The 57,671-nt window shown below is 38.8% G+C and carries 51 protein-coding genes and 1 pseudogene (2 of these 52 only partly in view); 20 read left to right on the top strand and 32 right to left on the bottom strand.

The window, feature by feature from the left end; all coding sequences use genetic code 11:
- On the top strand, positions 1-334 hold the end of the coding sequence (locus NG743_RS15190) for an isoaspartyl peptidase/L-asparaginase (protein WP_257120362.1). It extends 614 nt beyond the left edge of the window; only the last 334 of its 948 coding nucleotides appear in the window; its start codon lies beyond the left edge, outside the window; the stop codon is at positions 332-334.
- Here the strand turns inward: NG743_RS15190 and NG743_RS26920 are convergent.
- Complete coding sequence (locus NG743_RS26920) at positions 317-433, bottom strand: alpha/beta hydrolase (RefSeq protein WP_371316542.1); 117 nt, start codon at positions 431-433, stop codon at positions 317-319. The two genes, NG743_RS15190 and NG743_RS26920, sit on opposite strands and share 18 nt — an antisense overlap.
- 74 nt (positions 434-507) lie before the next feature.
- Between NG743_RS26920 and NG743_RS15180 the strand changes: the two genes are divergently transcribed.
- Positions 508-1,950, top strand: coding sequence for a RecQ family ATP-dependent DNA helicase (locus NG743_RS15180; RefSeq protein ID WP_027403561.1), 1,443 nt, complete (start codon positions 508-510; stop codon positions 1,948-1,950).
- A 408-nt stretch (positions 1,951-2,358) separates the two neighbouring features.
- Here NG743_RS15180 and NG743_RS15175 read toward each other — a convergent pair whose 3' ends face one another.
- From NG743_RS15175 to NG743_RS15130, 10 genes are all read right to left on the bottom strand, one after another.
- On the bottom strand, positions 2,359-2,844 hold the full coding sequence (locus tag NG743_RS15175; RefSeq protein ID WP_257120360.1) for a hypothetical protein: 486 nt from the start codon (positions 2,842-2,844) through the stop codon (positions 2,359-2,361).
- An 84-nt stretch (positions 2,845-2,928) separates the two neighbouring features.
- Positions 2,929-3,693 (bottom strand): energy-coupling factor ABC transporter ATP-binding protein, encoded by a 765-nt coding sequence (locus NG743_RS15170; RefSeq protein ID WP_193963241.1) that lies wholly within the window; start codon positions 3,691-3,693, stop codon positions 2,929-2,931.
- A gap of 10 nt (positions 3,694-3,703) precedes the next feature.
- The gene (locus NG743_RS15165; protein WP_027403558.1) at positions 3,704-4,363 is read right to left on the bottom strand and encodes an energy-coupling factor transporter transmembrane component T family protein; all 660 of its coding nucleotides are present in this window, start codon (positions 4,361-4,363) and stop codon (positions 3,704-3,706) included.
- On the bottom strand, positions 4,356-5,279 hold the full coding sequence (locus NG743_RS15160) for an energy-coupling factor ABC transporter permease (protein ID WP_027403557.1): 924 nt from the start codon (positions 5,277-5,279) through the stop codon (positions 4,356-4,358). The genes NG743_RS15165 and NG743_RS15160 overlap by 8 nt, the downstream gene beginning before the upstream one ends.
- Positions 5,280-6,276: 997 nt before the next feature.
- Positions 6,277-7,443, bottom strand: a complete 1,167-nt coding sequence (locus NG743_RS15155; RefSeq protein WP_027403556.1) for a baeRF7 domain-containing protein — start codon at positions 7,441-7,443, stop codon at positions 6,277-6,279.
- Positions 7,444-7,757: 314 nt separating this feature from the next.
- Positions 7,758-8,294 carry a shikimate kinase gene (locus tag NG743_RS15150; protein ID WP_257120359.1) on the bottom strand — a complete coding sequence of 179 codons (537 nt, stop codon included), beginning with the start codon at positions 8,292-8,294 and terminating at the stop codon, positions 7,758-7,760.
- 52 nt (positions 8,295-8,346) lie between these two features.
- Complete coding sequence (locus tag NG743_RS15145; protein WP_257120358.1) at positions 8,347-8,982, bottom strand: LapA family protein; 636 nt, start codon at positions 8,980-8,982, stop codon at positions 8,347-8,349.
- Positions 8,983-9,084: 102 nt separating this feature from the next.
- A complete protein-coding gene (locus NG743_RS15140; protein WP_257120357.1) occupies positions 9,085-10,413 on the bottom strand; it encodes an RNA-guided endonuclease InsQ/TnpB family protein in 1,329 nt (442 codons plus the stop codon).
- 599 nt (positions 10,414-11,012) lie between these two features.
- A complete protein-coding gene (locus tag NG743_RS15135; RefSeq protein ID WP_027403553.1) occupies positions 11,013-11,630 on the bottom strand; it encodes a flavin prenyltransferase UbiX in 618 nt (205 codons plus the stop codon).
- A 94-nt stretch (positions 11,631-11,724) separates the two neighbouring features.
- The gene (locus NG743_RS15130) at positions 11,725-14,079 is read right to left on the bottom strand and encodes a ribonuclease R family protein (RefSeq protein ID WP_257120356.1); all 2,355 of its coding nucleotides are present in this window, start codon (positions 14,077-14,079) and stop codon (positions 11,725-11,727) included.
- Positions 14,080-15,287: 1,208 nt separating this feature from the next.
- Here NG743_RS15130 and NG743_RS15125 point away from each other — a divergent pair.
- The gene (locus NG743_RS15125) at positions 15,288-16,001 is read left to right on the top strand and encodes a slr1353 family protein (protein WP_257122160.1); all 714 of its coding nucleotides are present in this window, start codon (positions 15,288-15,290) and stop codon (positions 15,999-16,001) included.
- A 153-nt stretch (positions 16,002-16,154) separates the two neighbouring features.
- Here NG743_RS15125 and clpP read toward each other — a convergent pair whose 3' ends face one another.
- Positions 16,155-16,760: an ATP-dependent Clp endopeptidase proteolytic subunit ClpP gene (gene clpP, locus NG743_RS15120; RefSeq protein ID WP_193896123.1), complete on the bottom strand. Its 606-nt coding sequence runs from the start codon at positions 16,758-16,760 to the stop codon at positions 16,155-16,157.
- A 422-nt stretch (positions 16,761-17,182) separates the two neighbouring features.
- On the opposite strand from clpP, the gene NG743_RS27080 reads away from it, so the two are divergent.
- The gene (locus NG743_RS27080) at positions 17,183-17,338 is read left to right on the top strand and encodes a QAALIT motif small membrane protein (RefSeq protein WP_503366671.1); all 156 of its coding nucleotides are present in this window, start codon (positions 17,183-17,185) and stop codon (positions 17,336-17,338) included.
- Between the two features lie 60 nt (positions 17,339-17,398).
- Here the strand turns inward: NG743_RS27080 and NG743_RS15115 are convergent, their stop codons facing one another.
- From NG743_RS15115 to NG743_RS15080, 8 genes and pseudogenes are all read right to left on the bottom strand, one after another.
- Positions 17,399-18,058, bottom strand: coding sequence for a glycosyltransferase (locus NG743_RS15115; RefSeq protein WP_257120355.1), 660 nt, complete (start codon positions 18,056-18,058; stop codon positions 17,399-17,401).
- Positions 18,059-18,064: 6 nt separating this feature from the next.
- Positions 18,065-18,151, bottom strand: a pseudogene (locus tag NG743_RS15110) (hypothetical protein); the annotation flags it as partial.
- Positions 18,152-18,156: 5 nt separating this feature from the next.
- Positions 18,157-18,639 (bottom strand): NAD(P)-binding protein, encoded by a 483-nt coding sequence (locus NG743_RS15105; RefSeq protein WP_257120354.1) that lies wholly within the window; start codon positions 18,637-18,639, stop codon positions 18,157-18,159.
- 39 nt (positions 18,640-18,678) lie between these two features.
- On the bottom strand, positions 18,679-19,677 hold the full coding sequence (locus NG743_RS15100) for a glycosyltransferase family 2 protein (RefSeq protein WP_257120353.1): 999 nt from the start codon (positions 19,675-19,677) through the stop codon (positions 18,679-18,681).
- Positions 19,678-20,091: 414 nt separating this feature from the next.
- Entirely contained in the window at positions 20,092-21,066 is a 975-nt protein-coding gene (locus NG743_RS15095; RefSeq protein WP_027403548.1) for an FTR1 family iron permease, read from the bottom strand.
- 120 nt (positions 21,067-21,186) lie between these two features.
- The gene (locus NG743_RS15090) at positions 21,187-21,621 is read right to left on the bottom strand and encodes a ferritin-like domain-containing protein (protein ID WP_027403547.1); all 435 of its coding nucleotides are present in this window, start codon (positions 21,619-21,621) and stop codon (positions 21,187-21,189) included.
- Positions 21,622-21,801: 180 nt separating this feature from the next.
- Entirely contained in the window at positions 21,802-22,818 is a 1,017-nt protein-coding gene (locus tag NG743_RS15085) for a ComEA family DNA-binding protein (RefSeq protein ID WP_257120351.1), read from the bottom strand.
- Positions 22,819-22,983: 165 nt separating this feature from the next.
- Positions 22,984-24,009, bottom strand: a complete 1,026-nt coding sequence (locus tag NG743_RS15080; RefSeq protein ID WP_257120349.1) for a multicopper oxidase domain-containing protein — start codon at positions 24,007-24,009, stop codon at positions 22,984-22,986.
- 328 nt (positions 24,010-24,337) lie between these two features.
- On the opposite strand from NG743_RS15080, the gene NG743_RS15075 reads away from it, so the two are divergent.
- Positions 24,338-24,529 carry a CbtB domain-containing protein gene (locus NG743_RS15075; protein ID WP_071992818.1) on the top strand — a complete coding sequence of 64 codons (192 nt, stop codon included), beginning with the start codon at positions 24,338-24,340 and terminating at the stop codon, positions 24,527-24,529.
- A gap of 317 nt (positions 24,530-24,846) precedes the next feature.
- Complete coding sequence (locus NG743_RS15070) at positions 24,847-26,013, top strand: hypothetical protein (RefSeq protein WP_193962343.1); 1,167 nt, start codon at positions 24,847-24,849, stop codon at positions 26,011-26,013.
- Between the two features lie 521 nt (positions 26,014-26,534).
- Here the strand turns inward: NG743_RS15070 and NG743_RS15065 are convergent.
- Positions 26,535-28,862 carry a putative PEP-binding protein gene (locus NG743_RS15065; protein WP_027403544.1) on the bottom strand — a complete coding sequence of 776 codons (2,328 nt, stop codon included), beginning with the start codon at positions 28,860-28,862 and terminating at the stop codon, positions 26,535-26,537.
- A 128-nt stretch (positions 28,863-28,990) separates the two neighbouring features.
- Between NG743_RS15065 and NG743_RS15060 the strand changes: the two genes are divergently transcribed.
- The 3 genes from NG743_RS15060 (at position 28,991) to NG743_RS15050 (ending at position 30,475) form a co-directional block, all read left to right on the top strand.
- Complete coding sequence (locus NG743_RS15060) at positions 28,991-29,449, top strand: MgtC/SapB family protein (protein ID WP_027403543.1); 459 nt, start codon at positions 28,991-28,993, stop codon at positions 29,447-29,449.
- 403 nt (positions 29,450-29,852) lie between these two features.
- On the top strand, positions 29,853-30,089 hold the full coding sequence (locus NG743_RS15055; protein WP_027403542.1) for a type II toxin-antitoxin system Phd/YefM family antitoxin: 237 nt from the start codon (positions 29,853-29,855) through the stop codon (positions 30,087-30,089).
- Complete coding sequence (locus NG743_RS15050; RefSeq protein ID WP_027403541.1) at positions 30,089-30,475, top strand: type II toxin-antitoxin system VapC family toxin; 387 nt, start codon at positions 30,089-30,091, stop codon at positions 30,473-30,475. The genes NG743_RS15055 and NG743_RS15050 overlap by 1 nt, the downstream gene beginning before the upstream one ends.
- A 146-nt stretch (positions 30,476-30,621) precedes the next feature.
- On the opposite strand, the gene recF is transcribed toward NG743_RS15050, so the two are convergent.
- The 3 genes from recF to NG743_RS15035 form a co-directional block, all read right to left on the bottom strand.
- Positions 30,622-31,737, bottom strand: a complete 1,116-nt coding sequence (gene recF, locus NG743_RS15045; protein WP_027403540.1) for a DNA replication/repair protein RecF — start codon at positions 31,735-31,737, stop codon at positions 30,622-30,624.
- Positions 31,738-32,131: 394 nt separating this feature from the next.
- Entirely contained in the window at positions 32,132-32,566 is a 435-nt protein-coding gene (locus NG743_RS15040; RefSeq protein WP_027403539.1) for a hypothetical protein, read from the bottom strand.
- Positions 32,567-32,747: 181 nt separating this feature from the next.
- Positions 32,748-35,618 carry a cation-translocating P-type ATPase gene (locus NG743_RS15035; protein WP_027403538.1) on the bottom strand — a complete coding sequence of 957 codons (2,871 nt, stop codon included), beginning with the start codon at positions 35,616-35,618 and terminating at the stop codon, positions 32,748-32,750.
- A 326-nt stretch (positions 35,619-35,944) separates the two neighbouring features.
- On the opposite strand from NG743_RS15035, the gene NG743_RS15030 reads away from it, so the two are divergent.
- Positions 35,945-37,615 carry a transglutaminase domain-containing protein gene (locus tag NG743_RS15030; RefSeq protein ID WP_027403537.1) on the top strand — a complete coding sequence of 557 codons (1,671 nt, stop codon included), beginning with the start codon at positions 35,945-35,947 and terminating at the stop codon, positions 37,613-37,615.
- 83 nt (positions 37,616-37,698) lie between these two features.
- Here the strand turns inward: NG743_RS15030 and NG743_RS15025 are convergent, their stop codons facing one another.
- Positions 37,699-38,142, bottom strand: coding sequence for an HNH endonuclease (locus tag NG743_RS15025; protein ID WP_193962767.1), 444 nt, complete (start codon positions 38,140-38,142; stop codon positions 37,699-37,701).
- Position 38,143: 1 nt separating this feature from the next.
- Positions 38,144-38,404, bottom strand: coding sequence for a hypothetical protein (locus tag NG743_RS15020; RefSeq protein ID WP_027403535.1), 261 nt, complete (start codon positions 38,402-38,404; stop codon positions 38,144-38,146).
- Positions 38,405-38,789: 385 nt separating this feature from the next.
- On the opposite strand from NG743_RS15020, the gene NG743_RS15015 reads away from it, so the two are divergent.
- Together NG743_RS15015 and NG743_RS26915 are read left to right on the top strand one after the other, a co-directional pair.
- On the top strand, positions 38,790-39,041 hold the full coding sequence (locus tag NG743_RS15015) for a type II toxin-antitoxin system Phd/YefM family antitoxin (protein WP_027403534.1): 252 nt from the start codon (positions 38,790-38,792) through the stop codon (positions 39,039-39,041).
- Positions 39,034-39,243, top strand: a complete 210-nt coding sequence (locus tag NG743_RS26915) for a PIN domain-containing protein (RefSeq protein ID WP_371316541.1) — start codon at positions 39,034-39,036, stop codon at positions 39,241-39,243. The genes NG743_RS15015 and NG743_RS26915 overlap by 8 nt, the downstream gene beginning before the upstream one ends.
- A 128-nt stretch (positions 39,244-39,371) precedes the next feature.
- Here NG743_RS26915 and NG743_RS15010 read toward each other — a convergent pair whose 3' ends face one another.
- Complete coding sequence (locus NG743_RS15010; RefSeq protein ID WP_027403533.1) at positions 39,372-40,229, bottom strand: DUF8832 domain-containing protein; 858 nt, start codon at positions 40,227-40,229, stop codon at positions 39,372-39,374.
- 57 nt (positions 40,230-40,286) lie between these two features.
- Entirely contained in the window at positions 40,287-42,182 is a 1,896-nt protein-coding gene (locus NG743_RS15005; protein WP_035082599.1) for a sensor histidine kinase, read from the bottom strand.
- A 334-nt stretch (positions 42,183-42,516) separates the two neighbouring features.
- Between NG743_RS15005 and NG743_RS15000 the strand changes: the two genes are divergently transcribed.
- From NG743_RS15000 to NG743_RS14990, 3 genes are all read left to right on the top strand, one after another.
- Complete coding sequence (locus NG743_RS15000) at positions 42,517-43,200, top strand: RibD family protein (RefSeq protein WP_257120346.1); 684 nt, start codon at positions 42,517-42,519, stop codon at positions 43,198-43,200.
- An 86-nt stretch (positions 43,201-43,286) separates the two neighbouring features.
- On the top strand, positions 43,287-44,456 hold the full coding sequence (locus NG743_RS14995; protein ID WP_027403531.1) for a GNAT family N-acetyltransferase: 1,170 nt from the start codon (positions 43,287-43,289) through the stop codon (positions 44,454-44,456).
- A gap of 106 nt (positions 44,457-44,562) precedes the next feature.
- Positions 44,563-44,952, top strand: coding sequence for a DUF4346 domain-containing protein (locus NG743_RS14990; RefSeq protein ID WP_027403530.1), 390 nt, complete (start codon positions 44,563-44,565; stop codon positions 44,950-44,952).
- 271 nt (positions 44,953-45,223) lie between these two features.
- On the opposite strand, the gene psb32 is transcribed toward NG743_RS14990, so the two are convergent.
- Entirely contained in the window at positions 45,224-45,967 is a 744-nt protein-coding gene (gene psb32 / locus NG743_RS14985) for a photosystem II repair protein Psb32 (protein ID WP_193964993.1), read from the bottom strand.
- A 407-nt stretch (positions 45,968-46,374) separates the two neighbouring features.
- Here psb32 and cysH point away from each other — a divergent pair, with 407 nt between their 5' ends.
- Both cysH and sbcD read left to right on the top strand, forming a co-directional pair.
- The gene (cysH, locus tag NG743_RS14980) at positions 46,375-47,079 is read left to right on the top strand and encodes a phosphoadenosine phosphosulfate reductase (protein ID WP_027403528.1); all 705 of its coding nucleotides are present in this window, start codon (positions 46,375-46,377) and stop codon (positions 47,077-47,079) included.
- A gap of 65 nt (positions 47,080-47,144) precedes the next feature.
- Positions 47,145-48,395, top strand: a complete 1,251-nt coding sequence (gene sbcD, locus NG743_RS14975) for an exonuclease subunit SbcD (RefSeq protein ID WP_027403527.1) — start codon at positions 47,145-47,147, stop codon at positions 48,393-48,395.
- A 379-nt stretch (positions 48,396-48,774) separates the two neighbouring features.
- On the opposite strand, the gene NG743_RS14970 is transcribed toward sbcD, so the two are convergent.
- Complete coding sequence (locus NG743_RS14970; RefSeq protein WP_193962260.1) at positions 48,775-51,966, bottom strand: sll1366 family intein-prone helicase; 3,192 nt, start codon at positions 51,964-51,966, stop codon at positions 48,775-48,777.
- 725 nt (positions 51,967-52,691) lie between these two features.
- Here NG743_RS14970 and era point away from each other — a divergent pair.
- Together era and NG743_RS14960 are read left to right on the top strand one after the other, a co-directional pair.
- On the top strand, positions 52,692-53,666 hold the full coding sequence (gene era / locus NG743_RS14965) for a GTPase Era (protein WP_027403525.1): 975 nt from the start codon (positions 52,692-52,694) through the stop codon (positions 53,664-53,666).
- 180 nt (positions 53,667-53,846) lie between these two features.
- Entirely contained in the window at positions 53,847-54,353 is a 507-nt protein-coding gene (locus tag NG743_RS14960; RefSeq protein WP_193962261.1) for a dihydrofolate reductase, read from the top strand.
- 342 nt (positions 54,354-54,695) lie between these two features.
- Here NG743_RS14960 and NG743_RS14955 read toward each other — a convergent pair whose 3' ends face one another.
- The gene (locus NG743_RS14955) at positions 54,696-55,496 is read right to left on the bottom strand and encodes a tetratricopeptide repeat protein (protein ID WP_027403523.1); all 801 of its coding nucleotides are present in this window, start codon (positions 55,494-55,496) and stop codon (positions 54,696-54,698) included.
- Positions 55,497-55,725: 229 nt separating this feature from the next.
- Between NG743_RS14955 and NG743_RS14950 the strand changes: the two genes are divergently transcribed.
- Positions 55,726-56,025 (top strand): 30S ribosomal protein PSRP-3, encoded by a 300-nt coding sequence (locus NG743_RS14950; RefSeq protein ID WP_015079494.1) that lies wholly within the window; start codon positions 55,726-55,728, stop codon positions 56,023-56,025.
- A 99-nt stretch (positions 56,026-56,124) separates the two neighbouring features.
- On the opposite strand, the gene NG743_RS14945 is transcribed toward NG743_RS14950, so the two are convergent.
- Positions 56,125-57,671, bottom strand: the 3' portion of a protein-coding gene (locus NG743_RS14945) for a WD40 repeat domain-containing serine/threonine-protein kinase (protein ID WP_257120343.1). Its footprint extends 172 nt past the window's final position; 1,547 of the gene's 1,719 nt are visible here — the last part of the coding sequence; its start codon lies beyond the right edge, outside the window; it ends in the stop codon at positions 56,125-56,127.

Here is a 57,671-nt window from a genome sequence, read left to right as displayed (position 1 = left end):
GCGAGTTAGTGATTCAGCTATGCCAGCGGGTAATTATGCGACTAGTCAGGCGGCTGTGAGTTGTACGGGGATTGGGGAAGATATTATTGATGAGTGTTTAGCTGCTAAGGTTGTGGTGCGTGTTACTGATGGAATGTCACTACAGGATGCTATGCAGCGATCATTTACAGAAGCAAAGAGGAATAATCGGGATTTTGGGGCGATCGCTCTTGATGCCACTGGTGCGATATCCTATGGTAAAACCTGTGAAGTATTACTAGCCGCCTACCATAATGGGGAAAACATTGGTGATACTTTGGAATGGAATGATCAAGAACTAATTGGTAATTGGTAATTGGTAATTGGTAATTGGTAATTGGTAATTGGTAATTGGTAATTGGTAATTGGTAATTGGTAATTGGTAATTGGTAATTGGTAATTGGTAATTGGTAATTGGGAAAAGTAAAGATAAATATTTCCTCTATTTTCTTTTCCCTTTATCGTTCTTTGTGCTTTTGTGGTAAAAACATGAATCTCCCAGTAACAGAATCTTGGCAAGATGTTCGCGCAGCATTAAAGGCAATTTGGGGATATGACGATTTTCGTCCTCCTCAAAAAGAAATTGTTAACTGTTTAATATCACAAAAAGATGCTCTAATTATTATGCCCACTGGTGGGGGAAAGTCAATTTGTTTTCAACTTCCCGCCCTCCTAAAAACAGGATTGACTTTAATAGTTTCTCCTTTGGTGGCACTAATGGAAAACCAAGTTGAGGAATTACGGCAACTATCACAAAAAGCAGCACTTTTACACAGTGAATTAACTGCATCTCAACGCAATGCAACCTTGCAAGCTTTGGAAAAACAGCAATTAAGATTATTGTATTTATCACCAGAAACATTACTCAGTCCAGCAGTATGGCAAAAGTTGTGTAATCCTCAACTGCAAATTAATGGTTTAATTCTGGATGAAGCCCATTGTTTAGTGCAGTGGGGTGATACTTTTCGTCCGGCTTATCGGCGTTTAGGGGCTGTGCGTGAAGCTTTGCTAAAATCAAAACCACCGGGAACAAAAATTAGTATAGCAGCCTTTACGGCAACGGCTGATCCTTTAGCCCAAAAGATTATTTCTACAGTTTTAAAATTAGACAAACCTGAGATTTTTCGGATTAATCCCTATCGAGAAAATTTAAATCCTATTGTCCGAATTGCTTGGACTCCTAAAGGGAGAAAACAACAATTATTAAAGTTTATTCAAAAACGACCAAATCAAGTTGGTTTAATTTATGTACGGACTCGAAGAGATAGTGAAAATTTAAGCCTGTGGTTAATAGAAAATGGTTATCAAACTGCTAGTTATCATGCAGGATTAAGTCCAGCAGAACGCCGCAATATTGAAGCTAGTTGGTTAGGTGGAAAAATCCCATTTGTTGTGTGTACTTGTGCTTTTGGGATGGGGATAAATAAATCAGATGTGCGCTGGGTGGTTCACTTTCATGCGCCACATTTATTATCTGAATATGTGCAAGAAATCGGCAGGGCGGGAAGAGATGGCAAACCTGCTGATGTTTTAACTTTGGTAAGTGAACCGACGGGATTTTTAGATGCTGAGGATAAGCAAAGACAGAAGTTTTTTGAGTCACAAATGAAATTGCAACAACAAAAAGCTCAACAATTAGCCAAACAATTACCACTCCAAGGAGAAATAAATACTGTAATTAAAGAATTTCCGAATAGTGCTGTGGCACTTTCTCTTCTGCATAGTAATGGACAGTTGGCATGGCTTGATCCTTTTCATTATTCTATGTCTTTGCAGTCAGGAAATCCAGAAAAAACACAATTACAAGCTGCTAAACAAATGAGTGAATATCTCACTAATAAAAAATGTCGTTGGCAGTTTTTACTAAATGCCTTTGGCTTTGAAACACCAACTGCTAATTGGCGTTGTGGACATTGTGATAATTGTGATTAAATCAAGAAACACAATCTGGAAAGCTAACTAGGGTTTGCTGACAGCGTAGCGTGGCGTTAGCCATATGGAACGAAGTGAAATGAAGCAATCGCAAGGGTTGTGATTGCTTCCCTTCGCTCGCAATGACTGTAAATATTTTTGTCCAATTACTTATAAGGTACATCTTAGCCCCCTCATCGCACCCCCCTAAATCCCCCCGCAGCGGGGGGAAGAAAAGGATAAGCTTTTGATACTGGAGGGGGTTGGGGGTGGGGTTCTTGTTCCGGGTTTGATGACAATTTGCTGTATAACTTCTTCTAAATCCTCCTGATAGCGTAGCGTGGCGTTAGCCATACTCCCGAATGGGCGCAGGACCTGCGCCCCTACCTTTTGATTAGCGCAGCGTGGCGTTAGCCATACTCGCAAACCTTACTTAGTTGATTCTGCTTGGCTACAATATTTATTTAATTGAACGCCTAGAGTATCTGATTCTTTACCGGCAGTTTTGGCGGCTGTTGTTAGTGCGGAATCAATTTCTTTTCTGGCTTTTTCAATTTTTGCTCTACCATCTGATGATGCTTCTGCTTTTTTAGCGTCCCCAAGTGCTTGAGAAGCTTTGGCTATGGCTTCACTAAGATGATCAAAGATTTTGATAAATTTGGTTTCAAATTCTTGCAGTTTGGGATCTTTTAAATTTAATTCCTGAATAGACTTAGTAACATTTTTTAAGTCTTTGGATAATTGCAAGCTGGTTGATACCTGCTGACCTTTTTTGATGTCAATCAGTGATGTACCTTGATTTACAACTGTAACTAATCGCTGACATTGGGAGCTTTTAGTCTCGCTGCAACTGGTAATTAACAAAGTAATGCTCAGGCTAACAGGAGCAATAACTGAATAACGGGAAAACAACATTAAAATCCCAAGACCGATAAAATCCCCTAAATATTAAGCCAATTGATTATTAATTCGCAATTACGAATTTCTGTGTTGAGCAGTTTACCAATCTACTGGCAACCCTAATTTATCTAAGGTTTTGCGATCTTGCAACAGTGTTTGAATGTCGCTGTCTATTTGGATTTTACCCGTAGATAGGACTAAAGCCCGTTGAGTTACTCTTCCTAGCCAATTGAGATCATGGGAAGCTATTAACATCACTTGTACGGGCAATTTTAATAATACGTGAGCTAAATGCCGTCGCCATGCTGGATCTAGTCCGTTGGTGGGTTCGTCTAAGATGAGAATGGCTGGATCTAGGGCTAAAATTGCTGCTAAGGCGGCTAAACGTCTTTGTCCTCCAGAAAGTTCATGGGCGGAACGGTGGGCGTAAGCTTCTAGTCCGAAGTCGGCTAATAGTTGATGGGCTTTATCTTTTGCAGCTATGGGTGAAACACCATAGTTAAGGGGTCCGAAAGTAACGTCTTCCAGGATTGTGGGCATAAATAATTGGTCGTTAGCATCTTGAAAGCTAAAACCAATTTGTTGGCGTATTTGAGGTAAGGTGGTTGGCAATAGGGGGATGCCGTTAATCCAGATTCTGCCACTTTGGGGATGTTTTAAGCCGATGAGGTTTTCTAATAAGGTGCTTTTTCCTGAGCCTGTAGCCCCCATTAAGGCGATGCGATCGCCTGTTTGTAAGCTAAAAGAAATTTCTTGTAATACGGGTTGCTGGCGCGAATAGGCATAGACCAGATTTTGGACTTCAACGACATTGGTATGCGGTTGAGACAGGGAAATTTGGGGATTAGAAGTTAAGGATGTCAAGATTCACGACTCAAATAACAATAAAGTAGGAACTTAGGGTTAAACAAGTAGCTGTCACCCCAGCTATTAACAAGATAAAACGTTCTTTCGATTTGAGGGGGGAATCTATTGGTAATTGTCCATTATATCCACGAGCTACCATAGCAGCATAAACTCTTTCCGCTCTGTCGAGGGTGCGAAGATACAACGCCCCAATCATGGAAGCACTGGCATAACGCAGCCATCCTGCTGCACCATTTAAACCACGTAATTGGGCGCTGCGCTGCATTTGCGTTACTTCTAAAAGTAATATTTCTAAGTATTGCGCGGCTAGGATCAGGTTTTCTTTTAATGGGGCAGGTATTGGTAAGCTTTTAAGGGCAATACCCAAACTGTGAGGGGGTAAGGTTAATAAAAAACTATTCATGGTAATTAAACAAATTAGGGAACGCACAAGTAAAAAACTGGCTTTTTCCCATCCCAAAGGCAAAGCCATCAATGATAGAAAAATTAATTCTGCACCAAGTAAACCGCTTAATTTACGAATGGGTACTTGTAATAGGCCAACCCATAAAAGGGCGATCGCCCCATATACTAGTAAATTAGACCAAGTATGATGTTTTAAAAACGCTGCGCCAATTACAATAATGAGGGATAATTGCAAGCGTAATGGCAAGGAAATTTTAAGCATTCTTAGGTTTCATGACTTTAGCAATTCCAAAAGCTACAGTGAAGCAAGCTGTAGAACCTACCAAACCGGCAATACTTGTGCCGATTTGCCCTAAACCTTTAATCTCATAGTCAGCCAAAGGTGTTGGTACTACCACTCTGACTTGTTCAGCTAAGTTGATAAAACCCAAGTTTTCTGCTACTTTTTCTAAACCATCTGGCCAAGCAGAAGCAAATAGAGACAACACACCCGAAATCAGCAAAATACTCACAACGGGAACTAACCAGCCTCTAACTTTATGTTCTTCACCTGGTAACAAATCTGGACGGGCTGTGGCTAGATAGGTTAATACACCCCCGGTAATTAATCCTTCTCCAATACCAATCAAAATATGTACACCCGTCATGGTGGGTAAAACTATGCTCGCTGGTGCTGTTCCAGAAAGGGCTAATTCAATGGCACAAGCTAAGGCGGCGACAACTACGCTAACTGCGGCGGCTATGCCGGCTGCTAGGGGTAAACGCCTTTGAGAACCGCCCAATAATCGTTGTAAGGTTTGGGTTAATCCCCACGCTACCCACACGCCGACTATCCCCATATTAAAAATATTTGCACCTAAAGCGGTGATGCCACCATCGGCAAATAGCACGGCTTGAATAATTAAAACTGTAGCAATACATAACATTCCCGCCCAAGGACTACCTAAAATAATGGCGGCTAAAGCCCCTCCTAATAAGTGTCCGCTAGTCCCCCCCGCTACAGGAAAATTAATCATTTGGGCGGCGAAAATAAAGGCTGTGGTTAAGCCGAGAATGGGGGCGCGACGAATGCCAAAAGCTGTTTGCGATCGCTCAAAAGCTACAAATAAGGCGGCTGTACTGGCTAAACTGGTGGCTGCGGCTACTGGTACAGAAACAAATCCGTCGGGTATGTGCATGAAAATTCCTATTTCTTTTATGTGGTTTTTTGCAGTGCTAAAGGCAATATAACGACTAACAAAATTAATAGCAAACTAAAATTTATCTGTTCTGACAATAGCCTATTGGTAGATATTTTGGGATTTTATTTAGGATAATTTTTCAATAAAAAATACGTCAAATTATATATTTATTTTTTGAATTGTTAACATTTATAAATCTTTATGACATATTTTCATAATTGTTCATGATTATGAATTTATTAATTTTCTGGAGGATGCCAACCAGCAAGTACCCAATAACTGCGAACTTCTAAAACATCTGCATCATCACTTAAATGCAAAGCTTTAACAGTAGCTCTCTCAGTTGGTGTTTTACCCACAATTTGTAATCCATCTTTTGTCCAGGAAAAATGCTCAGACCAAATTTGAGTACGCGGGTTAAATAATTTAATTATTTCACCTGTTTCTGAATCAATATTTGTTATTTTATCGCTTTTATAAACAAATCAACTTTGTTTAGCAGGTTATAATATTGAACAGGAGGTGATATCAAAATGGCAAAACTAGAAGAATATCGGCAATATATTCAGAACTTACTGAAACAACACGCTAGTATGGTTTGGGATAAACGCAGGGGCATTGGTGTCAACTTAACGTAAAACCCTTAATAAATAAGGAGGAGGACAAGGTAACCGTTCACGGGGGGTACAAAAAACGCTCTATATGAGATTCCACGAAAACAGCATGAAAAACGTTATAGATTTGATTTTTTTAGGTCATTTGAAATTCGCAAAATCTCTATATCGGTTTGCAAATCGTTTTCCAGCCAATTTAAGAACCATTCGTTAATATGTCAAGTTGCCTGAAAAACCCAACAGACAAAGCTTTCAGGTTTTTTAATAAATTCTCACCCCCTGTGAACGGTTACAATTTCATTTTCTATAGCAATCCTAAATTATTTATATACAACAATACCCCCGACTTCTCTAAGAAGTCGGGGATCTGACGCTTAAAATTAATATCGGCAAATAGCCGCCACTTTGACTCCACTAGGCATTGCTTCTGGCTCTAGACTATATACTTTACCACCATTTAACATGGTGTGAATCACGGCAAAATCTAACATATCTTCATCGTCTGGTGCCGGTTCTGGATGTAACTCAACTGTAGCAGTTGGTAAATCAAATTTACCCCATATATATTCTTTTTCAGGCACAAATAAAGTATCAACTCTTTGATAATATGCAGCGGGGACAATTGTTTTGATATCATTGGCAATTTTGTTACTTTCTTCCCCAGCAAGTTGCAGATAAACAGCCATTAGATCTTCATATTCTTGTTGAAATAAAGGGGCAACAATTTCCCAAGCTGCCTGATTTAATTCTTGGTTTTTGAGAAGTTCTACATTGCCAGTAATACCTGTTTCTATTAAATATTGATAAGTATTAGCCTGTCGGTAAATTGGTAACAAATACTCCACACCCGCTAATATTAAAGGTGATTTTTTACCTCGTAATTTTTCATGTAATGCACTATCAACAGCATAACAAAATTGTAAAATGTCTTCTTCATGTTTCTCTCGATCTGGACTACCTTGTCCATGGACAGAACCAGGCTGTTGAGCGGCGGAAGTCGCACCTCTAGCTATACCAACTCTATGCTGTACACCTTTTTGAAATTCATCTTCTAAAAGAGTTTCTTCCAAATTACGAGGCATATTTTCTACTTCTACCTCATGGAGTTGATAGCGCGTTCCTGAGTAAAACTGAACATTCTTTTGACTTAAAGCCAAAATGTAGAATTGTCCATCATTATTAATCAAATTTAGTAAGGGTTTAATGTGGAAATTTTTGCCCACAACCACTAATTTGGGAAAGGAAATAGGTAAACAATAGTAACGAAATAGATTTGGGGAAATAAAAATTACTAATCCCTGATTTTGAATTTCCCAAAAATCAGTATTGTCTAATTCCATTGCTGGCTTGAGCAAATTTATAGTTTCAGCATGGCGTAATCCTATGTCATCTAAGCGATTTTCAGCTTCTCGAATTAAATTTTTAAACCGAATTGGATTTTGTCGCGTTTCTCCGCCTAGTTTTTCCATAGGTAGATACAGAGAAACGCATGGATACTCAGGATTTTGGACTAAATTTTTGAGTTCATCAAGAGAAAATATAGCCATAGATTTCATCCCCGTTGAGGATAATGATAGAATCTAGATTCAATTCAACTCCTGATGTGAGAATTCTGCATCTTTCTTTTGACAAAAAATTACCTGCTTTCTATTCCTTCTTATAGATAGAATAAAAAACTTTGCGCCTTTCCGCCTGGCGTGAGACTTGTTTATCTGTTCATTAAGCAACACCACCCTCAAAGAAAGAATTAAGTAGGTTGGCGTGGAAAATTGTCATTATGGCAAGGCAAAAGGCAAGAGGAAAGAGGGTTTGGGCGATTTTACGTTTCTTTACACAGTTTGGTTTTATTGTGTTCACCTACTTATTGCTGTTTGAGAATACTGGGAATTGTGGCTAGGATGCGTGTGGCAATTTCTTCTGGTGTTTCGGTCGCGCTAATAGTAATATGTAAATCAGCTTGGGAGTACATTGGCTGACGTTGTTCCAAAAGCGATCGCAATTTACTTTCCATATCAGCATCTTGTAAAAGTGGTCTGGTATTGTCTGCCGCCAATCGCTGTAAGATTATTTGTATTGGTGCATCTAACCAAATTATCAAACCATGATGGAGGTAACTCCAATTCCGTTGCTGCATGATAACACCCCCACCAGTAGCTACAACCAATTTAGTATAGGCACAAACTTGAGCTAAGACATCACCCTCCAACTTACGAAACTCTGGTTCACCATTTTCGGTAAATATTTCGTTGATAGATTTACCCGCGGCTTTGACTATCACTTCGTCTGTATCTACAAATCTATAACCAATTTCCGCCGCTATTAGTTTTCCTACTGTTGTTTTACCAACACCCATCATGCCAATTAAGTAGAGGTTAACTCCTTTTAAGATATCAATCATCAGTATTTTTCTCCTGTAAAATTAAAATTACTATTTATGATTTAAGCTGAGATTAGCTTTTTTTGGGTTTATTTTCGTCATCATCCTCAAAATCATCATCTTCAAAAAAATCCCAGTCATCATCATCCGTTACCTGATTTTTTCCTGATTCTTGATAAGGAGGAATAATGACCCGATAATCAGCATCATAAACTGATTCAGTTTTACCTACAGCAGTATTTTTAGGTGATTGAGAACTATAGGAATAAACAGAACTGGCGCGGGAATTAGAAGTTTGTGGACTTGTAGAAGTTGCTTGTGCTGATTCTGAAGTTTCGCTATCATCCCAATCATCTTGATTCCGATTTGTGTCCCAATCATCAAATTCATCATCAGCTTGACTAACAGTCGGTGGCGGACTTTTAGGAGGAGGCGTATTTTCTCTGACACGGGGTGAAGTCGGAATTGATTTAGGGATAGATGGTTGTGCTTGTAAATTTAAATCAGTTGCAAATTTTAATAATTTAATAATTATTAAAGATGTAAAAATACCAGCAGTTATGCTCAATAAAATCCACAATGCTAATGGTAATGCTTGAGTTCGCATTCCCAAAAACATTAATGGAAGTGAGGACGACAAATTTTGAACTAATATTATTATTAGTCCCACTATTGCCGTCACCAAGATAATTAAGCGAATTACAGCCATAACGAATTCAAAATTGCAGCAAAATTTGAGAATACACCAGGGGAAAACAGATGAAAATAGCTATTGCCACAAACGAGCAAAATAGAAATGAACTACCCCATCTTACTTCGTTGAAGATGGGGTTTCTACATCCCCATCAGTAAGTTGAGATTTTTGACGTTTCACAGGACCTAGTTGCTTCATACTTCCAGCATTCTTGCGTTTGCTAGTGTTTGAAGTAGAGCTAGAATCATCTACGTCTAAGAGGCTAGTTCCTAACCCCTGTAGATTATTTGAGTGCCAAAGTAGCATGACTTCTGCGGCGGCGATATCGCGTTGTTGGGTGTACCCGCAGTTATGGCAAACATGAGTTCTTTCGGCTAAGGTTTTTTTCTCTTGATGTCCACATTTTGGGCAGGTTTGAGATGGTTTCACTTTGCGAGTAGGTACTTCTACAAACAAGCCACCAATATCTGATAATTTCGCTTTTAGAGCGGACTTTATCATCCCCATTCCTACATCAAGAATTGATTTATTCAACCCAGCTTTTTGCTTTTTACGTTTACCTTTTTTGGCTTTGGCACTCATGTTTTTGACTTCTAATTTTTCAGTAACTACCGTGCTATTACCGCTGATTATTCGTGTAGTTTCCTGGTGAACAAAGTTTTGTCTTTGGTTAGCAACTTTTCTCGAAAGTTTACTAACTAATTTCTGAACTTTTTTCCACCTTCTAGAAGCCTTGACTTTTTTCTTGAAATTGGGAGCGCGTTTTCTGCGTTTAGCTTTTCCTAATTGTTTATTTTTTTGTTCGGCGTTTCTGAAAAACCGAGGTGCAGGGACTAAACCATTTTCTTCACCGTTTGTCCAAGCAATTGCATCGTTGCAACCTAAGTCAATTGCAATAATCCTATTATCAGTTTTGCGGCTATTTTTTAACAAAGTATCATCAATTTCTAAGACGATGGAAGTGTACCATTTCCCATTACGGTTAACGATATCTAAAGCCTTGGGATGTCCCCAAAGCCTAGCTTTACCCCGCATTTGAATCTGACCAATTTTTGCTAATTCTAAATAACCGTTGTCTCCTGTACTGTGGACTTTCCAGCCCGTAAAAGATGGGTAAGTCCAACCAGAGTAATGACGAATTGACTTGAATTTAGGATACAATGCTAGTCCCTTGAAAAATCTTTGAAAAGCAAAATCAACCCGCTTTAAGGTAGCTTGTAACGCTTGGGAATTAATTACTTTATATTCTATCCATACTTCCTTGAAGTCCGGTAAACAATTCTGCTGCTCGAAGTAAGAAACAGATTTACCAAACTTCTTGTATGAAGTAATGCGGTTGGATACAGCAGCATTGTACAAATCTTTATGAAGTTTGCGGTGGTAGTGCAACATTTCATTGACTTGCTTATTAGGATATAGTCTGAAAGTCGCTCTACGTAACGCCATTGATAATTACCTCTCATTCACTTTCTTCACTTATGCTATACTAGCATTGTAAATTCGCCGAAAACCTAATATTTTGTCAAAAACTCAACTGTCCTCAAAATTCTTTTACTTGCAGTAAAAAACATTTTTTGAACGTTTCGTTTTTGACTTGCTTACATCCCCACCCTATGAGTACATTGAGGGTGGGGAATTACGCAAAATAGTTAAAAATTTAGTCTTTCCATTTTTAATTGTTAATTTTTGAGGCTCTTGAGTACATAATATGCAAAATCTGAACAAAGAAATCTCATAAAGCTTGCTGTGTAGAAGAAATAAGCCATATTTTTGAATATTATGGCAAAATTTTTTCTCTTTGCCCTGTTCCCAGTCAAGAGTTCCCAGTTAAGAGTTCCCTAAGTAGTGAGACAGAATTAATTACACAATGTCATTGAGTTAGCGCAGCGTGGCGTTAGCCATATGGAACGAAGTGAAATGAAGCAATTCCAAGGGTTGTGATTGCTTCCCTTCCCTCGCAATGACTGTAAATATTTTTGTCCAATTACTTGTTACCGACTGGTAACTTAGCATAACAAGTACCGAAGAGCCATTTTTGATTGCTATCAATGACCTTGCCAGCGCTGAATTGGTATACAGTCAATATCTAGTTGATCTAGGGCGCGAGCAACCACAAAATCAACTAAATCCTCAATGGTTTGAGGGTTGTGATACCAAGCAGGAATAGCAGGTACTATTCTCACGCCAGTTTCCGCTAAGGTCGTTAAGTTCCGCAGGTGAATTAAGCTAAAAGGAGTTTCTCTGGGGACAATTACCAGTTTACGTCCTTCTTTAATTTGGACATCTGCGGCTCGTTCTAGTAAATCAGAACTGAGTCCCCCAGCTAGTTTGGCAACTGTACTCATACTACAAGGCATAATGACCATCCCCAAAGTTCGGAAAGAACCACTGGCAATACCAGCACCAACATCACTCCAAGGATGACACCGAAGTTTCCCCTGTTCGGGAACTCCGGCTTGTTGTCGCCAAAATTGCTCTTGTTTATCTGGTTCTGCTGGCATTCGGATTTCCTCTTCTGCTTGCCAAACTATGTAAGTTGATTTAGAGGCTACCAGTTCAATCTGATATTCTGCTGCCAAGAGAAATTTGAGGGCGCGAACAGCGTAAATCAGACCGGATGCACCTGTTACGCCCAGGATTAAAGGTTTTGTGTTATTGGTCATTAGTCATTAGTCAGTGGTCATTAGTCAGTGGTCAGTGGTGAGTGGTCAGTAGTTAAGAGCAATGGACAACTGACCACTGACAAAGAACAACTGACTATTCCTCATCATAGGGTTCTTGATCAAAAGGGTCGGTTTTATTGGGTGAATAAATGTCTCCTGTATCGTCATCTTCATTGTTACCATTTGCACCCATACTTTTTGGTAAACCATCAGCGCCAACGGTGACAAGATCAATTTGTTGACGGTAGTAATCAACACTTTTGACTTGTACCATACAGCTATCACCTAATCGGTATGAAGCTCGATTTTTCCGCCCAAATAAAGCCTGTTGTCTGGCTCGATATTCATACCAATCGTCTTTGAGGGAACTGACGTGAACTAGTCCTTCTACCCGTAAGGTATTAGCGAGACTGGTTTCTGTGGGCGATTCTACTGGGACTTCAATTTCGACAAAGAAGCCGTAGGATTGAACTCCGGTAATTACGCCGGGAAAGACTTCGCCAATGCGTTGTTTCATTAAGGAAGCTTTTTGGAGTCCGGCTAAATCGGCTTCAGCTTCTTGGACTTCTTTTTCCCGGTCATTAATTTGCACAATGACTCTGGCTAAGTCACTTTGGATTTCTTGGTGGAGTTCTGGGGGGAGAACGTTCCAATTAATTTCTTCGTGACAATTGGAATGGCGCAGGTTAATCCGATCTTTAACGCGGGTATTCCGGCGATCGCGCCCATGTTCTATTAAGTGATGATACACCCGTTGTAAGAGGATGTCTGGATAACGACGTAGGGGGGCGGTGATGTGGACATATTGGGATAAAGCCAGTCCAAAATGAGAACCTTTGGTGGTGCTGTAGACGGAAGGCTTGAGGGTATCTTGTAATAAATAGGTGAGAACTTGTTCCGAGGGGGAATCGGCAAAAGCACCGGTCAAGTGTTGATAATCTAGGGGTTGGATTTCCAATTCTGGATCTAGTCCCAATTCCACACCTAAATTAACAGCTAGTTTGAGCATTTCCTGAACATCTTCGGGATCAGGTGTGCCTTGAACTCGCCATAAACTAGGAATCCCCAAGGCGCTGAGGTGATCAGCCATGAGTTGATTCACTAATATTACCAACTCGGTGATGAGCGATCGCCCTGGCAAGTCATTCAGTACCACAGATCCCATTGATCCCTCATCATAATAGGGGTTATGACTAGGTGGGAGATTCAACTGTAAACTACCGCGCTGTAACCGTATCTGTTTAATAGCAGTAGCTAAAGTCTGCAAATCTAGTAATTTCTCTTGGACTGCGGCTGCCACTTTGGTGCTTTCAGCGGCGAGGATGCTTTCTGTATCCCCTTGACTGACAGCTACATTTACATTAATCACACTCGGTTGAATTTCCCATTCCTCCACTTCTCCCGATTGAGGGTTAATGGTGATGATCAAGGAAAGAGCCAAGCGATCGCTTCCAGGGACTAAAGAACACCGTTCTGTCACCGCTGCTGGTAACATCGGCAATAATAACTCTCCTAGATACACTGACTTACCACGCTTGAGTGCTTCCCTGTCCAAAGCTTCATCCGCTTGAATATAGTGGGAAACATCCGTAATGTGAAAAATTAATCGCCAATTGTCAGCACTAATTTTTTCGACACTAAAGGCATTTTCTACCACCGACTCATCACCGTTGCTACTCTTAATAGTGAAGGTAAAAACATCACGTAAATCCAGACGATTTTTCAGGTCTGCTTTCAGGAGTCTCTTGGGTAACTTCGCCGCCGCATCGAGGATCGAATCGGGAAAAGTTCGGGATAAATCATGTTTACAAGTGACCAAATCTATATCCGCTGCGGCTTCAGCATCACTACCCAGAATTTGTACCACTCGACCCAAGGGGGGATATTGTGCCAACGGATAGCGGAGAATTTCTACATGAGCTAAATGGTCAATAGCCTCTTCCAACTTCATACTGTTGAGTTGTAGTTTCAGTTCAAACAGCAATCTGTCATCCAAAGGAACAGCCCGAAACCCTTCCTCTACCTGCTTAATTCTGGCGAGTAAAGTATGATTAGACCGCTCCATAATCAACTTCACCTCACCTTCAGGCGATCGCCGGCGACTACCTTCCTTGAGGACTCTAACCAAAACGCGATCGCCATTCCAGGCATTACTCAAATGACTTTCGCGGATGTAAATATCCTCTGAGCCTTCGCTATCTTGAATCGCAAAACAAAAGCCCTTACTAGAACAACGTAGTTTCGCCTCAATTAAGCCCTCTTCCGTAACGCGGCGATATTTCCCCCGTTCCTTTACCAAAAGCCCAATTTTTTCTAACACATCCAAAGTAATTTGGAGTTTTTCTAGACTTTCTTCATCCTCACAACCCAGTTTCTTTTCTAGGACTTTACGAGCCACCAATTTATCATCTGTAAAATTGGCAAGAAGTGTAGCGATTGAAAATTCCATGCAGTGAACCGACCTTTGGTCAAAACATCATTTGTTGTCGAGTCCGGCCTTTACTGTATCCCCTCACGGTCTACAGACACTTGCTGCCGTACGAATTTCGCCCTTGCGTAGTGTTTCGTAGAAAAGGCAAGTCCGCTCATAGCGCAGCACGGCATTAGCCATAGTCATTGTCAAAGAAAGCCCCTGCGTTGACCGGAAATTTTAGATTTTAGATTTTAGATTAAAAAAATTTGGTATGGGTTTCCGTCTTTCAGGACGGAAAAATACTCGCTGCGCTGCGTACGCTTCGCTAACGTCAATCCCAAATCCAAAGTTTTCGAGCTTCTACACTTGTTTGGTGAAGTCAATCCAAAATCCAAAATCATTAATCCAAAATCGAGTGACTTCTCACTGCACGACAATCTCAGAGTTTGCTTGCGTGACCCTTGACCTGATCTAAACAATTTTCACCATGCACTCCTGATACTCAATAATTAAACACTAAGTAATTAGATAATGGATGAGTGAGAGACTTGGTTTGAAGAACTCTCTATACCACCCACAAGCTACAAACTGGCTTAACCATAGGTGTTTGATGGTTTAGATATAAGGTAATCTCACGCCATCAGCATCTGATAACATAGCGTGGCGTTAGCCATGTCTTCACTGGCAGAAACCGCTGAAAAACCCAATTCTCGCTTATGTAGGATTGGTAACAATCAGGTAAGCAGTAAAACACAGGCAACGAGGGCAGACCTTATCTTTATCATTGTAGATTTAGAGCGCACTTCTTTAAAAATACTTCTAGATATCTAATTGGGTAATTAGTATAGCATTTTAAAGATAGACAACAATTTGTGTTGAACAACTGCTAGTATCAGAACATATTTAAAATTGTGAGTGCTTAGTTCTCAGTAAAACTTTATATTGAAATATATGGTTTTGTCTAGGGGATTGGTAATTGGTATACTAAACACGGTTGAGACATGGACTTTTACAAAATCACGAAAAACCTAGATCTGTAGGGGTTTAGCACTGCTAAACCCCTACCCACAGAATCAAATTATTAAGCCGTGTTGAGTATAATTGGTAATTGGTAATGGAGAAAAATTCTTGACTCATTCCCTGTTCCCTGTTCCCTGTTCCCTGTTCCCTGTTCCCTGTTCCCTGTTCCCTAATTAAGAACTGACGTTATTAGGAAAATTTAGATAAAAATGGTTGAAAGCATTATGTTGGCACAATTCCAGAACTTGTACCCCAACGGCAGTATTATCTCAGAACTAATAGAAATTTTTCAAGGGAAATATATCGTCCGTGTCAGTATACAACTCGAAGGCATCACCAAGGCAACGGGTATGGCAGGGGCAGAAACAGTAGAAGCAGCAGAAGACCAAGCTAGAGATAGAGCATTCACAGTTCTAGGCATCAAAAATCTCCCAGTAGAAGCCACAAAATCAGCTTCACCATCAGTAACTCCACCACCAATCAAACCTGCTCTACAGGAATCACCACCCCTTCCTCCGGTCAGCAACACCAACACAGCAATATATACACCACCCTTTCTAGAAGAGCAAATTGATACTCAAGTTGCAAAACCAGAAATATTCCCACATCAAGAACCAGAATCTCGACCCTTAGCCTTAGCAGAAGTCCCTCCGAGTAATGTTACACCGTTCACCCCTCGGAGTTACACACCTTACGAAGATACTGGTGTCCAGTCAGCCATTGGTAAAAACAAAAGACGTAATGAACCAGTCAACTTATCTGATGTTATTGCCCAAACAGACGTAGAAATCGAGCGATTAGGCTGGACACCAGAACAAGGAAAAGATTATCTAGTCAAAACCTACAGCAAACGAGGACGTTCTCTCCTAAGTGAAGAAGAACTACGAAATTTTCTCACTTACCTTAAATCCCAACCAGACCCCATTGCGGGATTTTAGCATCAGGAGTATGGCTAACGCCACGCTGCGCTATCAGGGGTTCAGGAGTCAGAAGAAAGAAGAAAGAAGAAAGAAGAATTTTCTCAATGACAACTGACAACTGACAACTGACAACTGACAACTGACAACTGACTAATGACAACTGACTAATGACTAAACTAAAGCTACAGGACGACTACCAGCAGCATGACGGTCAATTACTTGGTCAATCAAGCCATATTCCCTAGCTTCAGCAGGAGACATGAAGAAATCACGTTCTGTATCTTCAGAAATTCGCTCAAAAGGTTGGCCAGTATGTTCAGCAAGATATTCATTCAGCCGCTGCTTGTGATACAAAATTTCGCGGGCTTGAATTGCTATATCAGTCGCCTGTCCTTGTGCGCCACCGAGAGGTTGGTGAATCATAATCCGTGAATGGGGTAAACTCATCCGCTTACCCTTTGTACCCGCGCTAAGGAGAAAAGCCCCCATACTTGCGGCTAATCCAGTACAAATTGTACAGACATCGGGGCGGATATGCTTCATTGTATCAAAAATACCCATACCCGCTGTTACTGAACCACCAGGAGAATTAATGTACATATATATGTCCTTCTCCGCATCCTCAGAATCTAAAAACAACAGTTGGGCAACAATCAAGTTGGCCAGATTGCTATCAACCTGTTCTCCCAAAAAAATAATCCGCTCACGCAACAGCCGTGAATAGATATCAAAGGCACGTTCGCCTCGACCCGATTGTTCAATAACGATAGGAATCATTTAGCGTGTTTTTAGCTATTTTTCATTTATTCTATCGGTGACAAAGACTAATTGTGTTGAAATTGCCAATTAACATTCAAAAAAACTGGGTAAAGAGAACAGATAGGATTTTTTATGAAGAAATATATCTTACGCAAGTATCAGTATTTATACGGTTTTCATTAATTGAGTGCCTGGAGTAGTAGAATTGTCTATTTCCGTAAATTTAAAAATAAATTTGTAGTTACAAGACACTTTTTTGAAAAATAACCGTCTTAGTTGTTAGGTACATATAAAGAGAGATCTAGATCACATTCTTTAATAGATTTCTGCGATATTCTCAAGTTATATGCACCGAATCCGATAAACCGATAACGCAAAGTGTATTGAGAATAACAATTTCCTATAGAAGTCCCATCCATATAAATAAAGAGAGGGGTATTATGCTAGAAAAACTTATACAAGCAGCCTTTATTACATTTTTATTGCAACTTATCGCCGTATTGAGTAATACTACTCCAATACGTCCCAAGGCAGTCTCACCTATTTCAGAAATGTCAGGGCCTATAATTAGTTCGACTTTTCATATTTCGGAGTAAAATGCAAGATATAGGAAACAGGGAACTGTCGTCAACTCACCCGCCATTCATCCCACGCTCCTAAGAGTGAGACGTGAGGCTTCTGTCGGGATAGCTAAACAAATTAAGGTATTTCTGAGTCGCTGTTGCTACACTAAATTGCTCAAGCCAAGCAGCATCAACGGACTTAATATTACCTGCTAATACCCGTTTTATAGCCTCAGCCATTGCTTGGCTATCACCAACAGGCACTAACTCTCCGTACTTCCCGTTGGACAGAATCTCCCTTGGACCACTAGGACAGTCTGTAGATATAACTGGCGTTCCTAGAGCGCGATTCGCTTCAATGATCACGTTTGAGAATGACTCAGAAAGAGAAGATAAAACTACGACAGATGAGGCAATTATATAAGCATAGGGATTATTTACAAAACCTGGTAGCATAACATCCTGTTCTACACCCAACTCAGAGATTAAAGCTTTTAGTTGCTTTTCCTCCGCTCCAGTTCCTAAAATCATTAATCTAGCTGGTTGTAACTGTCGCACCATAGCAAAAGCTCGGATCAAATTAGAAAAGTCTTTGACCTGATGTAGCCTTCCCACTGCTAAAATAACTGGAGGTTCTCCCTGCTTAAACCAAGGATGATCTAGGGGCTGTTTTGATTTTTCCAGAAGTTCAGGGGTGATAACAGGGTTATAAATTACCTGAATCCGAGATAGAGGAATACCAGTTACTTGCACAAAATCCTTGGCTGCTGCCTGAGAAACGATGACAATATCATCCGCCCAAGGATAGAACCATCGAGCCGATAATCTTACCCAATGGGCGTGAATTTTATTCAGAATTGACCATCTAAATTCAACAATATGTTCTTGAGAAGAAAGTATGCTTTACCAAAGCGATTGCAAACCCATTGTTCAAAATTTTCTTCAACTGGATGAGGTTTAATTTTAACTTGCAAATAACTAAATAACATTAGCAAACTGTTAATAATTCCCAGATTTGATAAGGCATTAGTTACTTCCAAAGGATAGTTAAAAAATTTCCCATTGTAGTAAATGCGGGATAGCCTAGGGACTTTCAAAAAGTTATTCCCCAATATCTCTAACCAAATTTGCTGAATTTCTCCCACTTTGGTGTAAAATCTGTGACCGCCAATATCAAAGCGATACCCTTTATATGTTTCTGTGCGCGAAATTCCCCCTACTTTGTCAGCTTGTTCTAATACAATTGGCTTAATACCTTGCTTAACTAACTCATGAGCCGCTGTTAAACCAGCAGGACTCGCACCAATTATTACAATATTGCAGTTATTTTTCAAGTATTAGCACCTGATAGTATTATTATTGATAGTATTATATTATGAGCATTTAAATATGATACCTTTCCTTAAAATACCAATCACGAAGGCTAGACCACTGTAAAAATAGTAAAACCAGTGCCAAGGTAATACGCCCAAGGTAAATAAAATACCCCGCTTACTTATAAAAAAATGGTAAACAGAAGCATTAATTCCTGTAAGCAATGCACAGATAACAGCAGACACAATTAATAATCTCCATTGCCACCAACAAGCCAGTAAACTCAGTAACAAAGAGTAAACTAAAATGACACTTAGCCGACTTGACCAACCCAAATTCAAATCAGAAGGCATTTCTCCTTGACGGAGTATTAATTGTGTCCAAGGTAAAGCGCGATCGCACACATCTGCTTTAATTAAAGATATGACTTCCCATTTTTTCAAATGTTTTACTTGTAAAGCTTTCATCAATTCAATTTTGTAACCCGCTGCTTTGAGCCGATAACCTAACTCAATATCCTCCACACAGGGACGACGATAACTCTCGTCAAAACCCCCCATAGCTGAGAAGATATCACGACGAATTGCACCGCAAGCCCCCCAAAAAGTGAAAGCGTTTTCATTGGCATTTTGATGGGTATAATGATGAAGAAGATTTTTGTACTGAGAAAGAAAATTACTCGCTCCTGGAGTATCATCATAAGAACCTATCAACGCTGCTAAACTCGGATCTTTTGCAAAAGCTAATCTTACCTGATTGATTGTATCTGGCGCTATAGTGACATCAGCATCCACAAAAAACAGGATATCTCCTTGAGCCTCAGATGCACCTAAGTTTCTGGCCTGTGCTGGTCCGCCTTTTTCCTTGACTCTAATAACTTTAGTGCCCCAGTCTGTCGCTACCTGCCAAGAATTATCTGTATCCCCATCAGCTACGACAATAACTTCTTGAGGACGTTCCAGTGATGCGCTAATAGCTGACAAACACTGACGAAAAATCTCACCGCCATTATAAACGGGAATAATTACCGAAATTGATAGCTCTGTTAGCAAATTCATAAAAATACCTGCTATGTGGGAAACTCAGCGGCTTTAGCCCTGAGATGGAAGGAGAGCAACGCAATTTTGTGAGGTGCGAAAAATCGGTAATATAATTTACAGGATTTTTTAGCGATCGCAAAGCGCTCCGTAGGAATCGCTAATTAGAAAAGCCAAAAATAAGTAATTGGACAAAAATATTTACAGTCATTGCGAGCGAAGGGAAGCAATCGCAAGGGTTGTGATTGCTTCATTTCGATTCGTTCCATTCCCAATGACATTGTGTAATTAATTCTGTCTCACTACTTAGGAAACTTCTACCTCTGTTTATTGTCAATAAGCCTCCATCAATAATCGTTTGACGAGGCGGCGGTTTACTGGGCTTGCGCTTTAATGCTGACTCTATGCCTTCTTTTACCAATCGCTCTCTCAAATTCACAATTTTTTGCTTGACAGACCACTAGTCATAACTTTATTTTTGCTGTTTTTGCTAGATTGATTATTTCCACCTGTAATGCTGAGGAAATATAGTCCACCAATACTGGTAAGAAATACTAAATATCCTACAGCTTGAACAATATATATTTTGTCCCTATAACCAAATAATGATTTGAGAATGATACCGGGGAACTGTTCATCAGATAAGATTTTTTCCGTATTCCAAACTATTGGACCTAAGATGCAAGAATGAATTCTGGTAAAGTGTTCATAATAGAAACAAAGATTTTCTGAAGAACGACTACTCAGGGACAGATTGGCTATAGCTTCATCAAAGTGTTGTAACCCGGAAACTACTAAGCCAGAAACAATTAATATTAATAAAACGCCCATGATTTGGAAAAATTGGCGGATATTAATTTTCACACCCCATTTAAATAATAGAACCCCAATAGCTGCGGCTGTTGCTAAACCACCCAGTGCGCCTAAAGTTGGTAATAAACCTTGTTGAAAATTGGCTGCAACAAATAAAACAGTTTCAAATCCTTCGCGGACAATAGCGACTAAAATTAAACTAAAAACTCCCCAAGCAGCATTTGAGTTTTTGCCTAATGCTTCTGTGACTGCTCCCTCAACTTGTGCTTTCATAAATCTGGCTTGTTTTGTCATCCAGATAAGCATCCAACTGAGCATAACTATAGCTAAAACACTAAATATACCTTCTAATGTTGGCTCAACAACGGAGGTATATTGAGGATTAATAGATCCTAAGAATTTAATGATCCCCGTAAATAAAATACCGATTAAGCCACTAACTATAATACCAACAATAACACCAGCATAAACCCAAGGGTTCAATCGAGATTGTTTGGCTTTTTTTAATAATGCGAGGACAATACCCACAACTAGAGCGGCTTCCACACCTTCTCTGAGGGTAATTACAAAAGTAGGTAGAGCGGTACTAAAATTCATATTTATTAGTGTTAGTTGTAGATTTTTGCTTCTCCTGATTTCTGTAGGGGGTAAAAGCACAATCCTCTGTTTGTCCCATATAACCCCACCCCCTCCCCGCAAGCGAGGAGGGGGACTAAATTAACTGAAATCGCGTAACATTTTCTTGAGTTCGAGATTGTGCATCTCCTCTTGTCCGATCATACCACGAGTAAATTCTTCTAAATAGATACTGGCATTATTGACGGTTTCTAGAAGAGTTTTGTACATATCCAAAGCTTTCTTTTCATGGGATAAACTTTCTTGTAATATGTCTTTAACATTATGCTTGAAAGTTTCTTCCATTGGAGCAATTCTCAAGGTAGGATGCCCTTCTAAGCCTGTGAGAATTTCTCCTACTTGTTGAGCATGAAGTAAAGATTCTGCGGCTTGTGCTTTGAAGAATGCCACAATGGGGATACGATTAGGACCTGTCACCATTAAGGAATAATGGGTGTAACGAACTACCCCTGCTAGTTCAAATTCCATAATGGAGTTGAGAATATCAATGGTCTTTTGGTGGTCGAGTTCTTGCATTAGTTGTTAAGTTGAGCAAAGTTACATGAGGAGAGTTTTTAGATACCAATTATTAGTGAGCAGTTATACTTTTTTCAGGTTTTAAAACCCCAAACTGGTTTCACTTTTGGTTTTTAACTATTTTCTCTCTTATTCACCATTTTAAACGTCTTATTCTGGACTTCCAATGGTGTGAAAATACTAATTTTGTGCTTTAGTGCTGGTTTTTGTTCGCACTTTTTGGGTATTTTCCTCGATGATTTTTACTAGCTTGGTAACATCTTCTGAAGTGCTGACTGCTTGGACTGGAGGGATAGCAGTAGGCCAAACTTTCACCAATTCCATAAAAGCTGTATCTATGGCTTTGTGCGACTCAGGATGTTCTTGAGTCATTTGGCTAGAAATATCTTGATATAGTTCTTGAGAGTAGACTATAAAGCCACGAGAATCTTGATACTCAATGGGGGCGGTAATTTTGCCGTTGGCAATTGCTGCACCATATTCTGAGTTAGCGGCATCTAGTAAACCGTTGATAACTTGGAGAACAAATTCGGGTTTGCTACGTTCTTCGGTTGGTAAAGCGGCGATCGCACTATCCACAGCTTGCACGGAAGTGGTAAAGTTAGTTTTGATTTTGGCATCCTTGGGATTAGATTTAACTAAGTCGGTTAAACTTACCAAGTTACTTTTAAATTCTTTAACTTTGCGTTCTTCCAGTTGTTCTTCAACATCAATATAAATTTCCTCAACTGGATGTCCAATGTGGGGTTGAGCCTGTTTAGGTTGATTTTGATCTAATAATTCTTTGGCTACTAAAAGATGCCCTTTCATTAATCCCAATTTGGTCATATAGTCAATATCTTTCGCTTCACCGGTCAGCACAACTTCCTCAACTGTCACCATGTCTTTTATTTTATCAAACTGGGTTTGAGTAATAACTTTTTTACTAACTAAATCCACTGGATTGGCGTAGGGACGGTTGGCTTGAATTTTGTTTGATAAAGCTGGGACTCCTAACGTAGCTTCTAATTTATCTAACTGCGATAAAATTGCATTATTGATATTAATTTTAGCTTTATTACCATGAGCGCTCATTTCTGCAACCGGGACTTTGCTTTGTGTTTGCATTTCTGCTTTTGGTATGTCGCTGGTACAAGAACTCAAGGAAATCATGGCACAAGCAGCGATAGACAAGAATAAATAACGGAATCTGATCATTTTTGCTCCTGGTAAACTGTTAATGTTTGTAATTTAAGGATTTAGTAGTAGATAAATTGGCAAATATTTCGTTTTAGATGTAATTATGATTTATCATAAATGCAAATATTTATCAACTATTATTCTAAAAGACAAGTATAAATTAAGTAATCTTTCTGAGTTTTGTCAGGATTTATTGACGGATTTTTGGGAATCTTTTTCCGCGATTACTTCAAACTGTCCCATACACCCGCTTTCAGCGATCGCATCTTGATGAGGATGAAACATATATTTACCTGGATAGGGAAACGCAAACTCTAAAATATGCCTTTCAGCGACACCCATTGTTAAAACATCGGTTTTCTCACTGGGTTTCATTGTCATACCGGAACGATAAACATCAAAGAAGTTAGCGTGCAGATGAAACGTCACAGCAGGATCAAATTCAATAATATTCAAAACATAGACCCGGATTAACTGATTTTGGTAAATCTGAATGGGATGGTGCATATAATGATGTGGCACACCATTAAAAGCATAATATTCATTTTTGTTATCATCATTTACATCATACCCAGACATAATTAAAACAATTTCATCCGCAGGGGGACGAGGTTTAGGCGGGTCAATGATAAACATTCCATATAAACCTTTAGCAATGTGGCGAGTAACCGGGGCAATGTGACAGTGATATAAATGAACGCCATAGGGTTCGGCATCAAATTCATATATGGTCGCTCTACCGTTACTTACAGGTTTTATTCCATCCATTTCAGCAGGATGAACTCCATGAAAATGTAAAGAATGGGAATGTCCAGCATTATTGAGAAAAAGTATTCTTATTCTTTCTCCTTCTTTAGCCCGAAGTGTAGGACCTGGAATCCGCCCGTTTAAGTCCCAAATATTATAGGAGACAGCACTATTAAGCTGAATTGTGGAAGTTCCAGCAGTTAGCTGAAATTCACGGACTGTGCGCCCATTTTCCTGCTTAATTGTTCCATAATCAAAATCTCGTAATACCTGCATAGGATTAGTAGCACCATTAGATGTTGCCATTTCCATCGGTGGTACTCTGACATTGGCATGATTTTTGGTATTCAATATCTGCCAAATTGTGGCTGCACTTAGGACTCCAGCACCGGATAATCCGATTTGTAGTAGTTGGCGACGACTCCAAATTTTATCTTTACTGAAAGTAAAGTTGTCAGACATGAGACTAATAGGAATATGGGTATGTGAGAAATTGCGAATAATTTGCAATTAGCTTTATGTATAATATAAAAATTAGGAATTATTGTCAATAACTTGGAAAAATGATTTTCAGGATTTAGATCCCCGACTTCTCTAAGAAGTCGGGGATCTTGCTATAGTAATTTTCAGAAGTATTCCTGATATATTGGTTGATTTACCGTTGACTAGAGAACAGATGATGCTTGCAGCCTAGTAAATGGAATAAGGTGCTAGGATTTTGACAATAGCTGCTGATGTTAACAATATCTTTTTGTCACCAAGTAGCGCAACTATTTATAGGAGTTCACAAATGACTGCTTTTTCTCGGACTTCAGTATTACAAAAAACTGCGGGCATTACCCTTTCTAAGCCTGTACAGGTAAGTCTTTACATGATGTTATCTTCTTTGCTGATTTGGACTGTGTTTTTCTCTACCTATCCACCAGCGCATAACACAGCACACTCAGCGCGTCACCATGCTTTGGGCGTTGCTTGTCATTAAACTATCATAAAGTTTTAAACGTATTGGGCGATTAGAAATCACTTCTACACAAACAAAGTCCACCTAAGGAAAAATTAAGGGTTCATCCTGTGTAGCTGCGATTTACAATCGCCCAGATAAATAATAAGTTAGACTCAAATTCATTTGCTAAATCTAAAATATTCGGCGTTGCTGATTAAGAGGATGATTTTATTATGCCTACGGCACGCTACGCGAACACGCAGAGGCGCTCCAGTCGCAGAGAGTAAGAGTTTCATTTTTTAATTTTTTAATTTCATACCTCAGTTCAGCAACGCCCAGTTAAATTATAATTTCCTATGAGAAAATATCGTCTGTTTGCTGTTGTTAGTTCTGCTTGTATTTGTTTATCAATTTTATATTCTTTGGTGGGAGTTTCTCAAACGTCCCAATCTCAAGTTTTACTTTCGACAAATCCACCTTTAGAAAAAATTCTGCCTTTTGAAGCTGGTACAGATAGGAAACAATCTCCGGTGACTTTCAAATTACAAGCTGTTGATGCTGGCGGAAAGCTGTTAACAAATGCCTTAATTAAATTGCAGATTTCCACACCTCCCCGGAATCCTTTATTAACTACAGATTTTCCAATTGTTGAGGGAACAGAATTATTAGAACTGGAGGCGGCTGCACCTAATGGTAAATTAGAATTTCAGCAAATTTTACCAATTCGCGGTAATTATCAAATTCAAGTCAATGTTTCTCCTTTGGTTGCAAATGCTTTTGCTAGTTATCAGCAAACTTTGAATTTGAATGTGAGAGAAAATCCTCTTAAATATAAATATTTTGTGGTGATTGCAGCGATTTTATTATCATTAGGATTGTTAGGCGGTTGGGTAATTGGTGGACAAGAGGAAATCAAAGAGGGGGAAATTGCTCCCCAGTCTGTCCGGTTGTTGTTAAGTGCATTAACTGTAGTGGCAATTGTGACGCTATTATTTATTAATATCACGGCAGAAGTTGCGGAAGCTCACGGTGATGCACATGATCATAAAAATGAGAAAATTGCCCCATCAATTAGCCAATCTCAGGGCATGGAAGTGAGGATTACAGGGGATAAACTGGCGACTGTGGGAACTTTGGCAAATTTAGCGGTTGAGGTCAAGGATAGCACTACAGGGGCAGCTATTAAGGATGTCGGATTGCGAGTAAAGGCGATCGCATTAGAAGATAATTTAACGGTGTTTGCTTATCAGGGATTTCCTAATTCAGAAGGGAAGTTAATATGGCAAGAACAATTTTTTGATGGTTCACCTCATAAGGTAGAGGTAGAAGCTATTTCTTTACCTGAATCTCAACGTCAATTTCCAGCGGTGAAGGTAGCGCAATCTGTGGAAGTTGAGGGAATTGCACCACCAATGTATATTCGGTTGATTGGGTTATTTTACTTTACGGCTATTGTGGGTATGGGAATGGCGATTGGGTTGTTAATTCAGCATAGAAAAGAATTGCCAGTTAGGGGAAATTAAGTAGATAAATAAAAAGTTGAATTTATAGTTAAATTTAACTATAGTGATTATCTGTTGAGTGAAATACAATAACCCCACCCCCAGGGGAAACGCGTCTAAATTATCTTGACAAAATACTATATTAGTGCATCAATATGGAAAAATATGTCATTTCATTCAAAATCTGATAAATTCCTTTATTAGTATCCTAAAAATTTAATAAATTTGTAACCGTTCACAGGGGGTGAGAATTTATTAAAAAACCTGAAAGCTTTGTCTGTTGGGTTTTTCAGGCAACTTGACATATTAACGAATGGTTCTTAAATTGGCTAGAAAACGATTAGCAAACCGATATAGAGATTTTGCGAATTTCAAATGACCTAAAAAAATCAAATCTATAACGTTTTTCATGCTGTTTTCGTGGAATCTCATATAGAGTGTTTTTTGTACCCCCCGTGAACGGTTACTTCCCGAATAGGTGGTTCGCCCCCATTTATTGAGCGGATACGTTTTTTCTGTTCTTGATGAGCAATTAAAAAAATTTACAAATTTTCCAGTTGCTTCCTTGCTGCTGCTAAAATTAATCTTTGTTCAGCACGAGCGATCGCTTGATAAGTCCTTTCCACTGCTTCCGGTTCTACAGAAATAGAACTAATCCCCCATTCTATTAATTTATCAATCATTTCTGGATAAAGCACCGGAGCTTGACCACAGATAGAACAGGAAATACCCCCAGCTTGAGACATTTTAATTAATTGAGATATTGCACCCATCACTGCTGGATGACTTTCATCAAGATATTTCGAGCCTATTCCTGGTTTTCCCTGTTCTCGATCTATTCCTAACAATAATTGTGTTAAATCATTTGTGCCAATGGAAATACCCATCACACCAGCTTTAATATATTCAGGTAATAGAAATAATACACTAGGAACTTCTGCCATCATCCATAATTGAAACTGGGATATTTGCATTAGCCCAGCTTGCTCAACCTTGTGACGACAAAATACAAATTCTTCAACACTGCGGACAAAAGGTAATAGCAAATTAATATTTCTATAGCCAGATGCTTGAACTATCGCTAAAGCTTGTAATTCTAATTCAAAAACAGCCGGATTTTGTATATAGCTGAAAATACCCCGATCGCTGATAATTGATGACTTTGATAATGGGGGATCTGTACTCAATGATGGCAAATCATGAGGTAGCCAATCTAAAGACCGATAAAAAATCGGTCTGGGTGAAAAAGCACGGGCAAACTGCATAATTTGCTTAGATAATAACTCTAATAATTCCGCTTTTCTTCCGGCTTTCAACCATTCTTGAGGATGTTTTTTCTCCAGAATATTTAACATCATTAATTCTGAACGCAATAATCCCACCCCATCCACAGGTAAACTTTTTACTTGTTTAATTAATCGTTCTTGACTCAAATTTATGAGTAACTTAGTCGCAATTATGGGTAAATTTATTGGCTGGTAACTGACAATTTTTTCCTCTTTAATTAATCCTTCTATCTCCTCGCTAGGAAAATTTTCCTCATCTCCGGTGAGCCGATATACTTCTCCCTTATCACCATCTATTAATAATTTTTCACCTGCTTGTAAAATAGTTGTTGCACCAGTGGCATTCACCACCGCAGGAATACCCAACTCTCTGGCTAAAATCGCCCCATGACTAGTTAATCCCCCTTGTTCTGTAATAATCCCCGCAACGCCTTGTAGTAAGGGCAAACAATCAGGAGTAATCATTGGGGCGATGAGAATTACGCCTTGAGGAACTTGGATTGCTTTTTGTGATGAATTAAAAATATGGGCATTAGCAATAATTCTCCCTCTGGCTGCCCCAACGCCTTGAATAAATTGCACACTCTTGTTTACAGATTGGGGAACAGTAACTTCTGTAATATAGAGTTTTGTGGCTAAAGATTCTTTGGCAACTGTCCATTTCATAGTTAAAGTTGCACCTAATTCACTGACTATTTGATTGCCTACAGTAATTAATTCTTGCAAGAATTCTTCTGGCAAAGCATATTCTTGTTGTTGAGATTCTTCTAAAATATAAGCTAATAAAAAATCAGTATCTAATGTTGGTTGCAGTTGTTCATCTGTAAAAGCATTACCATGATTAAGACGATACGCCAACATCTTATTACCCAATTGTCTTTCTATGACTGCACCGGTTTTTGGTTCTATGTAGTAAACATCTGGTAATACTTCACCGTTGGTAATTGCTAGTCCTAAACCCCAAGTAGCTTCAATATCCCATGCCGATGATTTAGTATTGATTACACCAGAAGCGATCGCATTGTCAACTGGTTGCACTAACACCCCTAAATTAATGCTAGGCAAACTAATCCCCGCACTGTGCCAATATAGTAAACTTCTCGCCCGGAATAACTGACTCCAAAGCAGCTTTAAAGCTTCACCTATTTCCTCTTCTTCACAAGGACAAAATACTGGTTCTAATAACCCAGATACATTTTTCATTTCTTGGTTATTTGATATTGCCAAACTGGGACGCAAAATTAAACTGCTTCTTTGCCATTGTCTGGCTGCTTGAAAAATTGTCCTCACCCAATGAGGTGGCACAGTCGCTGAGATAATTTCCTGACGTAAGCGTCCGGCTACCTGTTGCAGTTGTCGCCAATTATGTACATCTAAATGTAGAGAAGAATAGGGTAAATCAGCAATTAACGACTCTGAACTATTGAGAGTTTCCAGGAATTGCCGTAAAACATCCGCTTCTACCACAAAACCAGGCAGAACAGGATAGCCCTGCTGTTTAATCTTACTTAAATAAAACGCCTGAACGCCAACCTTGGGGCGGTCTTGTAGTTTAATTTGGTCAAGCCAATAGAGTTTATCCACTCAATTTATTAAATAATATTTATTACATACTTTTTGTTACTATATTACCAATTAGTATGGACAATACACCCATATTTTATGACTAATTTCACAAATTTCCCTATCAAACTATTTACCACCAACAGAACTTGATTAACCCTTACTATATTGCCAGTAGTGACTGGCTAAACACCGGTCTTCGTCTGTGTTTCGCCTTGTTTATTGGGGCTATAATTGGCTTAGAACGACAACTAAAAAATAAACCGGCTGGTTTAAGAACCCATATGTTAGTCAGTTTAGGTTCATCTGTATTTACTCTGATTGCTATCCAAACAGGTGGGACACAACTTAGTGCTGATGCTATTAGTCGTGTAGTTCAAGGTATCGCTGCTGGAGTGGGGTTTTTAGGCGCTGGGGAGATTTTGCGTCAATCTTCCCGATCATCAAAATCTCCAGAAGTTCACGGATTAACTTCTGCTGCTGCAATTTGGGTATCCGCTGCTTTGGGAATTGCGGCTGGGTGTGGTTTATGGCAATTAGGATTAATGGGCGCTGTTCTAACTGTAATCATTCTACACATTTTTAAAAGACTAGAAAAATTTAATTAAGTAGGTGAACAGAAAAATTTATATGACATTAATTGCCTTTTTCACCCAGATTAGGACGGCTGATAATTAACAATTGTACCCCACCATCAGCTGTACTAATAGCCAATACAGGAGATTTACTTCACATATCCAAAATCATCTTGAAGCTACCCTGACGCGCTATGTTTTTTTGTTATGGTTTTGGACGTTAATTAAAATCTAAGAACAGTATTTTTTCTCTAAAGCATATTTAAACGGTGACTCAATTTAATTTATCTTTTACTTAATAAAATACGCCGTACTGATTATTACTATCTTCTATGGTTTTTTCGGTTTATATCAGTTTTAAAATAGCTTGTTTAAGTTGTTCTGAATTATTATTTTCATCTTATAATTAGATTTTAATCTCTTTGTTTTTTTGTCTATGAAGAATGCAACAGTTCAAGAAGCAAGGGCATATCTTCTCGAATTAATAGATTCAGTGTTAGAGGGTGAAGATGTGGTCATTAGTCGAGAGGGTAAACCATTGGTGCGTTTGATCCGCTATGAAGCGGAACCTGAGCCACGGACTCCTGGGGCTTGGGAAGGGCGCGTTTGGATGGCTGATGATTTTGATGATGAGTCAGAGGAGATTAACGCTATGTTTTATGGAAAAGGTTAATGGGGTTTTTATTAGATACCCATGTTTTATTGTGGTGGTTAGCAAATGACCCAAAGTTGTCGGCAGATGTGCGAGAAATTATTAGAAATCCAGTCAATGATAGTTTTGTTAGCGCAGCAACAATATGGGAAATAGCGATTAAAACTTCGTTAGGAAAGTTGAAGCAACCCGATGATTTGTTGGCGGTGCTTCGGGATAATCGGTTTGAAGTTTTGGATATTTCGGCGGAGCATTGTTTAAATGTGGGTAGTTTGCCTTGGCATCATAAAGACCCGTTTGATAGGATGTTAATTTCTCAAGCTTTGGTGGAAGGTTTAACAATAATTACGGTAGACCAAAAGTTTAAATTTTATGATGTGCCATTATTTTCTGACGATTTCGGGTAGTTGAAAATCTCCAATGTTTGCAAAGTGTTTTTCTATTATAATAATAATTTCTATTTAGCTTCAAAAAATTCTGGGGACTAAGGGGGTATAGCCTTAGGGCGGTTGGGGTGTATTTATTGAGATTAGGAATTGCTATAAAATTGGTATTAGTTGTCAATTTTTCCCGCACTTACAGATAGAATCTGGGAAGATTTCAACCATTGAGAATCAAAAGCACCTAAATGAGTAGTAGTAATCAAGGTTTGAAATCGGTCTTGAATAGCATCAAGTAATTGACCTTGACGAGATGGATCTAATTCGGCTAAAACATCATCTAATAATAACAAAGGTGGTTCATTAATCACTTCCTCAATTAATTGTAATTCGGCTAATTTCAAAGCTAAAACTAATGTTCTTTGTTGACCTTGAGAACCATATTGACGGGCAGGAGTTTGATTAATAATTAATTCTATTTCATCGCGGTGGGGTCCGACTAACGTTATCCCTCGATGTGATTCTGCAACTGCTCTTTGTTGAAGTTTAGCAAAAAAGGCTGCTTGTAATTCTTGAGGAGAGGTTTTTTCCAGGGGAATATTAGAAGCATAATTGATTTGCAGAATTTCGGATGCTCCACTAATACTAGCGTGCCATGCAGAAGCTATAGGAGCTAATCGTTGAATAGCTCTATTTCTTCTCATAATCACCTTTGTACCAGCAGTTACTAATTGTGCATCCCAGATAGCTAGTTCTGATTGTAGAGATTTTTCTGGTGTATTTAGATAAAGTTTTAAAAAAGCATTGCGCTGGCGTAAAACTTGGTGATATTGGTGCAAAATGTGAGCATAAACTGGTTCTAATTGAATTAAGAGTGTATCTAGCCAGTTGCGACGAATTTCAGGACTACCACGCACCAATTCTAAATCCAAACTAGAAAACTCTACTGCATTGAGAACACCGAGAAAGTCCATTTGTCTGGGGACTATTTGCCCATTTATGGCGACGGTGCGACGCGCTTGACGACGGAAGGTGAGAGTTAAATCGCTATGGCTATGAATCCGGTCTAGGGTGGCATGAATTTGGGCTGTAGATTCACCTTCCTTAATTAAATCACGATCGCGTGCCATCCGGTGCGATCGCAATGTTGCCAATAACTCCACAGCCTCTAACAAGTTCGATTTTCCTTGAGCATTATTACCTACCAAAATTGTTTTAGCAGCAGTAAATTCAACTTTTTGGTTTTGGTAATTCCGAAATTGTTTGAGGTGTAAAGTTTTTAAGTACATAATGGCTAAGGATTCAAAATCCCTGACTTCTAAGTAATTGGACAAAAATATTTACAGTCATTGCGAGCGAAGGGAAGCAATCACAACCCTTGCGATTGCTTCATTTCACTTTGTTCCCTATGGCTAACGCCACGCTGCGCTAACGCAATGACATTGTGTAATTAATTCTGTCTCACTACTTATAATAAGTTATCTTTGAGAAGAGAAACCTATTGGGAGCATCCCAATTTTGCAGAAATAAGCTGGCGATTAGAAATCACGGATATACAACCCACATTCCGCGTAGGCGGACTAGGGAAATTTAAAACCCACGCAGGTGGGTTTTGCTTGTGTAGCCGTGACTTCCAGTCGCCGGGATTCTTTTGGGGATTTTGTGGGAGATGAGAAAATTTTTTTAAGATCCTGTCACCAAACTTACTTGGTACTTTTTAGAATCGCTTTTCATACATATAAAGTCATTTAATGGGTCGTATGTATCAAAATTCCTAAGATTTTCCTCTTTGTTTATATCATTCTCCAAATATGCTAAGGCTAATGTGGAAGTAACATAAATATTTCCATGTTGTTTGAAGGCTTGGACTAATTCAGATTCGGGAGGATAGTCTTTTAATAAATGTTCAGCGAGATATCCTGTGACAATTAGGCCTTTCAAACCCGTTTCTTTATAACCCTGTTTAGCTATCATCAACGATATAGTATCACCATCGAGATGAGATAAATTATCGTAATCTTCAAAAAATGGGCAAAAAACTTTCATGAGATTTTTGACAGGATTTTTAACTTTCCCGTAGTTGGGATCTTGCTGTTTTCTGCGTTTGGATTCACCCATGATATCTATCTCCTAATTAATTCTAGAATTGTCCCTGCACCCAAAGGGTTTTCTTATCTCGTCGAAGTTGATTTTTAGATACATATTGATGACTAATTGGTAATAAATATCAGAATCAGGATAAAAAATACAAAGATAATGAAATGAAATCCTGTAAATCCTGATTCTGACAATTTACCAATTAAACACTTTTTTTGCCCATTAAGCGGAAGAATATCTTCTCACCTTCAATCCAGACAAACATTAAAGCACTAAAACCGATACAAATTGCTAATTCTTCTAAACTCAGTGCATGAGTACCAAAGAAACTTTGCAGGGGTGGAACATAAATTAACATCAATTGCAAAATCGTGGTGACAATGACTGACCCCAAGACAAAGGGATTAGAAAAGGGATTCATTTCGATGGTAAGTCTATTATTAGAACGAATGGCGATCGCATGACCCATTTGTGCTAGACATAATGAAGTAAATACCATTGTCTTCCAAGTATCTTCATGTCCTTGATACCCGGCTGCATGAGAATGATGGTAAGCCCATTCCATGAGGATAATTGTAATCACAGCGAAGACAATCCCAATGCGAATCATGTAAGAACCTAAACCCCTAGCAAAAATACTTTCACGGGGACTAAAGGGAGGACGTTCCATCACATCAGGTTCAGGGGGTTCTACAGCTAATGCTAAAGCTGGTAAACCGTCTGTTACCAAATTCATCCAGAGAATTTGCAAAGGACTCAAAGGAACGCCTCCTAATCCCAACAATGGCGCAGCCGCAATGGTGAGAACTTCCCCAATATTACTACCCAAAATGTATTTAATAAAGCGGCGAATATTGGTATAAACAACTCTACCTTCCTTCGTGGCAGCAACTATGGTGGCGAAGTTGTCATCTAGGAGGATCATATCGCTGGCTTCTTTGCTCACATCTGTGCCTGTGATGCCCATAGCAATGCCTATATCGGCTTGTTTGAGGGCGGGAGCATCATTCACCCCATCGCCTGTCATCGCCACAAATCGCCCGCGACGTTGCAAAGCTTGGACAATTCTTAATTTGTGTTCAGGGGAGACTCTCGCGTAAATACTCACTAGGTCAACCTGTTCCTCTAATTCCTGGTCACTGAGAAGTTGTAATTCCTTACCAGTGAGGACTCTATCACCCTCTTGGGCAATTCCCAAATCAATAGCGATCGCCTGAGCAGTTAATTGATGGTCGCCAGTAATCATAATCGGACGGATTCCCGCGTGGCGACATTCTTGCACAGCCGCCCTCACTTCTGGACGAGGCGCGTCTAGCATTCCCACCAACCCCAACCAGACCAAATCTACCTCAGATGTATCATGAGAACCATCTGGGGGAACTTCAGCTAAAGGTTTATAAGCAAAACCTAACACCCGCAAACCTTTACCCGCCATTTGGTCATTAGCTACCAAAATTTGGCTGCGGTGTTCGTCACTAATAGGAATCGAGTGATTACCTAAATGGATTTTTGTACACCTTTCCAAAGTTAATTCTGGTGAACCCTTGGTAAACATTAAGTATTTTTCAGATTCCACAAAACCAGCAATGGCTGGGTCAATAGCGGTTAAAGAAGTATCACCAGTGGCTACAGCTTCTAGTTGACAAATCACACTCATGCGCTTCCGTTCAGAAGAAAAGGGAAATTCGGAAACACGAGGTAATTTACTACTCCATTGGTCTTGTTCAATTCCGGCTTTTCCTGCCAAGGTAACTAAAGCCCCTTCAGTGGGGTCGCCTAAAATTGCCCATACTCCTTGTTGTTGTTGCAAAACAGCATCATTACAAACAGCACAGGGAACAAGCAAGGCGGAAATTTCCGGGACTTCATCTAAACTGGCTTTTTCACCATTTAATTGAAAATCGCCAATGGGGGTGTAACCTTCTCCAGTGACGCGAAAGGTGGAATTATTGGTGTACACCGACTGTACCACCATTTTATTTTGAGTTAGAGTTCCGGTTTTATCAGAACAAATAGTAGTTACAGAACCCAGAGTTTCTACGGCTGGGAGTTTGCGAATTAAAGCGTGATGCTTGACCATACGCTGAGTTCCCAAAGCCAGAGTCACGGTGATTACCGCAGGTAAACCTTCAGGAACTACCGCCACCGCCATACTTAAAGAAACTTCCACTAATTCTTGTAAATTCTTCCAACCTATTCCTTTAGTTAGATCATGAATAAGTCCACCACCAACTACTATAGCTACAAGAATTAGAGAACCACTGACGAGAACATTACCCAATTGGGTCATGCGTTGCTGTAAAGGCGTAGGTTCTCCGTCCACAGACTGCAACATAGCGGCAATTTTGCCTAGTTCTGTTCGCATTCCGGTGTGAGTTACCAGTACCTTTGCCCGACCTTGGACAACTTCCGTACCTTGAAAAACTGAATTGAGGCGATCGCCTAATGGTGCATCTTCTGGTAGTGTAAGTATGGCTTGCTTATTGACAGCTTCGGCTTCACCTGTAAGAGCCGATTCTCGCACTTGCAAATTAGACTGTTCTATTAAGCGACCATCCGCAGCTATTTGTACACCCGCTTCCAGCAGCATCACATCCCCCGGTACTAGCTCCTTAGCCGCCACATCCCCCAGTTTACCGTCACGCAGGACTCGCACTGAGGGAGAAGACAGTTTTTTCAAGGCTGCTAGAGCTTTTTCGGCCCTGCTTTCTTGCACATAGCCCAAAATACCATTGAGGATAACTATAGCCATAATGGCAATTGTGTCTTTAAATGGCACTTCACCGGGTTTTAATGTCCCCCCAGTCAAAGCCACTAAATCCAAAAAGCCAGAAATAAGAGCAACGGCAATCAGCATCAATAACATGATATTGGTAAACTGATCTAGCAGAATTTGCCAAGGACTACGACCTCCATTTTCTTCGAGTTCATTGAGTCCATACTTCTGACGACGCTGTTCAACTTCTTGGGAGGTTAAGCCGCTGTTTGCGTCACTATCAAGCATTTCTAAGGCTTTTTCAACTTCCAAACCATGCCAGAGGTGGGTAGATTCAGGTAAAGAATGAGCAGACATCGTGTAGGTTACAGGAAATGGTTACAAAATCCGATCATAATTTAGTGATGTCCAAAAATGTGGAATTGGTCATTGGTCATTAGTCATTAGTCATTAGTCATTAGTCATTGGGTAATTTTATTCTTTCTTCTTCCTTCTTACTCCAGACTCCAGACTCCTGACTCCTGACTCGGTGACTCCTGACTCCTGACTCGGTGACTCCTGGACTCGGTGACTCGGTGACTCGGTGACTCGGTGACTCGGTGACTCGGTGACTCGGTGACTCGGTGACTCGGTGACTCCTGACTCCTTGCTCTATAGCAACTGTTGTTAATAAATAATAATTTATGAGTGTTCCACTACCCAGTTTGACGGTGAGCCAGATGTTTGGGCAAAAAATAATCAGACCAGTTACTGCTGCTACTCTCTATGGTATTGCTTCCATTAAAGATAGACTTATTGCTATTGATACGGTTAAAGGTCATTTATTAGAAATTGACCCCCTTACCGATAACAGCAAAATTATCAATCCCCACCAAGTCCGTGAATTTCAAGAAGTTACTGGTTTAGCTGTGTGGGAGGATGATCTGTGGGTGACTCGTGGGAACAGTGTCTATTTATGTAAATTGGCATCTTTAGGGTTAGAGCATTTTGTGACTTTACCCTATCCGGCTGATGGTGTGGCCGTTTGGGAATCTACCGTTTATGTTAGTTGCCAAAGACTTGGCTATATTTTGATTTTTGACCGGGATACCCGCAAGGAAATAACCAGATTTTATGCCCCTGGTGTCGGTATACAAAATTTAGCAGTTAGTAAAGAAACTTTGTGGGTATGCGATCGCACGGAACAAACAGTTTACTCTATGGATAGGGCAACTGGAGAAGTCCGTTTTAGTGTTCTCACGCCTTTTGACTCTCCTACAGGTATCGCCGTTCACGGACAGGATGACACAGGCAAAGATCATGTTTATGTGGCATACTCCAGCGAAGAACCTTATATTCGGGATAATCCCAACGCTGACCCCTGTTTTGAATTAACTTACCGCGATCGCACATTCATTCATTCCCTACAATATCACTACCAGGAGGATAAACGCTACGCCCTCTCCAATGGCTATCTCATAGAAATGTCTTATGTTGAGGAAATTTCCCCCCTTGATGAAGTTTACTTAGCCGATATAGAATGGCGCATTGCCCTCCCCTCAGAAACCCAACGGCAAAAAGTCCAACAAGTTGAACATATTGGTTTACCTTTCACTGAAGAAATCATTGACGGACAAAGAGTAGCCGTATTTAAATTTGATAGCCTGGCCCCCGGTGAACGTCACATATTTGGCTGGAAGGCATTAGTAGAAGTCCGCGGCATTAAACATCGCATCACTCCTAGAGACGTGGAAGATATTCCAGAACTGTCACCAGAATTAAAAACCCGCTATCTAGTAGATGATGACGATTTAGCAATGGATACCGATATTGTTATCCGTGCAGCCCGCACAGCAGTTGGTTCGGAAACTAACATATTACGGAAAATGTACAGTATCCGTAACTATGTCTATGATCAATTGTCCTATGCCATTAAACCCCATATTGACTCACCCGATATTGCCTTAGAACGAGGTACTGGTTCTTGTGGAGAATATGTAGGTGTATTACTAGCACTTTGTCGCCTTAATGGTATTCCTTGTCGTACAGTTGGCAGATATAAATGTCCAGTCTATGCTGAACACCAGGGCGTTCCTCTCCAACCCGATTTTAATCATGTTTGGTTAGAATTCTATATTCCGGGGATTGGTTGGTTGCCAATGGAATCTAATCCTGATGATCTCGAAGAAGGTGGACCATACCCTACACGGTTCTTTATGGGCTTATGCTGGTACCACATTGAAATTGGTAAAGGCATCACCTTTGAAACCTTAAGCAGAAATGGCATCCGCTTAACAAAAGAAGAGGTTTCACTGGGTGACTTAGCTATTAACCATATTCGCTTCACAATTCTGAAGGAATTACCACCTTTTTAATTTTTGATTGAGGAACGAAACCCAACGCAAAATGTATAAATGTTGGGTTTCCTTGCGTCAACCCAACCTACTTTACTTTGACACTAATTCTTACTCATTTTTTCTTTTGCTGCTATTGGTGGATACTTAGCAACTTCTATTAATAATTGTCTTTCTATAATCCGTTCATTTTTGTTAAAATCGAGAATACGGGCTGTTACTTCACCAATATCTGTTAATGGTTGAATGATAGCTTCATTAAGTTGAAAATGATCACCCCAAAAGTCTCTACGAGGGTTAAAAAATCTGACTAACTCACCAGTTTCCCAATTAATTGAACCTAAATCTGTACCTTTTTGCAAATTACAGAAAACACAAGCATAACAAAGATTATCATCTGTACTTGCTCCACCATGTTTGACACTAATGATATGATCAACTTGACAAGATGTAGTATCTTCTTCTGAAATTAGACAATATTCACAGATATTACCAGCACGTTCCACAACTAAACGCCTTATTTCTAAATTAATGTAAGTACGAGACACCTTATTTACCCTCAGCGTTAATATATTTATGAGCCTTAGCTTTAGCTAATCTAATAATGTGTTCTAACGTCAAAAAATACTCTAATTCTTCCTTGTCTTGTCTCGTTAGTTCATTATTTTTAGCACTATCAATTAAATCCTCTAAACGGTTTTGCGCTGTTTCGGAAAGGTGGAAGTTAATTACACTTTCGGGAGTAGTACCAGCAGCAATGAAATCTACAATTTCGTCGTAGACTTTGATTGTTTTAACAGATGTATTCATGGCGGTATCCTTTTTTATAATAATTGTCTGATAGCGCAGCGTAGCCATATCATTGAGTTATAATTATAGCAAATGCACAAACAACCCTGCGTTAAAATTTGTATGAATATTCAAGATAAAACTGTAGATAGTCGCAACCTAACGCAAAACGGGTAAGTGAATATAGCAATTCCCATTCAAGTGAGGTACAAGAGTTAATAATCAAACGCAGATGGACGCAGATAAACGCAGATCATTTTGTACTTCATTAGACTAGGAAATGCTATATAAACCTTTATCTGAATCAGGATTTACAGGATGTTTATTTTTAATCTTAGAAATGGGAATTTATTTAATCACGTCGAATAACCAGTTTGAGTTATGATAAAAAGAAAGGAGGTATATTATGATTTATTTATCTGCCACAGAAGCAAAACAAAATTTTACAGAATTTTTAGATAAAGCTCAAAAAGAACCAATAACCATTCAGCGTCAGGAACAAGATTTAGTTGTAGTGCTATCTGTCTTAGAGTATCAAAGATTAACTAAATTGCTAAAAAATGAGTTTCAGGGATTTTGTGATCAAGTTGGTAAAAATGCCGAAGTAAAAGGTATGACAGAAGAAAAGCTCAAGGAAATTCTTGAAAGTGATGATTGAGCAAAGAATTGTTATTGACACTAATTGTTTTGTGAGTCGGTTACTAACTCCCAAACCTATCAATTCTCAAGCAGTTCGTTATGCTTTTGATTTCCATCACATTCTTGTTGCTGCGGAAACACTTACAGAATTAGAAATGGTTCTTTCCAGGAAAAAGATCCTGTTTAGACATCTCCAAAAAAGATGTAGGGACAATTCATGAATTGTCCCTAAAAGGATTTCGGGCTACGCATATTGAATTTTTGGAGATGTCTACTGAGTATTTCTTTTTGTGAAGTTCTCTAAAATTGTTTTTGGGTTGCGCTGTCGCTTAACCCAACCTACGATTTTCTATTCTACATTTACCCAAAAATCTGCGGTTTTGATTTGTCCATTGCGATTAAATTGCATCCACATTTTATATGTTCCTGGTTTGGGAAATTTAGTATGAAATTCAACCTTTCCGTCAGCAGGATCTTTCATTGCGTGTGCATGGATATAATCAGATGCAGTGAGGGGAGACGAACTTTTAATAATTACTAAATGTCCTTTTTCCCCCAAATAAGGCTGTAAATCTTGAATTGGTTGATTTTTATTGTCTTTTAAATCGAAACTTAAAGTTACTTCTTGACCAGCTTGAATATTTTTTTCAGAAATATTCAGATTAACCTGAGTATCTGAGATAGTTTTAGTCTTGCTGAACTTTTCTAAATTTTTTGGTAAAGGAACTGAACCGGGAATTGTGATATTCATTAATGAGACATTTTCCTTATTTCCAGCAGGTTTATAATCACTGAAAAGTGTATAATTACCTGATTCTGGAAAATTTGCAGTCACTTCAAAGCGACCATTTTCTTTATATTCGGGATGAATATGAGCAAAAGATCGTAAATCATCACTAATAATAATTAAGTGCATGATTTTTTCCTGGAAAATGTCAAACTTATTAACAGGTTTACCAGACACATCTTGAATATCAATAACTAAGTTAATCGGTTGATTTGGTGATAAACTTTTCGGAGCAGTTAATTTAACCTTAGTAGTTATTTGTGAATTATCCCCATGATTCATATTTCCCATAGAATGTCCCTCATGATTCATCATCATACTAGGTGAAACCTGTGTTTCCGTAGACTTAGTATTTGATGAACAACCAGGAGTTAGTAATAAAGCTGTCACCACAAAAATACCTGAAAAAAGTCGCTTCATTTTAGGAGGGTTGTAATTTGAAATTCATTGTTTGTCGAACATTTCCGAGAGCCAGAATTAACTCCTGACTCCATTTCTAACCACATCTTTTTTTTCTGGATTAGGTAATAAAGCCAGATCAATCAAAGGTAATTTAATAATTACTGTTGTTCCTTGATTTAACCCCAAACTCTCTAAGGTGATTTTACCACCCATGAGTTCAATTAAATTCCGAGAAATTGCTAAACCCAATCCAGTTCCTTCAAACTTGCGTGTAGTTGTACCGTCAACCATGACAAAAGGACGGAATAGTTTACCTTGTTCTCCTGGGTCAATACCAATTCCTGTATCTTTTATGAAAACTAAAACATAATGCTGATGCTGATAAATATTTGTGGTAATTTGAATACTCCCTTCATCAGTGAATTTAGTGGCATTACCAATAATATTAATTAACACTTGTTTAAGTTTAATGGCATCAGATTTTATAGGAATAGGTTTATCACCTATATCACAAATTAATTGCAGTCCTTTATGTTGGATATTAACTGATTGTAAGTTAATTACCTCTAATAATAATTGCCGTAAATCCAGCGGTACTGTAGTTACGGAAAGTTTACCAGCTTCTATTTTAGAAATATCTAGCAAATCATTAATTATCTTTAATAAATGAATTGCTGTATCATCAGCTTTTTTGAGGAATTCTAATTCTTCTTCTCTACTGTCGCATAAATCATCACGGACTAACCGTACACAATTAATAATAATATTCAAGGGATTTCTTAACTCATGGGAAGTTGTAGCTAAAAATTGGCTTTTTACTTGGTTAGCTGATTTAGCTTCTTTCCAAGCAATTTCTAATTCTTCAGCCCAATCTTTGAGTCTTTCGACCATTTGATCTAATGCTTGTGCTAATTGGTTAAACTCCCGAATCTTGAAGTTACGTGGAATGGGTTGTGCTGCGTGGTGACTATGAAGATTAACAGCATAATCGCGGAGTTCTTCAACAGGACCAGCTAAATAAGGAACTAAATAAAATGATGCCAATAAACTTGCACCAATTAAACCGACTGTTAAAACAATGAGAATTAGTTTAATTTCTTCTAAACCAAATAGGGCATTTTCTACACTTGTAACTGCTAGGACAATCCATCTTTGTGATGGTCTTGTGGTGATAGGTTTAGTAGTAGCTGTAAAACCTGTAACTAGTTCCTCTCCTTCAACAAAGGATAAATTACTGGAATTATTACTTCCATCTAAAGCATTTTTCACTATAGCTTGTATTCTTTCCACATCGGCATAATTTTTAATATTAGTACCGACTCTTTCTGGAAATAATGTGTGGGCTAAAACTCTACCATCTTCGGCAATGACTACTAAAAGACCCGTCAATGAGCCTGGATGATTGGGATTTTGTTGATACAATGTGGTTTTAATGCTTAATCGGTAAGCTAAATTACCACGTTGATTAGCAATAGGAATTGATAAAAATAACTGGAGTTGATTTTGTTTGTCTCTTTTACCAGTTTTTCCAGATTGAGATGGTAATATGAATTGAATATCAACATCATCACTGGTGGCAGATAAGCCGGATGGGGTAATTTCTTGAATACCACAACTACTGGCTATTATTTCACCTTTTTTAATGTGGGTGAATTGGAGACAATTAATTTTGGTTGGCAGTTGTTTGTGTAGCTGTTTAAGAAATTGTTCAATTTGGAAAGGTGAACCGGATTTAATTACTTTTGTCTGACTGGCTGTAATTAAATTGGAGCGCAAAGCGGCAATATCATCACTAATTTTTTCTCCTTTGTTAACCGCACTTTCTGTTAAATTTTGTCGGGCAGTATTTAACAGACTAGAACGAGCTTTATTGAGGGCAACCATTTCTCCTACTAATAAAACTGGGACAAATACCAGTAGTATTCTTGTTACTAAAATTTGTCGAAATGACGATTGACGAGATTTAGCCATTGTTTGTCTCACTTCGCATCTTTAAACGACAATTACAAAGATATGAAATTACACTAACCAAAGGAGACATTTTATTAGTTGATGATAAGTTTACTATTAGTTTAAATTTCTCATAGAAATAAGAGATAACAGGTAAGAATTAAAAAATTAAAAAATTAACTAATTCTTACTCTGGTTTAAGGACAAACATGATATAACAAAATTCATAAAATGTAGATTAAATAGTGAGTACTGTTGCATATTAATATTAATGGTATAAAAGTTATCAATCTTGTCTTATTGTGATAAATTGTGAGAAAATATATCTACCAAGCAGAAATATCAGAGCAATGCAATGATGCAACATCGTCCTCATACCACAGTAGTTTTAGCCATGAGTGCTGATGGCAAAATAGCAGATTTTAGGCGATCGCCTGCTCGATTTGGCTCAATGGCTGATAAAATACACCTGGGGAAACAAATTGCTGCATCTGATGCCGTTTTATTTGGTGCTGGTACTCTTCGTGCCTACGGTACAACAATGACCATTACAGACGCAATACTCTTGCAACAAAGAAAAATAGCAAATCAGCACCCCCAGCCAGTTCATATAGTGATTTCCCGTTCAGGCAACCTGAATCCGGACATTAAATTTTTTCAACAACCGGTGAGACGATGGTTACTCACAACCTCTCTGGGAGCTTATTTTTGGCAAGAAAGATCAGAGTTTGAAAAAGTTTTAGTCTTTGAAACTCCTAGCCAAGAAATTGACATTTTGGCGGCTTTAGAATATTTCACAAGTTTACAAATTACCCGTTTAGCTATTTTGGGAGGAGGAAAATTAGTAGCATCTTTCCTAGAATCTAATTTAATTGATGAAATCTGGTTAACTATTTGTCCACTGATTTTAGGTGGTAGTATTGCACCTTCACCTGTTGAGGGGACAGGATTTTTATCTGATCTCGCGCCTAAGTTACAATTATTAGAAGTATCTACCGTAGAGCAGGAAGTATTTTTACACTATAGAATAATTCCGTAGGGGCGCAGAGACTGCGCCCAGACCAGAAATGTAGTGCGCCCAAGCATGAGTCAAAAGTAAATCTAAAATGACTGGACAAATACACAATGATCAAAGAACACAAACCCCATTATTCTCTTGTTTGGACGCACACAATTGCTGATGTTCCCCAAGCAGACTGGGATGCTTTAGCGATGCCGTTAAAAACGCCTTTTTTAGAATGGGATTGGTTGCACAATTTGGAAATATCTCAAAGTGTTACAGCCAATACTGGTTGGTTGCCAAATCACTTGATTTTGTGGCGAGATAAAACTTTAATTGCCGCTGCTCCTTTATATTTAAAAGGACATAGCCAAGGGGAATTTGTTTTTGATCATCAATGGGCAGAATTAGCTTCTCGCTTGGGAATAGAGTATTATCCAAAGTTGCTGGGAATGACTCCATTTACCCCGACTGAAGGCTATCGCTTTTTAATTGCTGCGGGAGAAAATGAGGCAGAAATTACAGCTTTAATGCTCCATGAAATTGATGGTTTTTGTGTGAAACATCGGATTTCTGGTTGTCATTTTCTCTATGTTGATCCCCAATGGCGACCGATTTTAGAAAGTCAGGGTTTTACAACTTGGCTACATCATAGTTATATTTGGGAAAATGCTAATTTTCAAACTTTCGATGATTATTTAACTGGATTTAATGCTAATCAAAGACGGAATATTAAACGGGAACGTAAAGCTGTAGAAAAGGCAGGTTTAAGATTGCAAGCGTTAACCGGTGAAGAAATTCCTAACTCTATGTTTCCGTTAATGTATGACTTTTATGCTGATACCTGTGATAAATTTGGTTGGTGGGGAAGTAAGTATTTAACCAAGAACTTTTTTGAACAGTTACAACATAATTATCGGCATCGAGTTGTATTTTTTGCGGCTTATAATCAAGAAGATCCAGGTCAACCAGTGGGGATGTCCTTTTGTTTATTTAAAGAAGACAAACTATATGGACGTTATTGGGGGAGTTTTCAAGACATAGATTGCTTACATTTTGATGCTTGTTATTATGCACCAATTGAATGGGCGATCGCTCATGGTATCCAAAATTTTGACCCCGGTGCTGGTGGTAAACATAAAAAACGCCGGGGGTTCCCTGCTACCCCGAATTACAGCCTGCATCGCTTTTATAACCACCGTTTAGGGCAAATTATCTTGCCTTGGGTGCGGGAAGTTAATCAACTAGAACAAAAAGAAATGGATGCCATTAATGCAGAGTTACCTTTCAAATAAGGAAATAGATCAAAATAGATCCCCGACTTCTTTGAGAAGTCGGGGATCTAAATATTGTATATTGATGTAATCTGAAAATACTCTTTCTATAAATTTACTTTTGACAATGCCTAAGGATTTACTACTCGAAGATTTGACAGCAATTGATTATAAACTTTCTCACCGTCATATTGATCTTGACCCCAACGGCTATTTTATTATTTACATAGACCAAAAGGAAGGATTAATTTATGCCAAGCACTTCACTAATGTGATCAACGAACGTGGTTTAGCCGTAAATCCCGAAACAGGTGAAGTGATTCCTGTTCGCGGTAAAGTGGAAAGAACCCACACAACTGTATTTAGCGGACGTACAGCCAAAGAACTCTGTATCAAGATTTTTGAAGAAACTCCAAATTGTCCTGTGACTTTATTAGATCATGCAGCTTATTTAGGTAGGGAATTTGTTCGCGCTGAAATGGCTTTAGTGTCAGGCAAAGAGTACATTCAAGATTAAATAGAGTACGCAAGTGAGTGCGAGATACGGAATCTGAGTGAATCAAAGTCAATAAGGGTTGAACCATTTTCCTCCGGCTTCTCTAGCTTCAACGACTATTTTTAACATCAACCTACTTTGTAGTGATTGGGAATTGTTAGCTAATTCCCATTTACCTACGTTTTTTATGACAAAACTAAGACACTCTTACATCTTTGTGATATTGCCTTTTTACTTACGTAATAAGGACAAGAAACTTACAAATCAAAAAACACCCCCAGTCCCCAGTCCCCTATTCCTCAGATTCCTGAGAGGGTGGTTTTTGAAACACCAGATAAATGTAGTATGTAGCCATTGGGATGACAGTGGCAGCAATTAATAGCCCAACCACCCAAGCAGTAGCATTACCCTTATCTGTTTCTCCAGCTTTGGTGAAAGTTCCTTCTACCTGGACTGTTTCCTTAATTTTTGGTGGACCGGGATCTGGTTGACCAGATAACACAGCAACCAGGCGATCGCTCACGTCCAAAAATCCTTGGTTGTATTTATTACCCTCACGTAATGCTGTACCTAATGTTTCTTCAACCACACTCTCGGCAATAGAGTCAGTTAATAATGACTTCACATTATCCCCACTCAGTAAAGTCATTTTATTAGTAACAGTATCGACCAGTAATAATACTTGATTGGTTTGCTCTGCCGCTGTTGGAAACCATTTACTAAATAATCCCTTGGCAAAACTTTCCGGTGTTTCTCCGTAGTCAAGGCTGTGAATAGTGACAATTCTGGCTTCATTGCCAGTTTTTTGGGCTAAATCCTGGAAAGCCTTGCTAATCTGACCTTCATTGAATCGGCTAATCACATCACCTTGATCTAAAATCCAAGTATCTGCCGTTAAACTGGGTATTTGGTATACACCAGTAGCAGCAGCAGGTAAAATAAACAGTGAACTCGCCATCATCATCATCAGTACAGGGAAAATGAGACGAATAACGTATTTTTGGTTACTAAATAATTGCTTGAGTAACTGTTGCATGGGATGAATTCTTAAACAGACTTGCAATCAAAATACTACATAATTAGGGAATAGGGAATAGGGGCGGGGAGTGGGGAGTGGGGGAGTTGGGGGAGTTGGGGGAGTTGGGGGAGTTGGGGGAGTTGGGGGAGTTGGGGGAGTTGGGGGAGTTGGGGAGTTGGGGAGTTGGGGGAGTTGGGGGAGTTGGGGGAGTTGGGGGAGTTGGGGGAGTTGGGGGAGTTGGGGGAGTTGGGGGAGTTGGGGGAGTTGGGGGAGTTGGGGGAGTTGGGGGAGTTGGGGGAGTTGGGGGAGTTGGGAATCAATTTTCTCTCAAACCTATTTCCTCAATCATCGGCGGGGATATGTGCCTATATTCTTATAAGATTAGATTTAACAAAAGTAAAAAATCTTGGTTTTAGAGAAAGATCATGACAACTTCTATCGCCTTTGACTTAGCATCACTAAATAAGCAATTTGAAACTGCAACCCCTACAGAAATCCTAGCCTGGTCTGTACAGAACATCCCCACAGGATTAGTCCAAACTAGTGCCTTCAACGTTGATGACATCATCTTGACACACATTTTTTATAGCGAACTTCAGCATCCCGTTCCCGTTATTTTCCTAGATACCCTTTATCATTTCCCCCAAACCCTAGAATTGGTAGCTAAAGCCAAAGAAATCTACAACCTAGATTTAAAAACCTATAAAACCCCAGACGTAGATAGCCGTGAAGCCTTTGCTGCTAAATTTGGGGAAGCCCTTTGGGATACAGATATTACTAAATTCCACGACATTACCAAAATCGAGCCACTTCAACGCGGTTTAGACGAGCTTAATACAGTAGGTTGGATCACTGGTCGTCGTCGGGATCAAGCTGTTACTCGTGCTACCATGCCCGTATTTGAACTAGATGGTAAGGGAAGATTAAAAATTAACCCTCTAGCTACCTGGACTCGTAAGCAAAGCTGGGCGTATGTAGCTGAACATAAAGTAATTTACAACCCCCTTCATGATCAAGGTTATCCCAGTATTGGTGACGAACCTATTACCACTAAAGTCGGCGAAGGTGAAGACGAACGGGCTGGACGTTGGCGCGGAAGTGAAAAAACTGAGTGTGGAATTCACATTTAATCACACAACTAGATACCCGACTTCTTGAAGAAGTCGGGTATCTTAACCCTTACAACCAATAAACTATGAAAATTCTCCATCTTTCAGATATCCATATTGGTAGCGGTTTTTGCCACGGGCGCGTTAATCCAGCCACAGGTTTAAACACACGACTAGAGGATTTTGTGAAAACATTATCTTTGTGTATTGACCGAGCGATCGCTGATCATGTAGATTTAGTCCTGTTTGGTGGTGATGCCTTCCCTAATGCCACACCTGCACCCTATGTTCAAGAAGCCTTTGCTAATCAATTTCGCCGTTTAGTTGATGCAGATATCCCCACAGTCTTATTAGTGGGAAATCATGACCAACATTCCCAAGGTTTGGGAGGTGCAAGTTTAAATATTTATCGGACTTTGGGAGTACCAGGGTTTGTAGTTGGTGATACTTTAACGACTCATCGCCTTTCTACACAAAAAGGAGATGTACAAATCATTACTCTCCCTTGGTTAACTCGTTCCACTTTAATGACTCGTCAAGAAACTCAGGGTTCTTCTCTAGCAGAAGTTAATCAACTCCTCACAGACCGTTTAGAGGTAGTTATCGAAGGAGAAATTCGCCGTCTTGACCCCAATTTACCCACTGTGCTTTTAGCCCATTTAATGGCTGATAATGCCACTTTAGGTGCAGAACGATTATTAGCAGTCGGAAAAGGTTTTACCTTACCCTTATCTTTATTAACTCGACCATGTTTCGATTATGTGGCTTTAGGTCATGTTCACAAACATCAGAATTTAAATAAATCTAATGACCCACCAGTAATTTATCCTGGAAGTATTGAACGGGTAGATTTTAGTGAAGAAAAGGAAGACAAAGGTTATGTAATGATAGATTTGGAAAAAGGGAAAGTAAATTGGGAATTTTGTCCCTTACCCGTGCGAACATTTCGGACTATTGAGATAGATTTATCTAAACAAGATGATCCACAAAAAGCATTATTAAAAGGAATTGCTAAATATGATATTCAAGATAATGTAGTGCGACTCATTTATAAATTGCGGTCAGAACAATTAGATTTAATTGATAACTCTTCTCTACATCAAGCTTTAAGCACAGCGCACACTTACACCATTCAAGCCGAATTGGTGAGTCAGTTAGCAAAACCTCGTATTCCTGAATTAACCGCAAGTAGCAGTATTGACCCAATGTCAGCTTTAAAAACTTACTTAAATAATCGGGAAGATTTAAAAGAAATAATGCCCTCTATGTTAGAAGCAGCACAGAATTTATTAACAGATGATGAGGGAATTTGCTTAGTACCCCAAGGAGGGAAGTAGGGGCAAACCCCCTGTGGTTGCCCCAAATACCGGGGTAGGCACGGGGGCGCTACCCCTACATTAAATGCCTATCTTCTTATAAAATTAATTTTGCCTGCCTATTTATCAGCAATTCTCTAACCAATTTTGCTTATTTGATTAATGTGCCTATTTCTGTTTAAAATGTCTTTCTTAGGTGAGTTTATCTAGGGTTTGCTGATAGCGTAGCATGGCGTTAGCCTTACTCCTGATAGCGAAGCGTGGTGTTAGCCATACTCCTGAATGGGCGAAGGCCCTGCGCCCCTACCTCCTGATAGCGTAGCGTGGCGTTAGCCATACTCCTAGCCCTCACAGATAACTTTTTCAGCAACCCCTATCTATATTTTCTAGCATATATTTCTTAAAGTTCATCTTCTTCAATCACAGCATTCCGATCTAATATTAATAAGTTACGAAGTTGGTCTGTATCCATTTCTGTTAACCAATCTTCTCCTGCACCTACAACCTGTTCTGCTAGTTGTTTTTTGCTTTCAATCATATCATTTATTTTCTCTTCTAATGTTCCAGTACAGACGAATTTATGGACTTGAACATTGCGGGTCTGACCAATTCTAAATACTCTATCTGTGGCTTGATTTTCAACTGCGGGATTCCACCATCTATCAAAGTGAAAAACATGATTTGCCCTAGTTAAATTCAATCCCACACCACCAGCTTTTAACGATAAAATCATAATTGGTGGTCCTTGGGGGTCATGTTGGAATCTATCAATCATTTCCTCTCTTTGCTTTTTACTGGTACTACCATATAAAAAGAATATCTCTCGTTCTAATTTCTTTTCTAAATACGATTTTAACAACTTACCCCATTCAGCAAATTGTGTGAAAATTAAAGCCCTGTCTCCTTCTGCTAAAACCTCATCTAACATTTCCTCTAGTCGTTGTAATTTAGCAGAATGATGTTTCTCTAAAGTTGCTAATTTCAAATATTGGGAAGGATGATTACAAATTTGTTTTAGCTTCACTAATAACCCTAAAATCATGCCGCGACGTTGTAAACCTTCCGCAGATTCAATTTCTACTAAAGATTCATCTACTAATTGTTGATATAGTGTAGCTTGTTCAGAAGTTAATCCACAAAAAACTGTCATTTCTTGCTTTTCTGGCAAGTCTTGAATTATGTCTTTATCACTTTTTAATCGGCGTAAAATAAAAGGCTGAACCAATGAACGTAATTGATTTAAAGAAGCAGTATCACCATACTTTTCAATCGGCATAGCAAACCGTCTTTGGAAAAATTGTTTATTCCCTAAATAACCGGGATTCAAGAAATCTAAAATAGACCATAATTCTTGCAATCTATTTTCTACAGGTGTACCCGTTAAAGCAATGCGAAATGTCGTTTCTAATTGTCGCACTGCCTGTGATTGTTTCGCATCTGAATTTTTGACATTTTGGGCTTCGTCTAAAACAATTATCTGCCATTCAACTGCTTTTAATAATTTAATATCGCGGTGAATCAGTGAATAGCTAGTAATTACTATATCGTGTTTATTAACGGCTTCTGTAAACGCTTTACCTTTAGGACGTTTATCACCGTGATATTCCAAAACTTTGATTGTCGGGGCAAATTTTTTAACTTCTTTTTGCCAATTGCCCATAACTGAAGTAGGACAAACTAATAAAGTTGGTTTTTCTAGAATATTTTCTTCTTTGAGGTGAAGTAAAAAAGCGATAAATTGGATGGTTTTTCCTAATCCCATATCGTCTGCAAGACAAGCACCTAAACCCCAACGTTCTAAAAATGCTAACCAACCCGCACCTCTTTCTTGATAAGGACGTAATTCTCCCCGAAAACTTTGAGGTGTAGTTAAAGGTTGAATTTCCTGATTATTAGTTAATGCCCCAATTAATTCTGCCAAGGCACCGGAAGCTTCAAAACTGACAACAGGTAATTTCTCAATTACTTGGGTGTCTCCTTTACTAATGCGTAAAGCATCTTCTAAAGAAAGAGACATTTGTTCTTTGCGAGAACTAAAAAAGGTTTGGGCAGTTTTAATATCTTGGGGACGGAGTTCTACCCATTCACCATTAATTTCGACTAAGGGACTATTTAATTTTACCAGTTTATCAAACTGAACTTTAGAAATTGTTTGTCCACCAATTGCCAAATGCCATTGGAAATTTAATAAACTTTGTAAACCCAAACGTCCCGATTTTTCTTGAGGAGTTTCGGCACTAATTTTTAAGCCTAAACGATTTGCCCACCCTTCCCGATTTGCTAAACTAGGAGGTAAAATTACTCCTAACCCGCTATCTTCAAATCTCCAAGTTACAGCTTTGATAAATTCATAAGCTTGCATGGGGGTGAGGTGACAAAATTCGGGAGATGCAGTTTCTAAACTGGGGGTAATTATGGGATACAATCGAGAAGCTAAACCCAAACCTCGCAAAAATGTTTCTTGAGGTTGTGCAATTGTGCGATTTTGATAAACTAATGTATCTACAGGTTGATGCCAAATTGTCGCTGCGCCTATTAAAAACTCTGGGTTATCTGCTGCTTGCAGAAAATACTGCAAAATCCAATCTGGTTCTTCATTTTCTGGAGGAAGCAATTGAAAACAAGTTCTAAATAAAGCTTTGCCTGTAAGTTGATATTGTAATGGTAAAGTCCAAGCTTTTAAAGTAGTTTGTAACCGGTCTCCTCCTGCTGCATCAATTGTATTATTTGCATTAATTAATCCTTGTAACCATTGCTGTAATGTAGCAGGTAAAGACATCATCATTCTCGGTTCTAGGGGAGATTGAGAACTAAGCATTAACCGCAATTGATTATCTGTAACGTGATTGAGGAATGATAATATTAATTCTTGAGGTAATAATGGTAAATTAATGGCTATATTTTCGGTAGTCTGTTGATATGTTCGACAAGCTAAAGGCATTTGTGAAGAGAATTTCTCTAACCTTGTGACATCTATGGCACTATCTAAAAGTATCTGCCATTTGGCAATTAAATTACTATCTTGTTTGTCAACGGTTGGTAAAAATTTACAACGAGAAATTAAATCTAAATGCCATCTGTAAATATGTACCCAAAAATGAATATCTGCTCCTAATAAAGCCGCTTTATTATCGGTTGTACTCAGGGGTAATGATGAGAGAAATTGAATTGCTAATGCTGGAGTGAGACAAAAACCCTCAATTTTCCAAGGATGCAAATATTGTGAGGATGGAGAATCTATATCCACGCTGACAGAATGAACGGGAGAAATTGTCGTTAATTCTGATTTATTAATTCCTGAAAAATAAGTTGGTAAAGAAACTATTTGTGAATAAACAGGTAATTTTATTTCTGTTGGTGGTTTACTTTTAATTCTTTGTTTAGTAGTAGAAGATGGCTGAATTAAATTAGTAATTGATAAATTAGATAATTCTAACCATTCGTTTAATTCCACCGAGTCCATAGCCAAGGGATGTAAAGGAATCTCAGCAGATACTTCAGTATGCACCTGTGAAGAACGCCAAGTTTCTCCCCAAATAAAGAAATAACTATTTTGATGATTTATTACCCAAGTTCCGTGTAAAATTGCCATGTTTTAATATACTAAATAGGGTTTGCTGAATAAGTTGTCTGTGAAGGTAGGGAACAGTTTTAGCTATCAATAGTAACAAACACTAGTAGTTCGTCAAATTGATTTTGACAGGTAATAATCGGAAAAAACTTCTGTTCTTCCCTCCCCTGCCCCCCTGCCTCTCTTCTCCCCCTACTTGCCTTCACCCGTCATTTTCGGGTTGACAGACTACTAGAGGGTATTTTAAAACCTGTCGGCGATTATAAATCGCTACTATACCCAACACGGCTTAATTATTTGATTCTCCGGGTAGGGGTTTAGCAAAAGCTTAATAGTGTCAACTTAAGCTACAGATAGCTTATTTCTTTGGCTAACAGACCCACTATGAAATGAATTGCAGGGGGCTAATACACTACTTTATCCCTTGGGTCACGCTTACGCGAACAGGTGAGTCTGGGCTTCTCAACGACTCCTCTATGAGGACAGTAAAATTTGGCTCTATGCTTTTTATTATTTTCATAAATATGCAATAATTAATGTATCTCTAATTTAGGCGTTGGTGAATTGAAATATAAAAATAGAAAATATGGCTACGCCACGCCAGCTATCACAATTTCAAACTTTGCGTCTTTGCTCCTTTGTATCTTTGCGCGAAACATAATTTATACCGTCATTATGCAATCCCCTAAATTGAAAGAGAATTTCCCTCAAAGCTCAAAATAATCTATTAATCATAACTGTAAAAAATGCAAGTAGAATCACAAGTATCTGATATTGATAATAATATTTTTACTGATTTCGGTGGGGTGATGATTCCCCAAGCACCGGATGGATTTAAATCAGGTTTTATTGGCATTATCGGCAGAACTAATGTGGGTAAATCCACTTTGATGAATGAATTAGTTGGGCAAAAAATAGCTATTACTTCCCCCGTATCCCAAACTACTCGAAATCGCTTAAAGGGGATTTTAACTACGGAAACAGCCCAGTTGATTTTTGTGGATACGCCCGGTATTCATAAACCTCATCATCAATTAGGGGAAGTGTTGGTAAAAAATGCGAAAATTGCCATTGACTCGGTAGATGTGATATTATTTGTGGTTGATGGTACAGTTGCTTGTGGTCCAGGCGATCGCTATGTGGCAGAACTACTGATTAATAGTCAAACACCTGTAATTCTGGGGATTAATAAAATTGATCAACAACCGGAAGATGCCCAAAAAATAGATGATAGTTATATTCAATTAGCTGATACCTATCAATGGCAAAGTGTGAAATTTTCTGCTAAAACCGGCGCGGGATTATTGCAACTCCAAGATTTATTAATTAGTCATCTCGAACCAGGTCCATTTTACTATCCACCCGATTTAGTAACAGACCAGCCAGAACGGTTTATCATGGGTGAATTAATTCGAGAACAAATATTATTATTAACCCGTCAAGAAGTTCCCCACTCCGTAGCCATAGGCATTGATTTAGTCGAAGAAGCTCCAAAAATTACCCGTGTTCTCGCCACGATCCATGTTGAGAGAGATTCCCAAAAAGGTATTCTCATTGGTAAAGGGGGAACAATGCTCAAAGCTATTGGTAGTGAAGCTAGACAACAAATTCAAAAGCTAATTGCTGGGAAAGTTTACCTAGAATTATTTGTCAAAGTCCAACCCAAATGGCGACATTCACGGGTACGGTTAGCAGAACTAGGTTATCGCATCGAAGAATAATATGAGGAATCAGGAAGTAGGGGCGCAGTCCCTGCGCCCATTCTAGTGTTATCCATATTTTTGATTTCAACTTTTTATCCATATTTTTGACTTCAACTTTTTATATCATTTACCCATAGTTTACGGTATCGTAAATTCTTACAATTACCTTCTCTGAAAAAACCAGAATATTATCAATTTATGCCGTTAATTAGTCTCATTGCTGCCATTTCTGAAAATCGAATTTTAGCAAACTCAGCCAGAAAACATATTCGTGCTGGTAATCCCTGGGATATTCCCAGTGATGAAATTTATTATCGGCAAAAGATCAGAAGACATCCTGTAATTATCGGGCGCAAAAGTTATTCTACCATGACTAAACCATTTCCCGATTGTACAACTATTGTTCTCACCAGAGATTCCAATTTTCAAGCCTTTGGTTGTGTCGTGTTGCATTCATTAACAGAAGCAATTGCATGGGCGAAAATGAGTGAAACAGAAGAAATATTTATCGCCGGTGGTGGACAGATTTATACTGAAGCAATCAAATTTGCCGATAAACTTTATTTAACTATTGTTGAAGGTAATTTTGTGGGAGACATATACTTTCCTGAATTTGTCGATTTTGGGAAAGTCACCAAAGAGAACAAGATGCAGGAAAATGGCTTTAAGTTTAATTTTGTGGAAATTGAAAAGTGCGTTAATTAGGTAACGCTACCTTCAATAATTGGCTAAGTAATGGGACACAATTAATACACAACTGATTTTTATGTTCTCTGTTCCTCGTTCCTAGTCTCTGACTAGGAATGCAGTTGATGAGGCTCTGCCTCTAATATCATTGAAGGCAGAGCCTTCCAGAATTCATTCCCAGTCAGAGACTAGGAATGAGATGACTTGAGTTCTTTGCGGGATAGAGGTTTTACGTTAAGTTGACACCAATGAAGCTCTTGCTTTACCCCTACGTTTAGAATCAAACAATCAAGCCGTTTTGAGTATAAAACCTCGCGGTAAGTGGGAAAATCAGGGGCTTTAGCCGCTGAGAGTGTCAATTTATTGTAATTTCAAAAATCTATCCAAAGCTGCTACCATACTTGGTGGCCAGCGACGGATATTCGTTACCCAATTCATATCCTTATAACGGGTATCTAGTCCATAAGCAGCTACCCAATTACTTTCTGCCTCTCCCTTATTTCCCCTCACCCAATAAGCGGCTGTTAAAGCGGCACGCATATCAGCAAATCGAGGATATTTACGGACTATATTCCGCATCTCGCGGACAGCTTTATCTGATTGATTAGTTTCATATAAAGCTAGGGCATAATTAGCTCTAGCAAAGGCAAAATTTGGGTTAATTTCTGTAGCTTTTTGGAAATCTAAAATCGCTTCTTGCCATTTCCCTAAACCTGTTTTAGCATTACCACGATTATTATAAGCCATAGCATCTTGAGGATCTAATTCTAATACACGATTATAATCAGCGATCGCCTCCTCCCATCGTCCCAAACCTTCCAACGCCGTCCCCCGATTCAAATAAGGATCTGTTACAGTAGGCGCAAGTTCTACAGCTTTGTTATAATCCATCAATGCGGATTGTAACTTATTCTGACTGACACGAGAATTACCGCGATTACTCCATGCTCCCGCATTAGTAGGAAATTTTTCAATAATTTCTGTCCAATAAGCCTCCGCCGTCACAAAATCGCCTTGATTCGTAGCAACAAAAGCCTTAGTCGCCAATTCATCCCCTACTTGCAACTCCTCGGCGGTGATAGGTTGAGATTCTGCCATAACTGGTGTATTCCAGCCAAAAACCAGTAATAGACTCAGAAAAATACCAATTAGTTTAATCATCTAACTCTGATGTGATATGCAACAAAATTAATGATATAGCAAATCATGAAACTCAGATTAAAAGAGGCTTTGACTCATTCCTCCCTCTTCCCTCTTCTTTCTTCATTCTGACTCCTCACAAAGAAGATTCCCAAATTTCTGCACTCATTGGTCAATTATTCAAACATTGAGTTAAAATAAGGGGTCGCAAACTTAGTAAGTAAAACCCGGATATTCCCCGGAGGTGTAATTGACCAAGTTCATTTTGAAAATTCTCTGGTTAGACGAAAACGTCGCCCTAGCAGTAGATCAGGTTGTCGGTAAAGGTTCTAGTCCCTTAACCAAATACTTTTTTTGGCCCAGAAATGATGCCTGGGAAGAGCTAAAAAAAGAGTTAGAATCCAAACACTGGATCACAGATGTTGACCGGGTAGAGTTGCTTAACAAAGCCACAGAAGTGATTAACTACTGGCAAGAAGAAGGCAGAAAACGCCCAATGGCAGAAGCACAGTTGAAATTTCCAGAGGTTGCCTTCACAGGTAGCGCCTGATTGTTTTAAATTGGTAATTGGTAGTGGGTAATTGGTGATTGGTCATGGGTAATTAAGTAAAATTATCACCTATCACCTATCACCAGTCCCCAGTCCCCATCATCTTCGCCACAATTTGATTGTCTTGTCCTTACTACCACTGATAATTAATCCCCCATCATCCCTCATAACAACGCTAGATACCGAGTCTGTATGACCGACAAGACTAGCAATTTCTGATTTTGTGCTGATTTGCCAAATTTTCACCGTTTTATCCCAACTGCCACTAATCAGCATTTCTCCATCAGCACTAAAAGCTACAGCCACCACTGACCAAGAATGACCTGAAAGTGTGCTAATTAATTCACCAGTGCTAACATCCCATAATTTGATTGTATTATCACCGCTACCAGTCGCCAACAAATTAGGATGAGTGGGACTAAAAGCCACTGTCAAAACTGCCCAAGTATGACCAAAAAGAGTTGTTAATAAGTGAAATTTTCCGTCTTCTAATTTCCAGATCCGAACTGTGCGATCATAACTAGCACTAGCCAAAAGCTGCCCTTGGGGACTAAAAGCTACAGCATTTACTTGTAATTTATGCCCCGTTAAAGTATTCAGTGCTAAACCTGTATTTACATCCCAGATTTTAATAGTTTTATCCCAACTGCCACTAGCTAAAATTTGCCCACAAGGATGAAATGCTAGGGATTTAACAGCATGAGAATGTCCAGTCAAACTATGAATTTTTGTTAATGTCTTCACATCCCACAAATTGATAGTTTGATCATTACTAGCCGTAGCTAAAACTGTATCATTATCATTAAAAATGACTGCTGTTATAGATTGAGTATGTCCGGGAAAGTTCCCCATTAATTGCTGATTGCTTAAATTCCATAATTTAATATTTTTATTATCTTCACCACTAGCTAATATTTTGCCATCATGACTTAATGCCACAGTATTAATAGAACTATGAATTTGATTTTCTAGAGTATTAGCAAGTTGCCATAAATGACTTTTATTTAGAGATAATAAAGGCAAATAATTATCTTTGATACCCAAATTATAGATAAGTTGATCTGCTGATTGCCAACGTTCTTGTAAATTATATTTTACCAATTTATCAAGGGTTTGTCCTAAATGTTCACTAATTTGATCAGTGAGATAATCTCGCCATACCCAGCTATTATTAGTCATATCAAATAGTTCAAAAGGAGAAATTTGAGTAAGTAAATAAATACAAGTTACACCTAAACTATAAAGATCACTTGCGAAAACTGCTTTACCTTGTGCTTGTTCTGGGGAAATATATTCTGGACTACCAACTAAATTATCTTTATCTTCATTGATATTGGCAAACTTCATATTCGCAAAATTTCCTAAAACCAAATCATCTAATAAATCTCGACTTTGATTTTTAGTCCGCAAAATAATATTTTCTGGTTGAATATTTCCATGAATAACTTGATGATTATGAATAAACCTGATCACTGGTAATAAGCTTTTTAAAATCTGCCAAATCTGAGTTTCATGAAAAACACCTTGTTTGGCTAATAAACTAGCTAAATTATCACCATCAATAAATTCTTGAATTAAATAGTAATATTCATTTTCTGTAAAATGTGTGATTAAAGTAGGAATTTGTGGATGTTTACCTAATTCCG

The organism is Dolichospermum heterosporum TAC447 (genome assembly GCF_024584745.1).
Classification (GTDB): Bacteria; Cyanobacteriota; Cyanobacteriia; order Cyanobacteriales; family Nostocaceae; genus Dolichospermum; species Dolichospermum heterosporum.
The sequence above is the reverse complement of the archived record's forward strand: the minus strand, read 5'-3'. Positions and strand labels throughout refer to the sequence as shown.

What these genes read in the sequence shown, in the direction of transcription:
- NG743_RS15180 (WP_027403561.1), top strand. Translation starts at nt 508, where the DNA reads ATGAATCTCCCAGTAACAGAATCTTGGCAAGATGTTCGCGCAGCATTA.
- NG743_RS15175 (WP_257120360.1), bottom strand. Translation starts at nt 2,844, where the DNA reads ATGTTGTTTTCCCGTTATTCAGTTATTGCTCCTGTTAGCCTGAGCATT.
- NG743_RS15165 (WP_027403558.1), bottom strand. Translation starts at nt 4,363, where the DNA reads ATGCTTAAAATTTCCTTGCCATTACGCTTGCAATTATCCCTCATTATT.
- NG743_RS15160 (WP_027403557.1), bottom strand. Translation starts at nt 5,279, where the DNA reads ATGCACATACCCGACGGATTTGTTTCTGTACCAGTAGCCGCAGCCACC.
- NG743_RS15155 (WP_027403556.1), bottom strand. Translation starts at nt 7,443, where the DNA reads ATGGCTATATTTTCTCTTGATGAACTCAAAAATTTAGTCCAAAATCCT.
- NG743_RS15150 (WP_257120359.1), bottom strand. Translation starts at nt 8,294, where the DNA reads ATGATTGATATCTTAAAAGGAGTTAACCTCTACTTAATTGGCATGATG.
- NG743_RS15145 (WP_257120358.1), bottom strand. Translation starts at nt 8,982, where the DNA reads ATGGCTGTAATTCGCTTAATTATCTTGGTGACGGCAATAGTGGGACTA.
- NG743_RS15140 (WP_257120357.1), bottom strand. Translation starts at nt 10,413, where the DNA reads ATGGCGTTACGTAGAGCGACTTTCAGACTATATCCTAATAAGCAAGTC.
- NG743_RS15135 (WP_027403553.1), bottom strand. Translation starts at nt 11,630, where the DNA reads ATGACCAATAACACAAAACCTTTAATCCTGGGCGTAACAGGTGCATCC.
- NG743_RS15130 (WP_257120356.1), bottom strand. Translation starts at nt 14,079, where the DNA reads ATGGAATTTTCAATCGCTACACTTCTTGCCAATTTTACAGATGATAAA.
- NG743_RS15125 (WP_257122160.1), top strand. Translation starts at nt 15,288, where the DNA reads ATGTTGGCACAATTCCAGAACTTGTACCCCAACGGCAGTATTATCTCA.
- clpP (WP_193896123.1), bottom strand. Translation starts at nt 16,760, where the DNA reads ATGATTCCTATCGTTATTGAACAATCGGGTCGAGGCGAACGTGCCTTT.
- NG743_RS27080 (WP_503366671.1), top strand. Translation starts at nt 17,183, where the DNA reads ATGCTAGAAAAACTTATACAAGCAGCCTTTATTACATTTTTATTGCAA.
- NG743_RS15100 (WP_257120353.1), bottom strand. Translation starts at nt 19,677, where the DNA reads ATGAATTTGCTAACAGAGCTATCAATTTCGGTAATTATTCCCGTTTAT.
- NG743_RS15095 (WP_027403548.1), bottom strand. Translation starts at nt 21,066, where the DNA reads ATGAATTTTAGTACCGCTCTACCTACTTTTGTAATTACCCTCAGAGAA.
- NG743_RS15090 (WP_027403547.1), bottom strand. Translation starts at nt 21,621, where the DNA reads ATGCAAGAACTCGACCACCAAAAGACCATTGATATTCTCAACTCCATT.
- NG743_RS15085 (WP_257120351.1), bottom strand. Translation starts at nt 22,818, where the DNA reads ATGATCAGATTCCGTTATTTATTCTTGTCTATCGCTGCTTGTGCCATG.
- NG743_RS15080 (WP_257120349.1), bottom strand. Translation starts at nt 24,009, where the DNA reads ATGTCTGACAACTTTACTTTCAGTAAAGATAAAATTTGGAGTCGTCGC.
- NG743_RS15075 (WP_071992818.1), top strand. Translation starts at nt 24,338, where the DNA reads ATGACTGCTTTTTCTCGGACTTCAGTATTACAAAAAACTGCGGGCATT.
- NG743_RS15070 (WP_193962343.1), top strand. Translation starts at nt 24,847, where the DNA reads ATGAGAAAATATCGTCTGTTTGCTGTTGTTAGTTCTGCTTGTATTTGT.
- NG743_RS15055 (WP_027403542.1), top strand. Translation starts at nt 29,853, where the DNA reads ATGAAGAATGCAACAGTTCAAGAAGCAAGGGCATATCTTCTCGAATTA.
- NG743_RS15050 (WP_027403541.1), top strand. Translation starts at nt 30,089, where the DNA reads ATGGGGTTTTTATTAGATACCCATGTTTTATTGTGGTGGTTAGCAAAT.
- recF (WP_027403540.1), bottom strand. Translation starts at nt 31,737, where the DNA reads ATGTACTTAAAAACTTTACACCTCAAACAATTTCGGAATTACCAAAAC.
- NG743_RS15040 (WP_027403539.1), bottom strand. Translation starts at nt 32,566, where the DNA reads ATGGGTGAATCCAAACGCAGAAAACAGCAAGATCCCAACTACGGGAAA.
- NG743_RS15035 (WP_027403538.1), bottom strand. Translation starts at nt 35,618, where the DNA reads ATGTCTGCTCATTCTTTACCTGAATCTACCCACCTCTGGCATGGTTTG.
- NG743_RS15030 (WP_027403537.1), top strand. Translation starts at nt 35,945, where the DNA reads ATGAGTGTTCCACTACCCAGTTTGACGGTGAGCCAGATGTTTGGGCAA.
- NG743_RS15020 (WP_027403535.1), bottom strand. Translation starts at nt 38,404, where the DNA reads ATGAATACATCTGTTAAAACAATCAAAGTCTACGACGAAATTGTAGAT.
- NG743_RS15015 (WP_027403534.1), top strand. Translation starts at nt 38,790, where the DNA reads ATGATTTATTTATCTGCCACAGAAGCAAAACAAAATTTTACAGAATTT.
- NG743_RS26915 (WP_371316541.1), top strand. Translation starts at nt 39,034, where the DNA reads ATGATTGAGCAAAGAATTGTTATTGACACTAATTGTTTTGTGAGTCGG.
- NG743_RS15010 (WP_027403533.1), bottom strand. Translation starts at nt 40,229, where the DNA reads ATGAAGCGACTTTTTTCAGGTATTTTTGTGGTGACAGCTTTATTACTA.
- NG743_RS15005 (WP_035082599.1), bottom strand. Translation starts at nt 42,182, where the DNA reads ATGGCTAAATCTCGTCAATCGTCATTTCGACAAATTTTAGTAACAAGA.
- NG743_RS15000 (WP_257120346.1), top strand. Translation starts at nt 42,517, where the DNA reads ATGATGCAACATCGTCCTCATACCACAGTAGTTTTAGCCATGAGTGCT.
- NG743_RS14995 (WP_027403531.1), top strand. Translation starts at nt 43,287, where the DNA reads ATGATCAAAGAACACAAACCCCATTATTCTCTTGTTTGGACGCACACA.
- NG743_RS14990 (WP_027403530.1), top strand. Translation starts at nt 44,563, where the DNA reads ATGCCTAAGGATTTACTACTCGAAGATTTGACAGCAATTGATTATAAA.
- psb32 (WP_193964993.1), bottom strand. Translation starts at nt 45,967, where the DNA reads ATGCAACAGTTACTCAAGCAATTATTTAGTAACCAAAAATACGTTATT.
- cysH (WP_027403528.1), top strand. Translation starts at nt 46,375, where the DNA reads ATGACAACTTCTATCGCCTTTGACTTAGCATCACTAAATAAGCAATTT.
- sbcD (WP_027403527.1), top strand. Translation starts at nt 47,145, where the DNA reads ATGAAAATTCTCCATCTTTCAGATATCCATATTGGTAGCGGTTTTTGC.
- NG743_RS14970 (WP_193962260.1), bottom strand. Translation starts at nt 51,966, where the DNA reads ATGGCAATTTTACACGGAACTTGGGTAATAAATCATCAAAATAGTTAT.
- era (WP_027403525.1), top strand. Translation starts at nt 52,692, where the DNA reads ATGCAAGTAGAATCACAAGTATCTGATATTGATAATAATATTTTTACT.
- NG743_RS14960 (WP_193962261.1), top strand. Translation starts at nt 53,847, where the DNA reads ATGCCGTTAATTAGTCTCATTGCTGCCATTTCTGAAAATCGAATTTTA.
- NG743_RS14955 (WP_027403523.1), bottom strand. Translation starts at nt 55,496, where the DNA reads ATGATTAAACTAATTGGTATTTTTCTGAGTCTATTACTGGTTTTTGGC.